The sequence below is a fragment of the Pseudomonas marginalis genome, assembly GCF_024169655.1.
GTDB classification, from domain to species: Bacteria; Pseudomonadota; Gammaproteobacteria; order Pseudomonadales; family Pseudomonadaceae; genus Aquipseudomonas; species Aquipseudomonas paraveronii.
The window spans coordinates 118,154-175,824 of the sequence record NZ_JALJWV010000001.1; the positions used below are offsets into that span (position 1 = coordinate 118,154).

Annotated in this window: 50 protein-coding genes (2 of these 50 running past the window's edge); 19 read left to right on the forward strand and 31 right to left on the reverse strand. The window is 61.2% G+C overall.

Annotation, left to right across the window (positions count from 1 at the left end; translation table 11 throughout):
• The 5 genes from J2Y83_RS00505 to J2Y83_RS00525 all read right to left on the reverse strand — a co-directional run.
• Positions 1-581 carry the 5' portion of a hypothetical protein gene (locus tag J2Y83_RS00505; RefSeq protein ID WP_253392570.1) on the reverse strand. Its footprint begins 205 nt before the window's first position, so 581 of the gene's 786 nt are visible here — the first part of the coding sequence; its start codon is at positions 579-581; its stop codon lies beyond the left edge, outside the window.
• Between the two features lie 301 nt (positions 582-882).
• Complete coding sequence (gene tcyN / locus J2Y83_RS00510) at positions 883-1,629, reverse strand: L-cystine ABC transporter ATP-binding protein TcyN (protein ID WP_253392572.1); 747 nt, start codon at positions 1,627-1,629, stop codon at positions 883-885.
• 3 nt (positions 1,630-1,632) lie between these two features.
• On the reverse strand, positions 1,633-2,298 hold the full coding sequence (gene tcyL, locus J2Y83_RS00515; protein ID WP_253392573.1) for a cystine ABC transporter permease: 666 nt from the start codon (positions 2,296-2,298) through the stop codon (positions 1,633-1,635).
• The gene (gene tcyJ / locus J2Y83_RS00520) at positions 2,298-3,092 is read right to left on the reverse strand and encodes a cystine ABC transporter substrate-binding protein (RefSeq protein WP_017848587.1); all 795 of its coding nucleotides are present in this window, start codon (positions 3,090-3,092) and stop codon (positions 2,298-2,300) included. The genes tcyL and tcyJ overlap by 1 nt, the downstream gene beginning before the upstream one ends.
• A gap of 294 nt (positions 3,093-3,386) precedes the next feature.
• Positions 3,387-4,382: a D-cysteine desulfhydrase gene (locus tag J2Y83_RS00525; protein WP_253392575.1), complete on the reverse strand. Its 996-nt coding sequence runs from the start codon at positions 4,380-4,382 to the stop codon at positions 3,387-3,389.
• A 166-nt stretch (positions 4,383-4,548) separates the two neighbouring features.
• On the opposite strand from J2Y83_RS00525, the gene epsC reads away from it, so the two are divergent.
• The 4 genes from epsC to mgrA all read left to right on the forward strand — a co-directional run bounded on the left by epsC (position 4,549) and on the right by mgrA (position 10,767).
• Positions 4,549-5,475, forward strand: a complete 927-nt coding sequence (gene epsC / locus J2Y83_RS00530; protein WP_253392577.1) for a serine O-acetyltransferase EpsC — start codon at positions 4,549-4,551, stop codon at positions 5,473-5,475.
• Between the two features lie 643 nt (positions 5,476-6,118).
• Positions 6,119-8,080 (forward strand): choline transporter BetT, encoded by a 1,962-nt coding sequence (gene betT / locus J2Y83_RS00535; RefSeq protein ID WP_253400322.1) that lies wholly within the window; start codon positions 6,119-6,121, stop codon positions 8,078-8,080.
• A gap of 212 nt (positions 8,081-8,292) precedes the next feature.
• Complete coding sequence (locus J2Y83_RS00540) at positions 8,293-9,621, forward strand: OprD family outer membrane porin (RefSeq protein ID WP_253400323.1); 1,329 nt, start codon at positions 8,293-8,295, stop codon at positions 9,619-9,621.
• 108 nt (positions 9,622-9,729) lie between these two features.
• Positions 9,730-10,767 carry an L-glyceraldehyde 3-phosphate reductase gene (mgrA, locus tag J2Y83_RS00545; protein WP_247402315.1) on the forward strand — a complete coding sequence of 346 codons (1,038 nt, stop codon included), beginning with the start codon at positions 9,730-9,732 and terminating at the stop codon, positions 10,765-10,767.
• Positions 10,768-10,910: 143 nt separating this feature from the next.
• Here the strand turns inward: mgrA and tauD are convergent, their stop codons facing one another.
• From tauD to J2Y83_RS00580, 7 genes are all read right to left on the reverse strand, one after another.
• A complete protein-coding gene (gene tauD, locus J2Y83_RS00550; protein ID WP_253392579.1) occupies positions 10,911-11,747 on the reverse strand; it encodes a taurine dioxygenase in 837 nt (278 codons plus the stop codon).
• A gap of 14 nt (positions 11,748-11,761) precedes the next feature.
• A complete protein-coding gene (gene tauC / locus J2Y83_RS00555; protein ID WP_253392581.1) occupies positions 11,762-12,598 on the reverse strand; it encodes a taurine ABC transporter permease TauC in 837 nt (278 codons plus the stop codon).
• Positions 12,595-13,374 carry a taurine ABC transporter ATP-binding subunit gene (gene tauB, locus J2Y83_RS00560; protein WP_253392582.1) on the reverse strand — a complete coding sequence of 260 codons (780 nt, stop codon included), beginning with the start codon at positions 13,372-13,374 and terminating at the stop codon, positions 12,595-12,597. Before tauB ends, tauC begins: the two co-directional genes overlap by 4 nt.
• Before the next feature lie 16 nt (positions 13,375-13,390).
• The gene (gene tauA, locus J2Y83_RS00565; RefSeq protein WP_253392584.1) at positions 13,391-14,368 is read right to left on the reverse strand and encodes a taurine ABC transporter substrate-binding protein; all 978 of its coding nucleotides are present in this window, start codon (positions 14,366-14,368) and stop codon (positions 13,391-13,393) included.
• Between the two features lie 262 nt (positions 14,369-14,630).
• Positions 14,631-16,214: a glutamate--cysteine ligase gene (gene gshA, locus J2Y83_RS00570; RefSeq protein WP_253392586.1), complete on the reverse strand. Its 1,584-nt coding sequence runs from the start codon at positions 16,212-16,214 to the stop codon at positions 14,631-14,633.
• Positions 16,215-16,428: 214 nt separating this feature from the next.
• A complete protein-coding gene (locus J2Y83_RS00575; RefSeq protein ID WP_253392588.1) occupies positions 16,429-16,812 on the reverse strand; it encodes a PaaI family thioesterase in 384 nt (127 codons plus the stop codon).
• On the reverse strand, positions 16,812-19,136 hold the full coding sequence (locus tag J2Y83_RS00580) for a Tex family protein (protein ID WP_253392590.1): 2,325 nt from the start codon (positions 19,134-19,136) through the stop codon (positions 16,812-16,814). Before J2Y83_RS00580 ends, J2Y83_RS00575 begins: the two co-directional genes overlap by 1 nt.
• A gap of 357 nt (positions 19,137-19,493) precedes the next feature.
• On the opposite strand from J2Y83_RS00580, the gene ompR reads away from it, so the two are divergent.
• Entirely contained in the window at positions 19,494-20,234 is a 741-nt protein-coding gene (gene ompR, locus J2Y83_RS00585; RefSeq protein ID WP_003213175.1) for an osmolarity response regulator transcription factor OmpR, read from the forward strand.
• Positions 20,235-20,351: 117 nt separating this feature from the next.
• On the forward strand, positions 20,352-21,665 hold the full coding sequence (locus J2Y83_RS00590) for an ATP-binding protein (RefSeq protein ID WP_247401471.1): 1,314 nt from the start codon (positions 20,352-20,354) through the stop codon (positions 21,663-21,665).
• 75 nt (positions 21,666-21,740) lie between these two features.
• Here J2Y83_RS00590 and rimK read toward each other — a convergent pair whose 3' ends face one another.
• The 3 genes from rimK to J2Y83_RS00605 are packed head-to-tail and all read right to left on the reverse strand — an operon-like array spanning position 21,741 to position 23,918.
• The gene (rimK, locus tag J2Y83_RS00595; RefSeq protein ID WP_049710586.1) at positions 21,741-22,646 is read right to left on the reverse strand and encodes a 30S ribosomal protein S6--L-glutamate ligase; all 906 of its coding nucleotides are present in this window, start codon (positions 22,644-22,646) and stop codon (positions 21,741-21,743) included.
• Entirely contained in the window at positions 22,643-23,107 is a 465-nt protein-coding gene (locus J2Y83_RS00600; protein WP_373423811.1) for an ATP-dependent zinc protease family protein, read from the reverse strand. Before J2Y83_RS00600 ends, rimK begins: the two co-directional genes overlap by 4 nt.
• Positions 23,108-23,138: 31 nt before the next feature.
• Entirely contained in the window at positions 23,139-23,918 is a 780-nt protein-coding gene (locus tag J2Y83_RS00605) for an EAL domain-containing protein (protein WP_253392592.1), read from the reverse strand.
• Positions 23,919-24,034: 116 nt separating this feature from the next.
• Between J2Y83_RS00605 and J2Y83_RS00610 the strand changes: the two genes are divergently transcribed.
• Entirely contained in the window at positions 24,035-24,442 is a 408-nt protein-coding gene (locus J2Y83_RS00610; protein ID WP_253392594.1) for an RNA-binding S4 domain-containing protein, read from the forward strand.
• 76 nt (positions 24,443-24,518) lie between these two features.
• Here J2Y83_RS00610 and J2Y83_RS00615 read toward each other — a convergent pair whose 3' ends face one another.
• A complete protein-coding gene (locus tag J2Y83_RS00615) occupies positions 24,519-25,322 on the reverse strand; it encodes a phosphatase PAP2 family protein (protein ID WP_253392596.1) in 804 nt (267 codons plus the stop codon).
• 126 nt (positions 25,323-25,448) lie between these two features.
• Between J2Y83_RS00615 and hslO the strand changes: the two genes are divergently transcribed.
• Positions 25,449-26,351 carry an Hsp33 family molecular chaperone HslO gene (gene hslO / locus J2Y83_RS00620; protein WP_253392598.1) on the forward strand — a complete coding sequence of 301 codons (903 nt, stop codon included), beginning with the start codon at positions 25,449-25,451 and terminating at the stop codon, positions 26,349-26,351.
• Between the two features lie 179 nt (positions 26,352-26,530).
• Positions 26,531-28,072, forward strand: coding sequence for a phosphoenolpyruvate carboxykinase (locus J2Y83_RS00625; protein ID WP_253392600.1), 1,542 nt, complete (start codon positions 26,531-26,533; stop codon positions 28,070-28,072).
• An 86-nt stretch (positions 28,073-28,158) separates the two neighbouring features.
• Here the strand turns inward: J2Y83_RS00625 and J2Y83_RS00630 are convergent, their stop codons facing one another.
• Positions 28,159-28,515, reverse strand: a complete 357-nt coding sequence (locus J2Y83_RS00630; protein WP_253392601.1) for a DUF1493 family protein — start codon at positions 28,513-28,515, stop codon at positions 28,159-28,161.
• Between the two features lie 862 nt (positions 28,516-29,377).
• Between J2Y83_RS00630 and J2Y83_RS00635 the strand changes: the two genes are divergently transcribed.
• The 3 genes from J2Y83_RS00635 (at position 29,378) to J2Y83_RS00645 (ending at position 33,232) form a co-directional block, all read left to right on the forward strand.
• Positions 29,378-30,553, forward strand: a complete 1,176-nt coding sequence (locus J2Y83_RS00635; protein ID WP_253392603.1) for a tetratricopeptide repeat protein — start codon at positions 29,378-29,380, stop codon at positions 30,551-30,553.
• 286 nt (positions 30,554-30,839) lie between these two features.
• The gene (locus tag J2Y83_RS00640) at positions 30,840-32,777 is read left to right on the forward strand and encodes a RecQ family ATP-dependent DNA helicase (RefSeq protein ID WP_253392605.1); all 1,938 of its coding nucleotides are present in this window, start codon (positions 30,840-30,842) and stop codon (positions 32,775-32,777) included.
• Between the two features lie 23 nt (positions 32,778-32,800).
• Positions 32,801-33,232 (forward strand): acyl-CoA thioesterase, encoded by a 432-nt coding sequence (locus J2Y83_RS00645; RefSeq protein ID WP_253392607.1) that lies wholly within the window; start codon positions 32,801-32,803, stop codon positions 33,230-33,232.
• A gap of 117 nt (positions 33,233-33,349) precedes the next feature.
• On the opposite strand, the gene J2Y83_RS00650 is transcribed toward J2Y83_RS00645, so the two are convergent.
• The 4 genes from J2Y83_RS00650 to J2Y83_RS00665 all read right to left on the reverse strand — a co-directional run bounded on the left by J2Y83_RS00650 (position 33,350) and on the right by J2Y83_RS00665 (position 38,195).
• Complete coding sequence (locus J2Y83_RS00650) at positions 33,350-33,826, reverse strand: glycine zipper domain-containing protein (protein ID WP_253392609.1); 477 nt, start codon at positions 33,824-33,826, stop codon at positions 33,350-33,352.
• 199 nt (positions 33,827-34,025) lie between these two features.
• Entirely contained in the window at positions 34,026-36,374 is a 2,349-nt protein-coding gene (locus J2Y83_RS00655; protein WP_253392611.1) for an FdhF/YdeP family oxidoreductase, read from the reverse strand.
• Positions 36,371-37,210: a formate dehydrogenase accessory sulfurtransferase FdhD gene (gene fdhD / locus J2Y83_RS00660; RefSeq protein ID WP_253392613.1), complete on the reverse strand. Its 840-nt coding sequence runs from the start codon at positions 37,208-37,210 to the stop codon at positions 36,371-36,373. The genes J2Y83_RS00655 and fdhD overlap by 4 nt, the downstream gene beginning before the upstream one ends.
• 97 nt (positions 37,211-37,307) lie before the next feature.
• Entirely contained in the window at positions 37,308-38,195 is an 888-nt protein-coding gene (locus J2Y83_RS00665; protein WP_253392615.1) for a LysR family transcriptional regulator, read from the reverse strand.
• 132 nt (positions 38,196-38,327) lie between these two features.
• Here J2Y83_RS00665 and lysM point away from each other — a divergent pair, with 132 nt between their 5' ends.
• The gene (gene lysM, locus J2Y83_RS00670; protein ID WP_253392617.1) at positions 38,328-38,780 is read left to right on the forward strand and encodes a peptidoglycan-binding protein LysM; all 453 of its coding nucleotides are present in this window, start codon (positions 38,328-38,330) and stop codon (positions 38,778-38,780) included.
• Between the two features lie 51 nt (positions 38,781-38,831).
• Here lysM and yrfG read toward each other — a convergent pair whose 3' ends face one another.
• Entirely contained in the window at positions 38,832-39,494 is a 663-nt protein-coding gene (gene yrfG, locus J2Y83_RS00675; RefSeq protein WP_253392619.1) for a GMP/IMP nucleotidase, read from the reverse strand.
• Between the two features lie 87 nt (positions 39,495-39,581).
• Here yrfG and nudE point away from each other — a divergent pair, with 87 nt between their 5' ends.
• Complete coding sequence (gene nudE / locus J2Y83_RS00680; protein ID WP_247404398.1) at positions 39,582-40,148, forward strand: ADP compounds hydrolase NudE; 567 nt, start codon at positions 39,582-39,584, stop codon at positions 40,146-40,148.
• On the forward strand, positions 40,145-40,981 hold the full coding sequence (gene cysQ / locus J2Y83_RS00685; protein WP_253392621.1) for a 3'(2'),5'-bisphosphate nucleotidase CysQ: 837 nt from the start codon (positions 40,145-40,147) through the stop codon (positions 40,979-40,981). Before nudE ends, cysQ begins: the two co-directional genes overlap by 4 nt.
• A 141-nt stretch (positions 40,982-41,122) precedes the next feature.
• On the opposite strand, the gene J2Y83_RS00690 is transcribed toward cysQ, so the two are convergent.
• From J2Y83_RS00690 to rfbB, 7 genes are read right to left on the reverse strand one after another with little or no spacing between them, the layout of a single operon-like run.
• On the reverse strand, positions 41,123-41,578 hold the full coding sequence (locus tag J2Y83_RS00690; protein ID WP_247404403.1) for a YiiD C-terminal domain-containing protein: 456 nt from the start codon (positions 41,576-41,578) through the stop codon (positions 41,123-41,125).
• A gap of 26 nt (positions 41,579-41,604) precedes the next feature.
• Positions 41,605-42,990, reverse strand: coding sequence for a sigma-54-dependent transcriptional regulator (locus tag J2Y83_RS00695; protein ID WP_253392623.1), 1,386 nt, complete (start codon positions 42,988-42,990; stop codon positions 41,605-41,607).
• Complete coding sequence (locus J2Y83_RS00700; RefSeq protein WP_253392625.1) at positions 42,987-44,795, reverse strand: sensor histidine kinase; 1,809 nt, start codon at positions 44,793-44,795, stop codon at positions 42,987-42,989. The genes J2Y83_RS00695 and J2Y83_RS00700 overlap by 4 nt, the downstream gene beginning before the upstream one ends.
• A gap of 36 nt (positions 44,796-44,831) precedes the next feature.
• The gene (gene rfbD, locus J2Y83_RS00705; RefSeq protein WP_253392627.1) at positions 44,832-45,701 is read right to left on the reverse strand and encodes a dTDP-4-dehydrorhamnose reductase; all 870 of its coding nucleotides are present in this window, start codon (positions 45,699-45,701) and stop codon (positions 44,832-44,834) included.
• Positions 45,698-46,243: a dTDP-4-dehydrorhamnose 3,5-epimerase gene (gene rfbC, locus J2Y83_RS00710; protein WP_247400195.1), complete on the reverse strand. Its 546-nt coding sequence runs from the start codon at positions 46,241-46,243 to the stop codon at positions 45,698-45,700. The genes rfbD and rfbC overlap by 4 nt, the downstream gene beginning before the upstream one ends.
• On the reverse strand, positions 46,240-47,115 hold the full coding sequence (gene rfbA, locus J2Y83_RS00715) for a glucose-1-phosphate thymidylyltransferase RfbA (RefSeq protein ID WP_253392629.1): 876 nt from the start codon (positions 47,113-47,115) through the stop codon (positions 46,240-46,242). The genes rfbC and rfbA overlap by 4 nt, the downstream gene beginning before the upstream one ends.
• On the reverse strand, positions 47,112-48,194 hold the full coding sequence (gene rfbB, locus J2Y83_RS00720; RefSeq protein WP_253392631.1) for a dTDP-glucose 4,6-dehydratase: 1,083 nt from the start codon (positions 48,192-48,194) through the stop codon (positions 47,112-47,114). The genes rfbA and rfbB overlap by 4 nt, the downstream gene beginning before the upstream one ends.
• Positions 48,195-48,348: 154 nt before the next feature.
• Here rfbB and J2Y83_RS00725 point away from each other — a divergent pair, with 154 nt between their 5' ends.
• The 4 genes from J2Y83_RS00725 to J2Y83_RS00740 all read left to right on the forward strand — a co-directional run bounded on the left by J2Y83_RS00725 (position 48,349) and on the right by J2Y83_RS00740 (position 54,681).
• Positions 48,349-51,258: an aminotransferase gene (locus J2Y83_RS00725; RefSeq protein WP_253392633.1), complete on the forward strand. Its 2,910-nt coding sequence runs from the start codon at positions 48,349-48,351 to the stop codon at positions 51,256-51,258.
• A 120-nt stretch (positions 51,259-51,378) separates the two neighbouring features.
• Complete coding sequence (aguA, locus tag J2Y83_RS00730; protein WP_253392635.1) at positions 51,379-52,485, forward strand: agmatine deiminase; 1,107 nt, start codon at positions 51,379-51,381, stop codon at positions 52,483-52,485.
• Between the two features lie 234 nt (positions 52,486-52,719).
• On the forward strand, positions 52,720-52,935 hold the full coding sequence (locus J2Y83_RS00735) for a hypothetical protein (protein WP_253392637.1): 216 nt from the start codon (positions 52,720-52,722) through the stop codon (positions 52,933-52,935).
• 459 nt (positions 52,936-53,394) lie between these two features.
• Positions 53,395-54,681, forward strand: a complete 1,287-nt coding sequence (locus J2Y83_RS00740) for an OprD family porin (RefSeq protein WP_253392639.1) — start codon at positions 53,395-53,397, stop codon at positions 54,679-54,681.
• A 73-nt stretch (positions 54,682-54,754) separates the two neighbouring features.
• Here J2Y83_RS00740 and J2Y83_RS00745 read toward each other — a convergent pair whose 3' ends face one another.
• A complete protein-coding gene (locus J2Y83_RS00745) occupies positions 54,755-56,884 on the reverse strand; it encodes a M48 family metallopeptidase (protein WP_253392641.1) in 2,130 nt (709 codons plus the stop codon).
• A gap of 136 nt (positions 56,885-57,020) precedes the next feature.
• Positions 57,021-57,671 carry the end of a M48 family metallopeptidase gene (locus J2Y83_RS00750; protein ID WP_253392643.1) on the reverse strand. 927 nt of this gene lie beyond the right edge of the window, so only the last 651 of its 1,578 coding nucleotides appear in the window; its start codon lies beyond the right edge, outside the window — the gene reads right to left on this strand; it ends in the stop codon at positions 57,021-57,023.

Consider the following 57,671-nt stretch of genomic DNA (forward strand, 5'->3'; position numbering starts at 1 on the left):
GGCACCCACACCTGCACCGTAATACCGACGGCTTTGGCCTGGATTTTCGGCAGGTCCAGGCGTACATCGCCCCAGCGCAGGGTGATGGCGTCGCCGCTGGTCATGTTCAGGTAGGGCTCGATGGTCAGCGGAATGCCGCGCCGCACCTGGCTGCTGTTGACGCCGTAGCGACGAATCATGTCGGGCAGGCCCACGGGGGCGAGGTTCTGGTTTTCGTCGCGGTACAGCGCGCTCGGTTGGCCGCCGGGGTAGTTGGTCTTGACCCGCACCGTGGTCACGGCTGAGCGCGCGGGGCCGTGGCCGATCTGCATGACCTGGTAGTGAACCTGCGCATGGCCGTCCTGCACAAAACTTTCCGGCACCCGCAGTTGAGTGGCGGTGCCGACCTTGCACGCGGTGACGCGCCGTGAGTCGGCAAAGCAGTTGTTCCAGAACAGCTCGATCAGGTCACCCTCATCCATGCCGGGGTAGGGCGCGATGCTAACTTGCAGTTGTGTCGCCGCCAGGGCATTGATGCCATTGCGAAGCGCCTGGGGCAGGGTCGGGGCAGTGAGCAGGGCCGGGGTTGCGGTGCGCGTCATAGTAATCTCCTTGATGCAGCCAGCAGCAATCGTTCCGGACCCTTGGCGCGGGAGCGCGACGGGGGCCGAAAGGAACGATTCAGTGAAAAGCCGGGATAGGATCCAATCCTCTGGGCGCTAGATAAGAGCGTTGGCCGGAGGGCGTCAATGGCGGCAAAAGGCTAAACGGCGGGTTTGGGAAGATTCAGAACGGTCTGACCGGGAGGGGGCATTTTAAGGGCAGTGCGGGGGGTGTTTTACTTAGGCAGGCCGGGCGTTCTTGTAGGGTGGGAGCGGGCTCCCACACTCGCGTTGCGCTGCGTTAATGCGCGAGAAACTTGCTCAGGAACTGCTTCGTGCGTTCTTCCTTGGGGTTGGCGAACAACGCCTTGGCCTCACCTTGTTCAACGATCACTCCCTTGTCGAAGAAGATCACCCGGTTGGCGACATCCCGGGCAAAACTCATTTCGTGGGTGACGATCACCATGGTGCGGTTTTCTTCGGCGAGGCTGCGAATAGTCGCCAGCACTTCGCCCACCAGTTCCGGGTCGAGGGCCGAGGTGGGTTCGTCGAACAGAATCACTTCCGGCTCCATGGCCAACGCCCGGGCAATCGCCACGCGCTGTTGCTGGCCGCCGGACAGGCGCCGCGGGTAGGCGTCTTCCTTACCGGCCAGGCCGACCCGCGCCAACAGCTTGCGGCCCAGGGCGGTTGCCGCCTCGCGGGGAATCTTCTTGACCACGATCGGGCCTTCGATGACGTTTTCCAGCGCGGTGCGGTGCGGGAACAGGTTGAAGCTCTGGAACACAAAACCCACGTGCTGGCGCAGGCGCCGCACCAGGCCTTGTTGTTGATTGAGCGGCTTGCTGCTGTCGATCTCGATGTCACCGACCTTGATGCGACCGCTGGTGGGGGTTTCGAGGAAGTTCAGGCAGCGCAGGAAGGTGGTCTTGCCGGAGCCGCTGGGGCCGATGATAGCGACGACTTCGCCTTCCTTGACCTCCAGGTCGATGCCGTTGAGCACCACCTGGCCGTTGAATTGTTTGGTCAGTTTTTCAACCACGATCATGCTTCAAGACTCCAGGTCATGCCGGTTGACCCGGTCTTCCAGACGATTTTGAAAATACGCCAGGATACTTGCCAGGACCCAGTAGATCAGGGCAGCGGACAGATACATGGTGAAGATTTCGAAGGTGCGCGCCGACACCAGTTGCGCCTGGCGGAACAGCTCGGGCACCTGGATGGTGGCGGCCAGCGCCGTGTCCTTGACCAGCGAAATAAAGCTGTTGCCCAGCGGCGGCAATGCGGTGCGCATCGCTTGCGGCAGGATGGCCCGGCGCAGGGTCTGCGCGCGGGTCATGCCGATACTGGCCGCGGCTTCCCACTGGCCGCGCTCGATGGACGCGATGGCGGCCCGCAGGATTTCACAGGCGTAGGCAGCCATGTTCAGCGAGAAGCCGATCATGGCGGCCGGGATCGGGTCCAGCTCGATGCCCACTTGCGGCAAGCCGTAGTAGATCAGGAACAGCTGCACCAGCAGGGGCGTACCGCGAAAGAACGACACGTAGACGCGAGCCATCCAGCGCAGCAGCATGAAGCGCGACAGGCGCATCAAGGCCAGGCCGAAGCCCAGCAGCAAGCCGAAAAACATCCCGCCGAGGCTGAGGATTACCGTGAAATACGCGCCCTTGAGCAGAAAGGGCGCGGAGTCCAGCGCGAGTTGGAAACCTGCTTCCATTATTGAGTGACGTCAGCGTTGAAGTACTTCTCGGACAGCTTCTTCAAGGTGCCGTCGGCGCGCAGTTTGTCGAGCGCCTTGTTCACTGCCTCGAGCAATTCAGGCTCGCCTTTGCGCAGGGCAATACCGGCTTCCTGGCGCGAGAAGGCGTCGCCGGCAGCGGCGGTGTCCTTGGCCTTCTTGGCGTATTCCAGCGCGGCGAGGCGGTCGATCAGAATCGCGTCGATGCGGCCGATGCGCAGGTCCTGGAACTTGGTGGGGTCATCGTTATAGGTCTTGATGATGGCTTTGGGCTGATTGTCCTTGAGCCATTGTTCGTAGTTGGTGCCCAGGCCCACGCCGACTTTCTTGCCGGCCAGGTCGTCGGCGGTCTTGATGGTGTCGACGTTTTTGGCCAGGGTCAGGGCCTGGATACCGGAGACGGTGTAAGGCTTGGAGAAGTCGTACTTCTTCTTGCGCTCTTCGGAGATGGTCACTTGGTTGACGACTGCATCCAGGCGCTTGGATTCCAGGGCGGCGAGGATACCGTCCCATGGCGTGGCTTGCAGTTTGACCTTGACGCCCAGCTCCTTGGCCAGCGCTTCTGACAACTCAACCTCGAAACCGCTGAGCTTGCCGCTTTCGTCGACAAAGCTGAACGGTGGGTAGGTGCCTTCGAGACCGATCTTGATCTCACCGGCTTTCTTGATGTTGCCCAGCTGTTCGCCGGCCACGGCCTGGCCCAACCAACCAGCGCCGAGGGCCAGGCCCAGTGTGCCGACCAGCAATGTGCGACGGAATACAGAAATAGTCATGAAGAGCCCCTGTGTTTTTATGTTGAGCGAAGCAGGTGACGCGGTAGTCGTATCCTGCCTTAAAGCGCGTAGCGCGTCTTCGCCTACGGCGCGATGATAAAGCCGGTTTTTAAGACTTGAAAATAATATAAATCTAAATTGATATTCTATTTTAGAATATACGCTTGGTCCAATGTGGGAGGAGGCTTGCCCCCGATAGGGCCGTGTCAGTTTATGCATGTCTCACTGACCCACCGCTATCGGGGGCAAGTCGAATCGTCGCACCGCCCCTCCCACATGTTGATCCCTGTTTATTCAGTTAAATACGGCGTTGTAGGCAAACAACGCCGGCGCGCCACCGGTATGCAGGAAAATAATCGGGCCATCCTCAAAGCGCTGACGCCCGATACCGTCCAGCAAGCCGGCCATGGCCTTGCCCGTGTAGACCGGGTCCAGCAGCAAGCCTTCCTGGCTCGCCAATAGCTTGACCGCTGAAAGGGTGCCGGCATTCGGCTCGCCATAACGCGGGCCGAAGTATTCGTCCCACAGGATCACCTTGAAGGCCTCGGGGACATCCACACCCAGCAACGCGGCGGTGCGTTCGGCCAGGCCCTGCACTTTCGGGAACTGCGCTTCTTCAGTGCGCGATACGGTGATGCCGATCACTGGCAACTGCGGCAGCACTTCGCTCAACGCCAGGGCCAGGCCGCTGTGGGTGCCCGCACTGCCCGAGGCCAAGACCACGGCAGCAAATTCAATCCCGCTGTCTTCGATCTGCGCGGCCAGTTCCAACCCGGCCCGCACATAGCCCAGGGCGCCGAGCGCATTGGAGCCGCCGATGGGCACCCGATACGGCTTCTTGCCGTTGCTGCGCAGGCGATCGGCGAGGGCGTTGAGTTGGTCGTCGGCGTTGTCGAGGTTCTCCACCAACTCGACCTTGGCGTCGAACAGGTCCAGCAGCAGGCGGTTGCCGTTGCCGAGGTAGTTGGGGTCTTCGGTGCCGGTGGGGTTTTCCAGCAGGGCGACGCAGCCCAGGCCCAGCTTGGCGGCCAGGGCGGCGGTCTGGCGCACGTGGTTGGACTGGATGGCCCCGGCGGTCACCAGGGTGTCGGCGCCCTGGGCGATGGCATCGGCCGCCAGGTATTCGAGTTTGCGCAGCTTGTTGCCGCCCATGGCCAGCGGCGTGGTGTCGTCGCGTTTGACGTAGATGTCCCTGCCCAGCCAGGTCGACAGCCGCTCGAGTTTTTCCAGGGCGGTGGCGCCGCCCAGCAGTTCCAGGCGGTTAAAACGGTCGAGCTGTTGTTTGATCATGGCTACGCACGGTGGCTAAGTGATGGGGCGACTATAGGCAGGCACTTTTCATCGGGCAACCGTCAATCGCTTATGCCCGATGGTTCTTAGCATTGCACCATTGGTTCTTAAGGGCGGCCGGGGTGCCTATCGTAAAGTGATGGCCATTTTGTCAGGAGTGAATACCGTGAGTGAGCGTTCCAGTCATTGGCAATTACCCACCATCGTCAGCCAACTGCGCAGCGCGCGGGACCAGTGGCGAACGCGCAATGGTCGCATGAGTGGCGAGCACGGCGGTCGCGAGTTGCCCTCACGCGAGGCCGTGGGGCAGATTCTTGAAGCGTTGTGCGGCGCGCTGTTTCCGATGCGCCTGGGGCCGGTGGACCTGCGTGAAGAAAGTGAAGACTTCTACGTCGGCCACACCCTCGACGTCGCCTTGAATGCCTTGCTCGCCCAGGCGCGCCTGGAGCTGCGCTACGCCGCGCGCCAGGGCGGCCAGGATGACAGCGCGGTCGACGCCCACGCCATCCGCCTGATCCAGGATTTCGCCCTGGCCTTGCCGTCCCTGCGCAGCCTGCTGGACACCGATGTGCTGGCCGCCTACCACGGCGACCCGGCTGCGCGCAGTGTGGATGAAGTGCTGCTGTGCTATCCGGGCATTCTGGCGGTGATTCACCATCGCCTGGCCCACCATCTGTACCGCGCCGGCCTGCCGCTGTTGGCGCGCATCAGCGCAGAAATCGCCCACTCGGCCACAGGCATCGACATACACCCCGGCGCGCAGATCGGCCCGAGTTTCTTTATCGACCACGGCACGGGTGTGGTGATTGGCGAAACCGCGATCATCGGCGAGCGCGTGCGCATCTACCAGGCGGTGACGTTGGGGGCCAAGCGCTTCCCGGCGGATGAGGACGGGCAATTGCAGAAAGGCCATCCGCGGCATCCGATTGTCGAGGATGACGTGGTGATCTATGCCGGGGCGACGATCCTCGGGCGGATCACCATCGGCAAAGGCTCGACCATTGGCGGCAACGTATGGCTGACCCGCAGCGTGCCAGCGGGGGCGAACATCACGCAGGCGAATCTGCAGCATGACGACGGCACCCAAAAGTAGCGCACGCCCTTAAACATCACACCAAACCCTGTGGGAGGGAGCTTGCTCCCTCCCACAGGTTGACTGCATTTCAAGTGTGAGCCGTATTTCAGCCTGCAACCGCTGGATGATTTGCCTCGCCCAAGCGTCATACCAATCCTTGAGCATTAGTTCCAAACCGCCTATCCATGTTCAATTTGAACGTTCGTTCATCAGCATGACGACGGCACCCAAAAGTAGCGCACGTCCTTAAACATCACACCAAACCCTGTGGGAGGGAGCTTGCTCCCGATAGCGGTGGACCCGTCAATGCATGTGCTGGCTGACCCACCGCCATCGGGGGCAAGCCCCCTCCCACAGGTTGACTGCATTTCAAGTGTGAGCCGTATTTCAGCCTGTAACCGCTGAACGATTTGCCTCGCCCAAACGTCATAACAATCCTTGAGCTAGTGTAGGAATCACCTACCACTCAGCCCTGCGATTAGTCCAAAACCGCCTATCCATGTTTAACTTGAACGTTCGTTCAAGTTAAATCGGTGGTTCGCTGCCCGCTCACAACAGGAGGCTTACCTTTGCTGAGTCCGTTATACACAGCCACATCTCACACCCCAGGGGTGCATCGTTCATGAGTGCGCCGACCACCCCACCCAGCGGTCTGGTGCGCATGAATGCGCCCGTGTTCTATTTCGCCGCAAGTTTCATCCTGCTGTTCGGCATCACCGTCATTGCAATCCCGCAACAGGCCGGTGCCTGGCTGCTGGCGGCGCAAAACTGGGCGGCCAATACGGTCGGCTGGTACTACATGCTCGCGATGACCCTGTATCTGGTCTTCGTGGTGGTCACCGCGCTATCGGGCTACGGCAAGATAAAACTCGGTGCCGACCACGACGAGCCCGAATTCAGTTACCTGTCCTGGGCCGGCATGCTGTTCGCCGCCGGGATCAGCATCACGCTGTTTTTCTTCTGCGTCTCCGAACCGCTGACGCACCTGGTGCAACCGCCCCAGGGCGCGGCGATGAACGCCGACGCTGCACGCCAGGCCATGCAGATCCTGTTTCTGCACTGGGGCCTGCACGGTTGGGGTGTGTTCGCCTTTGTCGGCATGGCCCTGGCGTACTTCGCCTACCGGCATAACCTGCCGCTGGCGTTGCGTTCGGCGCTGTACCCGCTGATCGGCAAGCGTATCAACGGCCCGATCGGCTACGCGGTGGATGGCTTCGGCATCATCGCCACGGTGTTCGGCCTCGGTGCCGACATGGGCTTCGGTGTGCTGCACCTCAACTCCGGTCTCGATTACCTGTTTGGCATCGCCCACACCCAGTGGATTCAGGTGGGCTTGATCACCCTGATGATGGGCGCGGCGATCCTGGTGGCGGTGGCCGGTGTGGACAAGGGCGTGCGCGTGATGTCCGACATCAACATGCTGCTGGCCTGTGCGCTGCTGCTGTTCGTGCTGTTCGCCGGGCCCACCCAGCACTTGCTCAACACCCTGATCCAGAACATCGGCGACTACCTCGGCGCGCTGCCGACCAAGAGTTTCGACGTGTACGCCTACGACAAGCCGAGCGACTGGCTGGGTGGCTGGACGGTGTTCTATTGGGCCTGGTGGATTGCCTGGTCGCCGTTCGTGGGCCTGTTTATCGCGCGTATTTCCCGTGGCCGTACCATCCGCGAGTTCGTGTTCGGCGTGCTGCTGATCCCGCTGGGTTTCACCCTGGCGTGGATGTCGATCTTCGGCAACAGCGCCATCGACCAGGTGCTCAATCACGGGTTGACCGCGCTCGGCCAGTCGGCCATCGATGACCCGTCGATGAGCCTCTACCTGCTGCTGGAAACCTACCCGTGGAGCAAGACGGTGATCGCGGTCACGGTGTTTATCAGCTTCGTGTTCTTCGTCACCTCCGCCGACTCCGGCACTGTGGTGCTCTCCACGTTGTCGTCCAAAGGCGGCAACGCCGATCAAGACGGGCCGAAGTGGCTGCGGGTGTTCTGGGGCGCGATGACCGCGCTGGTGACCAGTGCGTTGCTGTTTGCCGGCAGCATCGACTCGCTGAAATCGGCGGTGGTGCTGACCTCGTTGCCGTTCTCGTTGATCCTGCTGCTGATGATGTGGGGGCTGCACAAGGCCTTCTACCTCGAATCGCAGAAGCAGATCGCCCAGTTGCATTCGTTGGCCCCGGTATCTGCGGCGGGCAAGGGCCGTGGCGGCTGGCGTCAGCGTTTGAGCCAGGCGGTGCATTTCCCGTCGCGCGATGAGGTGTATCGCTTCCTTGAGGCGACGGTGCGCCCGGCGATTGAAGAAGTGACCGCCGTGTTCGTCGAGAAGGGCCTGAGTGTGGTGACCCAGCCCGACCCGTCCAACGACAGCGTCAGCCTGGAAATCGGCCATGGTGAAGAGCACCCGTTCGTCTACCAGGTGCAAATGCGCGGCTACTTCACACCGTCGTTTGCCCGTGGCGGCATGGGCTCCAAGGAGCTCAACAACCGTCGCTACTACCGGGCCGAAGTGCATTTGAGCGAGGGCAGCCAGGACTACGATCTGGTGGGCTACACCAAGGAGCAGATCATCAACGACATCCTCGACCAGTACGAGCGCCACCTGCAGTTCCTGCACTTGGTGCGGTGACGTCCAAGGCCCTGTTTCCGCGTGGGCAGGGCTCGCTTCACTTCACGCAAAGCCCCGCAATACGGGGCTTTCTTAAATTTAATTTCATGCGCCCCAACAGCGTTTTGACGCGCAACTGTCATCTGGTCACTGCGTAATTGTGTGAAGCGTTTGACGCTTTCATTTCAGAACAGTGACGGAGACCGGTAACAATGAAGACGTTATTAAGCCCCATGGTGGGTGTCGCCATGGCGAGCTTTATGCTGTCCGCCCATGCCGATTTTATCGACGACAGCCACGCCGATGTGACCCTGCTCAACCGCTATCTCAACCAGCAGGGGCGTGACGTGGTCGGCAGCAATGCCAAGGCCCATAGCATTCGTGATTGGGGCCAGGGTTTCGAGTTCAACTTCAAGTCCGGCTACACCGAGGGGCCGGTGGGTTTCGGCCTCGACTTGCAGGCGTTCTACGGTTTGAAACTGGACTCCGGCGGTGACCTCAATGACAAAGACCACCAGGGCCGCTACCCCGGCAGCATGTTCCCGCTGGACAACGGCAAATCCGCCGACCAGTTCGGCGTGCTGAGCCCGACGTTCAAGATGCGCTTCGCCAAGGATGAACTGCGGGTCGGTACGCTGTATGGCAACAACCCGGTGCTGGCCAACACCGACGGCCGCCTGTACCAGCAGACCAACACCGGTGTGCAACTGGTCTCCAAGGACCTCAGCGACTTCACCTTCACCGGTGGCGACATCCTCAAGACCAAGATCCGCAATGAAACCGGCGACCAGGGCATGATCACCGCCGGCGGCACCAAGGAGAGCGATCGCTTCCTCTTCGGCGGTGCCGACTACACCGGCTTGCCGGGCACCACCGTCAGCCTGTGGTATTCCAACCTTGAGGATTACTACCAACAGTTCTTCCTCGGTGCCAAGCGCCATGACGCCTTGTCGGTCGGTGCGATCGACACCGATGTGCGTATGTTCCGCAGCCTGGGGGTGGGCGGTAACGCCGATGGCGACAAGGACTTTGCGGCGGCGGGTGTCTATGGCGATGGCGTGAACAAGGGCCGCATCAACCAGTCCACCGTCAGCCTGTTGGAAAGCTACAGCCTGGACGGTCATACCGTCGGCCTCGGCATCCAGAAAAACAGCGGCAGCAGCGACTTCCCGTACCTGGATTCCGGCCTGAACAGCGGCGACAACCGTCAGGGCCCAGGCTCGGGTGCCGACACCCCGGCGCTGACCAACATGCAGTTGAACAAATTCCAGCACGCCGGTGAACGCACCTGGCTGGCGCAGTATAAATATGACTTCGGCAAACTGGGCCTCAACGGCCTGACGTTCTCCGCCGCCTATGCCCATGGCGATGACATCCGCACCGCACAGGGCACGACCAGCGAATGGGAACGCAACGTTGCCGTGGCCTACCAAGTGCCGACTGGCACCCTCAAGGGCCTGGGCGTGACCTGGAAAAATGCCCACGCCAGCCCGGACATTACCGGTGCCACCGTGCAGGATGAAAACCGCTTCTATGTCAGCTATGTCGTTCCACTCTGGTAGGAGTTTGCTGTAAAACGGAAGGGCAGCGTTAAGCGATTCAGCTGCTTAAAAGGCCTGGGAATAGGCTTATTCCCAGGCCTTATTTGCCCCCGTCCAAGAGAGGATTCGATGACTTATATCGCTGCCGAAAACCGCTATGAATCTATTCCCTATCGCCGCGTCGGCCGCAGTGGCTTGGTGCTGCCGGCCCTGTCCCTGGGGCTGTGGCACAACTTTGGCGACAGCACCCCGATCGACACCCAGCGCGCCCTGCTGCGCACCGCGTTCGACCTGGGCATCAACCACTTCGACCTGGCCAACAACTATGGCCCGCCGTATGGCAGCGCCGAGATCAACTTCGGGCGTTTGCTGCGCGAAGACTTCAAGCACTACCGCGACGAATTGATCATCTCCAGCAAGGCCGGCTGGGACATGTGGCCCGGCCCATATGGCCAGGGCGGCGGTTCGCGCAAATACATCCTGGCGAGCCTGGACCAGAGCCTGCAACGCCTGGGCGTCGACTACGTGGATATTTTCTATTCGCACCGCTTCGACGCCGACACACCCCTGGAAGAAACCGCCAGCGCCCTCGCCACCGCCGTGCAACAAGGCAAGGCGTTGTACATTGGTATTTCCTCCTACTCCGGGGTGAAAACCCGCGAAATCGCAGCCCTGCTTAACGAGTGGAAAGTCCCGCTGCTGATCCACCAACCGGCCTACAACCTGCTCAACCGCTGGGTGGAAAAAGACCTGCTCGACACCACCGAAGCCCTCGGTGCCGGGGTGATCGCATTCACGCCGCTGGCCCAGGGGTTGTTGACCGACAAGTACCTCAATGGCGTGCCGGCCGATGCACGGGTAAATCGCCCCGGTGGCGGTTCGTTGCAGGCCAAGCACCTGTCCGACGCCAACATCGCTCACGTGCGTGCGCTCAATGAAATCGCCAAGCGCCGCGGCCAAAGCCTGGCCCAACTGGCCCTGGCCTGGACCCTGCGCGACCCACGGGTGACCAGCGCGCTGATCGGCGCGAGCCGCCCGGAGCAGATTATTGAAAACGTCGGGGCGCTGAAGAACCTGAGCTTCACCGCCGAGGAACTGGCGGAGATCGATCGGTTTGCGCTGGAAGGAGGGATCAATCTGTGGGAAAAACCATCGACGGCTGAATAACCCGGCAATACACATTCAATGTGGGAGGGGGCTTGCCCCCGATGGCGGTGGACCAGTCAATGCATGTACTGACTGATACACCGCCATCGGGGGCAAGCCCCCTCCCACATTTTGTCTTCAGTGTGGCGACTGTCGTGTTTGGCTCAGAACGGCACATCGCCAAGAATCGTCGCCCGGTGCATCACCCGCCGCTGCGGCCGGTAGTCATCCACCGCGTAATGCTGGGTGACGCGGTTATCCCAGAACGCCACGTCATTCTCCTGCCAGCGCCAGCGAATCGTGAACTCCGGGCGTGTCGCGTGGGCGAACAGCAGCTTCAAAATCGCCTCGCTTTCCGCCGGTTCCAGTTCATTGATTTTGGTGGTGAAGCCTTCACTGACAAACAGCGACTTGCGCCCGCTTACCGGGTGGGTGCGCACCACCGGGTGCGACAGCGGAGGGTTCTTCTTGCGGGTTTCTTCCCAGCGCGCCAGGTCTTCGGCAGTGTTGCCAAAGCGCTCCAGCGGGAAGGATTTGATGAAGTCGTGCGTGGCGGTGAGCCCGTCGAGCAGCCCCTTCAACGGCTCGGACAGGGCCTCATACGCGGTAATCCCGCTGGCCCACAACGTGTCGCCGCCAAACGCCGGCAGCAACTTGGCACTCAGTACCGCGCCGAGGGCCGGAGTCGGCAGGAAGGTCACGTCGGTGTGCCATACGGCGTTGTCACGCACGTCGGTGACGGCGGTGTCGAGGATCAGCACTTCGGGCTGTTCCGGCACGTTAGGGTAGATCGGATGAATGTGCAGGTCGCCGAAGTTCGCCGCGAAGCGTGCTTGTTGCTGCGGGGTGAGCGGCTGGTCACGGAAGAACAGCACCGAATGGCTGAGCAACGCCTGTTCGATGGCGTCGCGCTGTTCGAGGTTCAGCGGCCGGGTGATATCGACGCCACTGATCTGGGCGCCAAGGGCGGTGCTTAATGGGGTAACGGTCAGGCTGCTCATGGGGTTCTCATCACTCAGTGTGCCTGGCCATGCCACGGCACCAGTTTGCGCTGCAGGGCACGCAGGCCCATTTCCATGGCGAAGGCGATCAGCGCGATCACCAGAATCCCCAGCACTACGACATCGGTGACCAGGAACTGCGCCGCCGACTGCACCATGAAGCCCAGGCCGCTGGTGGCAGCGATCAGCTCGGCGGCGACCAATGTCGACCAGCCCACGCCCAGCCCGATGCGCACACCGGTGAGGATGTCGGGCAGGGCGCTCGGCAGGATCACATGGCGAATCAGTTGGGCGCGCGTGGCGCCCAACGACTGCGCGGCACGCAGCTTGGCCGGGTCGACCGTGCGCACGCCGGTCGCGGTGGCGATGGCGATCGGCGCAAAGATCGCCAGGTAGATCAGCAGCACCTTGGACAGCTCGCCGATGCCGCACCAGATCACGATCAGCGGCAGATAGGCCAGGGGTGGAATCGGCCGGTAGAACTCAATCAGCGGATCGAGAATGCCCCGGGCGATACGATTCGAGCCGATGGCAATTCCCACCGGCACCGCGGTCAGCACCGCAAAACCCAGGCCCAGGCCGATGCGGCCGAGGCTCGCGCCGAGGTGCTGCCACAAGGTGGAATCCATGTAGCCCGTGGTCGCCAGCAACCAGCCTTTTTGCAGCACGGCGGACGGCGGCGGCAGGAAGAGCGGTTCGATCAGGCCGCTGGCGGTCACGGCCCACCAGATCGCCAGCAAGGCGATCAGCGTCAGCAGGCTGATCCAGCGTGTGCTGAGGCTGCGCCGCAGCGGGATAACCGCGTGCGCCACCGGCTTGGCGGCCGTGGCGGGAAGTTCGTAGCTGCTCATGCGCACACCTGACGTTGGGAGAACACTTTGCCCAGCACGTGTTCGCGGGTTTCGATAAAGCGCGGGTCGGATTTGATCGCTCGCGCAGACTCGCCGGCGGCATAGCGCTGGCCGAAATCCAGGTGCAGGCGCTCGACGATCTGACCGGGGTTGGGTGCCAGCAGGATCAAATCGGTGGCGAGGAACACCGCTTCTTCGATGTCGTGGGTAATCAGGAACACCGGCTTGGCCGTGCGCCGCCAGACTTGCAGCAGCAGCTCCTGCATCTGTTCGCGGGTGAACGCGTCGAGGGCGCCGAAGGGTTCGTCCATCAGCAGCACACGCGGGTCTGCCGCCAGGGCGCGGGCCAGGCCGACCCGCTGCTTCTGGCCGCCGGACAGTTGCCAGATGCGCCGGCTGTCGAAACCGGCCAGGTCCACCAGGGCGAGCATTTCCCGGGCGCGCACTTCGCGTTGCGCCTTGCTCACGCCGGCCAGTTCCAGGCCGAAGCCGACATTGGCCAGCACGTCCTGCCAGGGCAGCAGGGCATCGTCTTGGAACACCACGCCGCGCTCGGCACTCGGGCCTTTGACCGGCACGCCATCAAGGCTGATGCGCCCGGCAGAGGGTTCGACAAAACCGGCAATCAGGTTCAACAGCGACGTCTTGCCACTGCCGGACGGGCCGAGGGCCACCAGCAATTGCTGGGGCCCAAGCTCGAGTGAAATGTCAGACAGTACCGGTTCTGTGGCGCCTGGGTACTGTGCGCTGATGCGCTCCAGTTGTAGCAAGGCCATCGCGATGAACTCCTGATCAGTGGGTAATGAACTTGGCGCTGATGTAAGGGGCGTAGTCCGGCAGCACCGCTTCGACCTTGCCTTGTTCCTTGAGGAACGCCGCGGTATCGGTCACCGCCTTGGTGGTTGGTGCGCCCAGCAGGGTCACCTGCTCAGCGGCCAGCGGGTAGACATTGCCTTGCAGCAGCGCGGGGATGTCGCTGGCCTTGGCACCGGAGAGCTTCACCAGCTTGTCGACGTTGCCTTTGTCGGCGAGCCAGGCTTGTGGGTCTTTGCGGTACGCGGCGTAGGCATCCAGGGTGACTTTGGCGAAAGCGCTGACGATTTCCGGGTGCTTCTCGGCGAAATCCTTACGCACGATCCACGCGTCGAAGGTCGGCGCGCCGAACGTGGCCAGTTCGCCGGAAGTGATCAGCACCTTGCCGTTTTCCTTGGCCACGCCCAGGGCCGGGTCCCACACGTAGGTGGCGTCGATATCACCGCGCTTCCAGGCGGCGATGATGGCTGGCGGCGCGAGGTTGAGGATGGTCACTTTCGACGGGTCGATGTTCCAGTGCTTCAGCGCGGCCAGCAGGCTGTAGTGGCCGGTGGACACGAACGGCACGGCGACTTTTTTGCCGATCAGGTCCTGCGGGCTGTTGATCCCCGAACCGTTGCGCGCCACCAGGGCTTCGGCACCGCCGATCTGGGTGGCGACGAGGAAGGTCTGCACCGGCACTTTGCGCGTGATGGCTGCGGTCAGCGGGCTTGAACCGAGGTAGCCGATCTGCACGTCGCCGGACGCGATGGCGGCGATGATGTCGGAACCGTTGTCGAATTTGCGCCAGTCGATCTTGGCGTTCGTGGCTTTTTCATACGCGCCGTCGGCCTGGGCGACTTTCGCCGGGTCCACGGTGGTCTGGTAGGCGATGGTCACATCCGCCGCCTGGGCAAACAGGCTGGCACCGGCCAGGGACAACGCGGCCAAGAGGCGCAGAGGGGTAAGCAGTTTCAAGGGGAAGCTCCTCAATCAGGCGGCCGAGAATCGGCATGTGAGGAGACTAAATGATCTAAGAACTCAAAAATAAATAACTTTTTCGAATTAGCTTATGAGGAGAAGGGTGGAAGGGATTCTTCACCCCAGCGAGGGCAAATGTGGGAGGGAGCTTGCTCCCGATAGCGGTGGGTCAGTCACTGATCAGTTAACTGAGGACTGCTATCGGGGGCAAGCCCCCTTCCACATGAAGCTCATTTCCCTGGGGGAGTGAGTTCGGCTTTTAGTTGCTGATGGCGAGGATGCTGGCCTGGTACGAGCCGACAAACACATCGAAATCGCCTACTTCGTTCTGCTCCAGTTCCGCCTGTTGCGCCAGCGAGGTGCGCGCCAGTTCTTCAAAGTGCGCCTGCTCTTCAGCGGGCAACGGTTTGCTGCGGAAATATTCGGCGTGCACCTCGCTCTGGTGCAGGGAGAACTGCGCAAAACTTTCCTTGCGCTCGGCCATCGCGGCCAACACCTGGGCCGACGGCGTCAGGGACGGGTCGTTGACCTTGGCCAACTGGGCGTCCAGTGCCTGGCTGTGTTCCTGGATACCGTGGCTCTGATCGAGCAGGGCGGCCAGCGGTGCGATCTTCTCCAGCAACTCGGTGGCCCATTCCTTCATGTCCACCGCCTGGCCCTTGCGCTGCAGTTGCAGGCCCGGACGCCGGCCTTCCTTGACCACGCTGAGGAAGTTCGACGTGGCGTTGCCGCACTCGTTGTCGGCGAACAGCGGGCTCTCGTTCAGCGCGCAATACAGCAGGAACGCATCGAGGAAACGCGACTCCTGCAGGTCGATACCCATCGGCAGGAACGGGTTGATGTCCAGGCAGCGCACTTCGATGTACTGGATGCCACGGGCCATCAGCGCCTGGATCGGCCGTTCGCCGGTGTAAGTCACACGCTTGGGACGGATGTTGGAGTAGTACTCGTTTTCGATCTGCAGGATGTTGGTGTTGAGTTGCACCCACTCCCCGTCCTTGTGGGTGCCGACTTCGACGTAAGGCGCGTAGGGCGTTGCCACTGCTTCGCGCAGGCTGTCGGTGTAGCTGGCCAAATCGTTGTAGCACGGCGTCAGGCCGGCCTGGGCGTTGCTCTGGTAACCCAGGTCGCTCATGCGCAGGCTGGTGGCATACGGCAGGTACAAGGTGTCGGCATCCAGCACGTCCAACTGGTGCGAACGGCCGCGCAGGAAGCCCGCGTCCAGGGCCGGCGAGGCACCGAACAGGTACATCAGCAGCCAGCTGTTGCGGCGGAAGTTACGGATCAGGGCGATATAGGCGTTGGACTGATAGTCGCGATCGGTGCCGACAAACCCTTCCGCTTCTTTGAGCCGCGGCCACAGTTGTTCCGGCAGGGAAAAGTTGTAGTGGATACCGGCAATGCACTGCATGGTCTTGCCGTAACGCAGGGCCAGGCCCTTGCGATACACGTACTTGAGCTGTCCGATATTGGAGGTGCCGTAGTAGGCAATCGGAATGTCTTCCTCGGCCGGCAACGGGCACGGCATCGAGGGGCTCCACAGGTATTCGCTGCCGAGCTTGCTGTAGGCAAAACGATGGATCTTGTCCAGATTGCTCAGGGTATCGGCCGGGTTGGGCAGGGCTGGGGTGATGAACTCCAGCAACGATTCCGAGTAGTCGGTGGTGATCTGTTCGTGGGTCAGTGCGGCGCCCAGGGCTTCGGGGTGCGGCGTCTGCGCCAGGCGACCTTCATGGGTGACACGCAGGCATTCGCGCTCGATGCCGTGCAAGCAATGCTCCAGCAGGGAGAGGTGTTCGCGCTTGCCGAGCAGGGCCAGGCGGCGGTTGAGAAGTTCGCTCAAGTTGGATTCCTTCACGCGTCAGTCGCCCCAATATGGGGGTGGGCAGGACGGTCTACAAGGGTGAAGTTAAAACTGGCGTGATCGCCTGGTTTTGAGTCGATTTGACCCGTTTTGAAAAAGCCTACTTCACTCCATGAATTGGGCTATAGCGCAGCAAGAAAATTCCGACGCCGTTATCGCAGCGCCGAAATTAACTCAAATCGAGGGTGGGGAGCTATAGGACAGCGAAGGTGCCCTGCGCTTTTGCGACAAGTCGTTCACCTTGGTACACGTCGGCCTCGACCACCAACGTGCGCCGACCGGGGTGAATCACCCGTGCGGTACACAGCACTTCGCCGTTTTCCACCGCGCGGATGTAGTTGATTTTGCATTCAATGGTCGCGCTCTGCTGGTCGAACCCGTGGGCGCTGGAACAGGCCAGCCCCATGGTGATGTCGACCAGGCTGAAAATCACCCCGCCATGGAGCTTGCCTGCGCGATTGCGCAGTTGCGGCTCCAGGCTCAGGGCCACCTCGGCAACGCCCTGCTCCAGGCGTTGCAGGCGGCAGCCGATCAGTTCGCTGAACGCGCTCTGGGTCAAACCGGCCGGAATCTCCATCAGCGCTTCTTCAACTGTTTGGCGTTGGCGAACAGCGAGGCCATGGCGTTGTTGCTCGGCGCTGCGGTCGCGGTTTCCTTGCGTGGCGCGTTGTTTTGCGACGGGCGTGGCGCCGAGCCCGGGCGGGCGCCACGGGCACCGTCGATTTTCTCGCCGGGGGTGTCGCTCATGCGCATCGACAGGCCGACGCGTTTGCGCGGGATGTCGACTTCCATGACCTTGACCTTGACCACGTCACCGGCCTTCACCGCTTCGCGTGGGTCTTTGATGAACTTCTCCGAAAGCGCGGAGATATGCACCAAACCGTCCTGATGCACGCCGATGTCCACAAAGGCACCGAAGTTGGTCACGTTGGTCACCACGCCTTCGAGGATCATGCCCAGTTGCAGGTCCTTGAGGTCTTCGACGCCGTCCTGGAACTCGGCGGTCTTGAACCCTGGGCGTGGGTCGCGGCCAGGTTTTTCCAGCTCTTGCAGGATGTCGGTGATGGTCGGCACACCGAAGGTTTCATCGGTGTACTGCTTCGGGTCCAGGCGCTTGAGGAACGCGGCGTCGCCGATCAGCGAGCGGATGTCGCGGTCGGTCTCGGCGGCGATGCGTTGCACCAGCGGGTAGGCTTCCGGGTGAACTGCCGAGGCGTCCAGCGGATTGTCGCCGTTCATGACGCGCAGGAAGCCGGCAGCCTGTTCGAAGGTTTTTTCACCCAGGCGTGCGACTTTTTTCAGCGCGGCGCGGGTCTTGAACGCACCGTTTTCGTCGCGGTGGGTCACGATGTTCTGCGCCAGGGTCGCGTTGAGGCCGGAGATCCGCGCCAGCAGTGCGACGGAGGCGGTGTTCACGTCCACACCCACGGCGTTTACGCAGTCTTCCACCACCGCATCCAGACCGCGCGCCAGTTTCAACTGCGACACGTCGTGCTGGTATTGGCCGACGCCGATGGATTTCGGATCGATTTTCACCAGTTCGGCCAGCGGGTCTTGCAGGCGACGGGCGATGGACACTGCGCCACGGATCGACACGTCGAGGTCCGGGAATTCCTTGGAAGCCAGTTCCGATGCCGAGTACACCGAAGCGCCGGCCTCGGAAACCATGACCTTGGTCATCTTCATGGCGGGGTATTTTTTGATCAGTTCGGCGGCCAATTTGTCGGTTTCACGGCTGGCGGTGCCGTTGCCGATGGCGATCAGGTCTACCGCGTGCTTGGCGCACAGGGCCGCCAGGATCGCGAGCGTCTGGTCCCACTTGTTGTGTGGCACGTGCGGATACACGGTGGCGTGGTCGAGCAGCTTGCCGGTCGAATCGACCACGGCGACCTTGCAGCCGGTGCGCAGGCCCGGGTCGAGGCCCAGGGTGGCACGCGGGCCGGCCGGTGCGGCCAGCAGCAGGTCGTGCAGGTTGTGGGCGAATACGTTGATCGCTTCGGTTTCGGCGCCGTCACGCAACTCGCCGAGCAGGTCGGTTTCCAGGTGGGTGTAGAGCTTGACCTTCCAGGTCCAGCGCACGACTTCACCGAGCCACTTGTCCGCAGGACGGTTCTGATTCTGGATGCCGAATTGTTGACCGATCATGCCTTCGCACGGGTGCATGGTGCCCGGCAGTTCGTCGCCGACTTTCAGCGCGGAGCTGAGAATGCCTTCGTTGCGGCCGCGGAAAATCGCCAGGGCGCGGTGGGACGGCATGCTCTTGAGCGGTTCGTCGTGTTCGAAGTAGTCGCGGAACTTGGCGCCTTCTTCCTCTTTGCCGGCGATCACGCGGGCGCTGAGGATGGCTTCCTGCTTCAGGTAGGTGCGCAGCTTTTCCAGCAGGCTGGCGTCTTCGGCGAAGCGCTCCATCAGGATGTACTTGGCGCCTTCGAGGGCGGCCTTGACGTCGGCGACACCTTTTTCGGCGTCGATGAAGCGCGCGGCTTCGGTGTCCGGGGTCAGCGAGGGGTCGTTGAACAGGCCGTCGGCCAGGTCGCCGAGGCCGGCTTCCAGGGCGATCTGGCCCTTGGTGCGGCGCTTCTGTTTGTACGGCAGGTAGAGGTCTTCGAGGCGGGTCTTGGTATCGGCGAGTTTGATGTCGCGTTCCAATTGCGGGGTCAGCTTGCCCTGTTCCGTGATGCTGGCGAGGATGCTGATGCGCCGTTCGTCGAGTTCTCGCAGGTAGCGCAGGCGCTCTTCCAGGTGCCGCAGTTGAATGTCGTCGAGGCTGCCGGTCACTTCTTTTCGGTAACGGGCGATGAAGGGCACCGTGGAGCCCTCATCCAGTAGAGCGACGGCCGCTTCGACCTGTTGGGGGCGTACACCGAGTTCCTCGGCGATGCGGCTGTTGATGCTGTCCATAAAACCACCTGAAATTCTTAAAAGCAGTTCGCAGGCCCGGAAAAACAAGGCCCGGCGAGGCTGGTTGAGCGGCCCGACTGGCGCCGCTGCCTGGGTCAAGAGGCTGCCTATTGACCCTCGAAATCGAAAAAATCACGACAAGCGGGTAAAAAAAGCCCGGCAGTAAACGGTAACGATCTGACGTTGCCCTGCACGAGGGCGTCGCATTATAACCAGCGTTCTGTCCTTGGGGGGTACTGCGCCACAGGTTGTAGGGCGCGGGTTCGCTGGCAGTAGAGGAAAAATCTGCTAACAATGCACTCGGTGCGTATAACGGCAGCTAGGCCATAATGCGCGCCGAGATAAGAGGAGCATCCAATGAGCAGCACTGCACAAACTGCTGAAGGCGAAAAAATTCTCATCGTTGATGACGATCCGGGGCTGAGCAGCCTGCTGGAGCGTTTTTTCAACTCCAAGGGCTACCGTGCCCGCGCGGTGCCGAACACCGAGCAGATGGACCGCCTGTTGGGGCGTGAGGTGTTCAACCTGGTCGTGCTCGACCTGATGTTGCCCGGTGAAGACGGGCTCACCGCCTGCAAACGCCTGCGCGGCGCGAACAACCAGATTCCGATCATCATGCTCACCGCCAAGGGCGATGAGCTGAGCCGCATCAAGGGACTCGAACTGGGCGCTGATGACTACCTGGCCAAGCCGTTCAACCCGGACGAGCTGATGGCGCGGGTCAAGGCCGTATTGCGTCGCCAGGCAGCGCCGGTGCCGGGCGCACCGGGCAGCGAGGACGAAAGCGTCACCTTCGGCGATTACGAGCTGTCGCTGGCCACCCGTGAGCTCAAGCGTGGCGATGAAGTACACATGCTGACCACCGGCGAGTTCGCCGTGCTCAAGGCGCTGGTGATGAACGCACGCCAGCCGCTGACCCGCGACAAACTGATGAACCTGGCCCGTGGTCGGGAATGGGATGCTTTGGAGCGCTCCATCGACGTGCAGATCTCTCGTCTGCGTCGAATGATCGAGCCGGACCCGTCCAAGCCGCGTTATATCCAGACGGTGTGGGGCGTGGGGTATGTGTTTGTGCCGGATGGCACTGCAACCAAGTGACCGATGATTTGCAGGGGCGGGCATCCTGGCGGCTGGCTCCATGAGGGTCGACGGGATGTCCGGCGTCTGCAATTCTGCGAGCGCTGCTCGTTCCTGCAAGGTGTCTAGCTGTTTCCTATGAAAACCCCGCTGTGGTTCCCGCAAAGTTTCTTCTCCCGCACCCTTTGGCTGGTGCTTATCGTCGTTCTGTTTTCCAAGGCACTCACGCTGGTTTATCTGCTGATGAACGAAGACGTGCTGGTGGATCGACAGTACAGCCACGGTGTCGCCCTGACCCTGCGCGCCTATTGGGCGGCCGACCCCGAGAACCGCGAGAAAATCGCCAAGGCGGCCACGCTGGTGCGCGTGGCGGGCGCGGGTGTGCCGGAAGGCGAGCAACATTGGCCCTACAGTGAGATTTACCAGCGCCAGATGCAGGCGGAACTGGGCGACGACACCGAAGTGCGGCTGCGTATGCATGTGTCACCCGCACTGTGGGTGCGCGCGCCGAGCCTGGGGGAAGATTGGCTGAAGGTGCCGCTGTATCCGCATCCTTTGCGAGGGCAGAAGATCTGGAACGTGCTGGGCTGGTTCCTGGCTATCGGCTTGCTTTCAACGGCATCGGCGTGGATTTTCGTGCGCCAGCTCAATCAACCGCTTAAACGCCTGGTGTTTGCCGCCCGCCAACTGGGACAGGGGCGCAGTGTGCGCCTGCCGGTCAGCGACACGCCCAGTGAAATGACCGAGGTATACAGTGCGTTCAACCAGATGGCCGAGGATGTCGAACAGGCCGGGCGCGAGCGCGAGTTGATGCTCGCGGGCGTGTCCCATGACTTGCGCACGCCATTGACGCGTTTGCGGCTGTCCCTGGAGTTGATGGGCGACCATACCGATCTCACGGATGACATGGTGCGTGATATCGAGGACATGGATGCGATTCTCGACCAGTTCCTGGCATTTATCCGTGATGGTCGTGACGAGGTGGTGGAAGTCGTCGACCTGACGGACCTGGTGCGCGAGGTGGTGGCGCCTTACAACCAGAATGGCGAGCAGGTGCGCATGCGCCTGGAGCCGATCCAGCCGTTTGCGTTGCGTCGGGTCTCGATGAAGCGCCTGCTGAACAACCTGATCGGCAACGCCTTGCACCACGCCGGCTCGGATGTGGAAGTGGCGGCGTATGTCTCCGGTGACAGTGCTGCGCCCTATGTGGTACTGAGCGTGATGGATCGGGGGGCTGGTATCGACCCGGCCGAGCTGGAAGGCATTTTCAACCCCTTCACCCGTGGCGACCGCGCTCGGGGTGGCAAGGGCACCGGTTTGGGGCTGGCGATTGTGCGGCGGATTGCCTCGATGCATGGCGGCAATGTTGAGTTGCGCAATCGCGAGAACGGCGGGCTTGAAGCACGGGTGCGCTTGCCGTTGGGGTTGATGTTGCCCAGAGATGCGGTTTAAACAACCAAGATCAAATGAGGGCGCGGGCAAGCCCGCTCCCTCATGGGTTTTCAGCGTGTTTAAGGTGTTACGCGATTAGCCCTTGCCTTTGGTCCTGGTCATATTCGCCCCACCACTCTTCTCCAGATGCTGAATGATGATCCCCGCCACATCCTTGCCGGTGGTGGTCTCGATGCCTTCCAGCCCGGGTGATGAATTGACTTCCATCACCAGTGGGCCATGGTTGGAGCGCAGGATATCCACACCCGCCACGCTCAACCCCATGACCTTGGCCGCCCGTAGCGCGGTCATGCGTTCTTCGGGGGTGATCTTGATCAGGCTGGCGCTGCCGCCACGGTGCAGGTTGGAGCGGAACTCTCCTGGCTTGGCCTGGCGCTTCATCGCGGCAATCACCTTGTCGCCGACCACGAAGCAGCGGATATCCGCACCGCCGGCTTCCTTGATGTATTCCTGCACCATGATGTTCTGCTTGAGGCCCATGAACGCCTCGATCACCGACTCCGCCGCCGTGGCGGTTTCGCACAGCACCACGCCGATGCCCTGGGTGCCTTCCAGCACCTTGATCACCAGCGGCGCGCCGTTGACCATTTCGATCAGGTCGGGAATGTCGTCGGGGGAGTGGGCAAAACCGGTAACCGGCAGGCCGATACCCCGGCGCGAGAGCAATTGCAGCGAGCGCAGCTTGTCCCGTGAGCGCGCAATCGCGACGGATTCATTCAGCGGGGAGACGCCCATCATTTCAAACTGGCGCAGCACCGCGCAGCCATAAAAGGTCACCGAGGCGCCGATACGCGGGATTACCGCGTCAAAGCCTTCCAGTGGTTTGCCGCGGTAATGGATCTGCGGCTTATGGCTGGCAATATTCATATACGCACGCAACGTGTCGATCACCACCATTTCATGGCCGCGTTCGGTGCCGGCCTCGACCAGGCGGCGGGTGGAATATAGGCGCGGGTTTCGCGACAGCACAGCAATCTTCATGCAGCACCTGGGGCAGAAATAGTAGAGACCGGGAACACCGGCTTGTCTTGAACGTACTTGACGCCGGGATTGACCACCAACTGGCCGTCAATCAGCGCTTTGGAACCGAGGAGCAGGCGGTAGCGCATGGCCTTGCGGCAGGCGAGGGTGAATTCGACCCGCCAGACCCGGTCGCCCAATGCCAGGGTGGTGCTGATCACATAGCGCACCTGCGCATGACCATTGGAGCTCTTGATGGTTTTCATCGCCATCAGCGGCGCTTCGCAGCGGCGGTGCCGCAACTGCACGACGCTGCCCAGGTGTGCGGTAAAACGCACCCATTTTTCACCGTTTCGCTCGAAGGGCTCGATATCGGTGGCGTGCAGGCTTGAGGTACTGGCTCCGGTGTCGATCTTTGCGCGCAGGCCTGCCACTCCCAAGTCGGGAAGTGCCACCCACTCACGCAGACCGACAACGGTCAAATGGTCAAATGTCTTCAATATGGGTAACCGGTCAATTCGCCCAGGCGTGAGGGGAAACCTCGGCCAGCGCGTTGAATGCGGGTTTGGCGAACCAGTAGCCCTGCATCAGAAATATTCCACAGTCGGACAGGAAGTCACGCTCACCGGCACTTTCAATGCCTTCAGCGATGACAGTAACGCCCAACTGCTCACAGATTGTGACAATCCCCTGGACGATGACCTGGCGGACACGATCCTGGTCGACATTGCGGATCAGCGCCATGTCGAGTTTGATCAAGTCAGGTTGGAAATCGGCCAGCAGGTTCAGCCCCGAATAGCCCGCGCCGAAATCGTCGATGGCAGTTTTGAAGCCGAATTCGCGGTATTCACGCAGAATATTCGTCAAATGGCGATGGTTATCTATGTGCTCGCTTTCCAGTGTCTCGAAAATCAGCTGGTTCAGCGGAAAATTGTGCGTGCGGGCGGCCTCCAGGGTGCTGCGAATGCACAGCTCGGGTCGATACACCGCGTTGGGCATGAAATTGATGGAAAGATAGGTTTGCATCCCCAGGGCGGCGGCGCCAGCAATCGCTTTGGTGCGGCAGCGCTGGTCGAAACGGTAGCGGTTGCTATCGCTGACCTGGTTTAGCACCGACAACGCGCCCTCGCCCTGCGTGCCTCGCACCAAGGCTTCGTGGGCAAAAACCGAATGGTCGCGAAGGTCTACGATCGGTTGGTAGGCGAATGCAAAATCAAACCCCAAGGGCTCGCTTTGCTGGCAGCCCAGGCAACGCTGGTCGGGCGAGGTAAGTGAAGTCGGGAAGTCGGTCACAGCGTATCCTCGCGAAAACAGACGGCTACCTGGCGTATCTTAGGTGAGCCTTGGGGTTTATGCGTCGAAGCGTTTCAACAGTAAAGTTGCGGCATTTTTCAGAACGAGGAATTCAAGTGGCTCAGAAGCAGGCAGAGGAAGACAAAATCCGTCTGGACAAGTGGCTATGGGCGGCGCGTTTCTATAAAACCCGTGCCTTGGCCAAGGCCGCTATCGAGAGTGGCAAGGTGCATCATCGCGGCGAGCGCTGCAAGCCGGGCAAAGAGCCGCGCGTTGGCGATGAGTTGCAGATTCGTATAGGGTTTGACGAAAAAACTGTCGTGGTCCAGGCGCTTTCCGCCGTGCGCCGTGGCGCGCCCGAAGCGCAGGCGCTGTACGCCGAGACCGAAGCCAGCATGGCCAAGCGCGAAAACGCAGCGGCCATGCGCAAGGCCGGTGCCACGGGCATGACCACCGATGGCAAGCCGAGCAAGAAGCAGCGGCGTGACCTGTTCAAGTTTCGCGGCAGTGGTAATGACGATTGACCGCGCAAATCTTCAGCACAAAACAGATCTACCCATGCGGGAGCGGGCAAGCCCGCTTCCACATGAGTTCTTAGCGTCAGGAGGGGGTGCGCATGACGCTCAATCGGCCAATCACCGGTAGCTTGCCGAGTAACCCGAACACCGGCGCGGTCAGCCGTAGCAACACCCCCGACACCTTGGCGGCAAACGGCGTGTAATACCCCCACCCCAGTGCCAGCAGTGCCAGCAGCACCCCGCCGATATAATCGTCCTGCCCCCAATGCGCCCCCGCCACCAGCCGCGGCGTCATGAACAACAGCGCCAGCCCCCAGATCACCAGCACCTGGCCCAGGCGCTGGGCGAATGCCGTCATGAACATCCCCCAGATCAGCAACACCGAAGCATGATCCCCCGGGAAACTCTGGCTCGAACGGTCTTTCAACTCCCAGATTTTCTCCAGCCCAGGGAAATAGTCGCTCATCTGAATCGCGCCGCTGAGCACCATCGAAGGGCTACTGTGTTGCCAGCCCATCGGCACCGCGAGTTTGGAAAACAGCATGCGGATAAACAGCAACAACAGCAAAATCCCAAAAAAACCCAAGAGCGCCTGGCGCACCTGCACCGCCTTGAACACCCAATCGCCGCGAATCAACAGCGTCAGCAGAATCACGCCGACCACTGCATCAAACGGCCTAAGGCTGGCCACAGCCCAGATATGCAGCCAGGTTGAATTGTTTGCCAGCGGGGCATTGAGCAGATGAAACAGCCACTCGTCGAAAAACACGCACAGCATCTGGCCCGCGGGCCATAGCCAAAAACACAGCAGCCCGATTGCGAGTAAATTGCAAAGAGCCCATCGCCGGAGGTTCCACTTGGCTTGGAACAAACCCGGATTGTTCATAAACTGTCCCTCTTCGCTCTATATAAGCTCTCCGTTTCCAGGAGAAAGCCGCACCCAGAGGGTGCTAAAGCGTTCAATTTTATAAAGCTTGTAATAATTTTGTCATCAATTCAGATACCTAGACCTATGACTGATTTACCGGACACTGACTTTACCCAACGCTTCATCTTTGACGAGAACGACGCCCGTGGCGAACTGGTCTCGCTGGAGCGCAGCTATGCCGAAGTCCTCGCCAAGCACCCCTATCCGGAGCCGGTCGCGCAACTGCTCGGTGAGTTGATGGCCGCTGCGGCGCTGCTGGTAGGCAGCATGAAATTCGACGGCTTGCTGATCCTGCAAGCCCGCTCCGAAGGTCCGGTCCCGTTGCTGATGATCGAGTGCTCCAGCGAGCGTGAGATCCGTGGTCTGGCCCGGTATGACGCTGAGCTGATCGCCCCTGACGCCACCCTGGCCGACCTGATGCCCAACGGCGTGCTGGCGCTCACCGTCGACCCGACCGAAGGCCAGCGTTACCAGGGCATCGTCGACCTCGACGGCGAAAACCTGTCGGACTGCTTCACCAACTATTTCGTCATGTCCCAGCAGATTGGCACGCGTTTCTGGCTCAACGCCGACGGCAAGCGCGCCCGTGGCCTGTTGCTGCAACAGTTGCCCGCCGACCGCATCAAGGATGACGACGACCGCACTGAAAGCTGGCGCAACCTCACCGCCCTGGCCGGCACCCTGACCGCTGAAGAATTGTTGGCCCTGGACAACGAAACCATCCTGCACCGCCTGTACCACGAAGAAGCTGTGCGCCTGTTCGATGCGCAGGGCCTGCGCTTCCATTGCAGTTGCTCCCGCGAGCGTTCGGCGAATGCGCTGGTCAGCCTCGGCCTGGAGGATGCGCAAAACCTGGTGGTAGAGCACGGTGGTCATATCGAGATCGACTGCCAGTTTTGCAACCAGCGGTACCTGTTCGATGCCGCTGATATCGCCCAATTGTTCGCCGGCGCAGGTATCGACACTCCCTCTGATACCCGCCACTAAAACGTTTAAGCACAGGTAAATCACCTGACAAACGCCGGATTAGCGCTGTTCTGACGGGAGGACCCTACTTTTTTCGGGCTTTTCTGGCATAATCCGGCCCACTTTTTTCGCGGTAGTAGTGCGCAACTTTCTACTACAAAACGTTTGGAGCACTCGGCCATAGGCCGACGGGGAACCTCATGACGCAAGCCAATAACGCCGTATACACCGATCTGAGTGTTGACGATCTGGTCAAAGAAGCCCTGCAGCGCGGTGAAGGCGTGCTTGCCGATACTGGCGCGCTGGTCGTAGAAACCGGTCACCGTACCGGCCGTTCGCCAGTCGACCGTTTCATCGTTGAAGAGCCTTCGACCCAGGACGCCATTGCCTGGGGCCCGATCAACCGCAAGTTCCCGGCCGACAAGTTCGATGCCCTGTGGGCTCGCGTCGAGGCATTCAACAACGCGCAAGAGCATTTTGTTTCCCACGTCCATGTAGGGGCTTCCGAAGACCACTACCTGGCCGTGAAGATGACCACCCAGACTGCCTGGCATAACCTGTTCGGGCTTTGCCTGTTCATCAACCCGGCCCAGTACAACCCGGCCGGCCGTGACGAGTGGCAAGTGCTCAACGTGGCCAACTTCGAGTGCGTGCCTGAGCGTGACGGCACCAACTCCGACGGTTGCGTGATCCTCAACTTCGCCCAGAAAAAAGTGCTGATCGCCGGCATGCTTTACGCCGGTGAAATGAAGAAAGCCATGTTCTCGGTGCAGAACTTCCTGCTGCCGGCCGCCGACGTACTGCCGATGCACTGCGCCGCCAACATCGGCGAAGCCGGCGACGTGACCCTGTTCTTCGGTCTGTCCGGCACTGGCAAGACCACTCTGTCCGCCGACGAAAGCCGTTACCTGATCGGTGACGACGAACACGGTTGGGGCGAGGGCGTGGTGTTCAACATCGAAGGCGGTTGCTATGCCAAGTGCATCGACCTGTCCGAGAAGAACGAGCCGGTTATCTGGAAAGCCATCAAGCACGGTGCCGTACTGGAAAACGTCGTTATCGACGAGGCCGGGCACGCCGACTACAGCGATGTCAGCCTGACCCAGAACAGCCGCGCCGCCTACCCGCTTGAGCACGTAGCCAAGCGTTCCGAGAAGAACCTCGGCGGCGAGCCAAACGCTGTGATCTTCCTGACCTGCGACCTGACCGGCGTACTGCCGCCAGTGTCGATCCTCAGCGAAGAACAAGCGGCCTACCACTTCCTGTCCGGCTACACCGCACTGGTGGGCTCGACCGAAATGGGTTCGGGCGGCGGCATCAAGTCGACCTTCTCGACTTGCTTCGGCGCGCCGTTCTTCCCACGCCCGGCCGGCGAATACGCCGAGCTGCTGATCAAGCGCATCCGCGGTTTCGGCTCCAAGGTCTACCTGGTCAACACCGGCTGGACCGGCGGCGGCTACGGCGTTGGCCAACGCTTCAACATCCCGACCACCCGTGGCGTGATCGCAGCGATCCAGAGCGGCGCGTTGATCGGCGTTGAAACCGAGCACCTCAACACCATCAACCTGGACGTGCCATTGGCTGTGCCGGGCGTTGAGACCGGCCTGTTGAACCCACGTAACACCTGGGCTGACAAGGCTGCCTACGACGAAGCGGCGAAGGCGCTGGCGGGTCTGTTCATTGAGAACTTCAAGAAGTTTGACGTGAGCGATGCGATCAAGGCAGCGGGTCCGAAGTTGTAAGATTCGGTCGTTGTGAAAAGGCCGCCCCTTGTGGGCGGCTTTTTTGTGCGCGAACGGTCAGTTGGCGCCTGCGGCTGTTTTGCCGGTTAGCTCAGGTTTTCCAGCGTCTGCGTGTCCCAGCTGTGGGTTTTGATCGCCAGATAAAGCATGCCGATGGTCAGCGGCACCTTTTCGCCACGCCCCTTGGCTCGACGCTTGAGGAACACATCAAACACCGGTGGGTTGAAGTAACGATAAGTGTCGTAGTCGCCCAGATCGAGGGCGAATTCCTGCTCCAGTGCTTCCATGAGTTGCTTGGCCTCGCTGCCGTCGCAGCCGAGGTCGAAGTTGAGTGAGGTTTCGAGGCGAATGGTCTTGTGTTTCGGCAGGCCGATTTCTTCGTGCAGCAGTTGCAGGAGCTGCTGCATGACGGGGTCTTCGGGGAAGTTGGGAGCCAGGTTCATGGTGGGAGCACGCAGGAGAGGGTGAGGGGGATGGTTGCGTTTGAGGCGAAATTTGTTTCGGGTGATGAAGAGTGCCAAGCCTATCAAGAACAGGGCTAGAGGAAGGAGTTGAATGCTAAGGATGATGGCGACGTAGGGTAGCCAGAACAAAAGGACTAACCCAGTGACGACGAAGGTAACGGCGAAACGCCTTCTTAGCGTGCAGTCGGTGATTTTGTAGTAAAGCAATAAATAGAAGGCAAGAAATAGCGCCGTCTGTAGGTAAAGCCATTGATTATGGTTCATTTGAATACACGTGCATTGAGATGCTTGAGCGCTGAGGGTCTATGCCACCGCTCGCCTGGGCATCGAGGCCGATGACGATGTCTGCGCTATGCAAGTTGCGGGGTTTGCGAGATATCAAATCGCTGAGCGCTTGCTTGCCGTTAGGCTTTACGGTGAAGCGAATCACGGAGAGCGTGACGCCGTAATGACCGATGTATTGAGTCCTTTCTAAATTCACGGGCTTTTGCCGAAATAGTTGAGAGGACGCTATTTTCAGTCAGCCGCAGGTCACTTCTATAGAGGGCCAAGCGGGTGTTTGAAGCGATTTAGGAAGAGGATTACGCTGTATTTGACGGTTTCTTACAGGTGCTTCCGGCATTTTTTATTTCGCTAGCGACTTGCCGGGTAAAACCAATCAATTGTGGGCGCTGCGTTTGCCCGTCCTCCAAGGCAAAAGCTGATCTTGGCGTAGTACCAAGTGCTCGATAAAACCACATCACAATCTGTAGAAAAATTCTGCCAGCGCTCTAAATTCAGCGTATGTTTCACCGCAAAATCTTGTAGGACGATTCCGTCCACTACTTAAAGGGAGTTAAGCATGGGTTTGCTTCGTGTTGCTTCGGCGATGTCATTGTGTGCAGTGGCTTTTTCGATCCAGGCCGAGCAGTTGCCGATCGAGGTGCTCAGTGCGGTGGTCAAGGACCAGAAAATCGCCGACGCCGAAGTCCTGCTGCAACGTAACGGCGCACAGAACGTGGTGGGCCGCACCAACGCCCAGGGCCAGGTGACTCTCACCAGCGAAGCGGCCGATGATGCCAGCAACCTGTTGATCATCAAGAAGCCCGGCTATTCCAACCTGGTGGTGAAGTGCCCCTGCGCCGGCATGACCTACGCCATCAGCCCGGTGATGGAAAACCTCGACGGCCTGCGTGTGGTGCTGACCTGGGGCAAGACCCCGGAAGACCTCGACTCCCACATGATTTTCCCCGGCAACAACATCTACTTCGAGAATCAGCAGGGTGCCGATGCCGAGCTGGATGTGGACGACGTCGACAGCTACGGCCCGGAAACCATCACCCTGCAGAAAAAACACTTCGGCGAAAGCTACGTGTATGCCGTGCATGACTTCACCAACATCGAGAACCCAGGTTCGCGTCAGCTATCCAACAGCGAGGCCAAGGTGTTCGTGTACATGGGTCAGTCCCTTGTGCGTACCTACTACGTGCCGAAAAACCGCAGCGGTAACCTGTGGACAGTGTTCCGCATGACCGGTAGCGGTGACTTCCAAGACATCAACACCTTCAGCGGTGTGAAGGTGGAAGCCAAGGACGTGCTTAATGAAGTCAAACCGTTGCTGGATGACAGCGTTGCAGTCGCGGCCGTGGCTGTCAGCTCTTCCGCGCAAACGGATGCGAAGCGTCTGAACCTGCAAGGTGAAGCGGCCTACCAGGCTGGCAAGCTGGATGAAGCCATCGACCTGTTCCGTCAGGCCATCGACCTGGACAATAGCTTCGGCAAAGCCTACGGCAACCTGGGCCTGGCCTATCAGAAGGCCGGCAACACCGCCGAGTCGATCTGGGCCAACCGCAAGGCCATCGCCCTCGCTACCGGCGCCAATGCCGCGACCGTGCGTGCCGGCGCCTACTACAACATTGCGCGGATCTACGAAGCGGCGGGGCAGTTCGCGGATGCGTTGCGTCACTACCAGTTGGCCAAGGAACAGAAGGCCAATCCGGTGTATGACACGGCTATCGAGCGCGTGCAGAACCGCTGATTTAGCTGTAGGGCAGTTCTAAGATGTGGGAGGGGGGTTGCTCCCGATGGCGGTAATTCAGTCGATTAATTTCTGACTGATACACTGCCATCGGGAGCAATCCCCTTCCCACATTTGGTTTGTGATGTTCCTACTTACACAGTCGAACTTGTCATATTTGGCCCAAGGCCATTGCCCCAGCCTGTGTATCATCCTGTCTCTTTTTTCCTTGCGACCTATCTCGATTCGCTGAACATCCCAGGCTATGTTTTTGAGCCACCTTCAGCGGTCAATGGAGTGACAGCTTATGCACGACACCCTCCAGCAGGTCTTTGGTTATCCACAGTTTCGTTTGGGCCAGGAAGCCGCGGTCAGCGCTGTGCTGGCCGGTCGTTCGGCGGCGGCAATTTTCCCTACCGGGTCGGGCAAGTCCCTGTGTTACCAGTTGTCGGCGGTGTTGCTACCGCACCTGACGCTGGTGGTGTCGCCGTTGCTGGCGCTGATGCAGGACCAGTTGGGTTTCCTGCAACGCCATGGCATCTCGGCCGGCAGTATCGATTCGGCGCAAAGCCGCGATGAGGCCAATGAGGTGATGGCTCGTGCGCGTTCGGGTGAGTTGAAAATCCTGATGATTTCCGTGGAGCGCTTGAAGAACGAGCGTTTTCGCAACTTCCTGCAAAGCGTGCCCATTTCGTTACTGGTGGTGGATGAGGCGCACTGTATTTCCGAATGGGGCCACAACTTCCGTCCGGACTATTTGAAGCTGCCGGACTACCAGCGTCAGTTCAATATCCCACAAGCGCTGCTGCTGACGGCTACGGCGACGCCCAAGGTGATTGCCGATATGCAGGCCAAGTTCGCCATTGCGCCTGACGACGTGATCACCACGGGCTTCTACCGGCCGAACCTCAACCTGTTGGTAGAGCCGGTGAGCGGCGCGGACAAGCGTCGGCGGCTGGTGCAATGGATGAGCGAGCGGCCCAACCAACCGAGCATCGTCTACGTCACGTTGCAGAAAACCGCCGAACAGATCGCCGAGCACTTGAATCGCAATGGCATCCAGGCCGAGGCGTATCACGCCGGCTTGCCCCACGACAAACGCGAGGGCATCCAGCAGCGCTTCATGGGCGGGCGCTCCAATTGCATCGTCGCCACCATCGCGTTTGGCATGGGCATCGACAAGAGCGATATCCGCAATGTGGTGCATTTCGACCTGCCCAAATCCATCGAGAACTACAGCCAGGAAATCGGCCGTGCCGGGCGTGACGGGCAACCCTCGGATTGCCTGGTGCTCGCCAACCGCGACAGCCTCAATGTGCTGGAAAACTTCGTGTACGGCGACACGCCCGAGCAGGAAGGCATTCGCCGTGTACTGGAAGAGTTACAGGCGGCGCGGGGGGATGGGCAGTGGGAGTTTCTGCTGCGGTCGCTGTCGGACCACAGCAACATCCGCGAGCTGCCCCTCAAAACGCTGCTGGTGCAGTTGGAGCTCAAAGGTGTGATCGCGCCGCGCTACGCGTTTTACGCTGAGTACCGGTTCAAGTACCTGATCGAGCCCGATGCTTTGCTCGCGCGATTTTCCGGGGAGCGGCAGGCGTTTGTCGCCGCGATCATCCAGGTGTGCAAGCGGGCCAAGACCTGGGCGACGGTGGATTTCGACGCGCTTTATCAACAGCACCACGCCGAGCGCAATCGCGTGGTGAAAGCGCTGGATTACTTCCAGGAACAGGGCCTGATCGAGCTGGAAAGCAAGCAGATGACGGAGGTCTACAGCCTGCTGAATACCGATTTCGACCCGCAGGTGTTGAGCGCCGAGTTATACACAGGCTTCAAGCAACACGAGGTCACGGAGGTGGCGCGGATTCACGCGATGCTCGATCTGTTCGCCACCGAACATTGTCTGGGCCAGCGCCTGGCCCGGTATTTTGGTGATGAAAATGCGCCGCAGCGCTGCGGGCATTGTTCTGTGTGTCACGGCCATGTCGCGCATTTGCCCGCGCCGCCGAGCCTGGCGCCGCTTGTGGATAAAAACTTCATGGCGCTGTGCGGTGATTTTATCCACAGGCATCATGAGCACAACGGCCAACTGCCCGGCGCCGAACGGCTGACGCGGTTCCTGGGGGGGATCAGCGTGCCGCTGTTCACCAAGTTGAAGGCACGCGGCATTCCTGGTTTTGCTGCGCTGGAGGACTACCCCTACGCCGAGGTGCGCGAGTGGGCCGAAACCCATTTGAATGATCTGTAAACTCACTTTGACGAGAGGTGCCCATGCCTGACTCCATGCCCCAACGCGCCGATTACCGCCACTTCCAGCCGATCATCACGCGCTGGCACGACAATGATGTGTATGGCCATGTGAACAACGTGACCTACTACAGCTTCTTCGACACCGCAGTGAATACCTACCTGATCGAACACGGTGGCTTGGATATTCATGACGGCGAGGTGGTGGGGTTTGTGGTGAGTTCGGCGTGTGATTACTTTGCGTCCATCGCCTTTCCCGAGCGCATCGAAATTGGCCTGCGTGTGGGCAAGTTGGGCAACAGCTCGGTGCAGTATGAGTTGGCGGTATTCAAGGCTGGCGAGGAGGACGCCTGTGCGGCGGGGCGCTTTGTGCATGTATTTGTGGATCGGGGAACGAACCAGCCGGTGACGATCCCGGGGATGTTGCGCGAGGCGTTGCAGCGGTTGGTGGCCTGACTGTGGGAGGGGGCTTGTTCCGATAGCGGTGTATCAGCCAGCACATGGGTGACTGAAACTCGGCTATCGGGAGCAAGCTCCCTCCCACAGTGTTTCTTCAGTGTTCTCTAGATCTGATCAATCACGGTAGTGATGCTTGTTCTTGCGATGCCCATAGGCATGCCCACGGCCACGGTGATCATCCCGGTCATAACGACGGTTGTCACGGCCACGGTAACCACGGTCGTCGTCATCGCTCTTGTTGCCCATGTAGTTGCCCAGTGCGCCACCCGCGCCGCCGCCTGCAGCTGCGCCGATCAGGCTGCCGGTGGTGCCGCCCATGCTGCGGCCTACCACGTTGCCGCCCGCTGCGCCCAGGGCGCCGCCAATGGCTGCTTCGCCGCGGCTGCGTTTGTCGGCGCCAACCGCACTGCCGCCCGCGCCGCCCAGGGCGGCACCGATGGCCGAACCGGTGTTACCGCCGACCTGCTGGCCGACGACCGAACCGAGTACCCCGCCCAATGCGCCGCCCACACCGGCTTCGGTGGTGCCGCCGGCCATGGCTGCGCCACTGACCAGGCCAAGGGACAACAAGAGAATCGAGGAGAACTTCATAGAGAGACCTCAAGAGGATGACGGCGCGATCCTGAGGCTGTGTCGACATTGTGACAATAGAAATCCGACCAGTAACACGACTTGTACACAATTCTCTAAGTTACTGTTTTAACTAGGGAACTTAAGTGGTTTTGGCGGGTCTGTAGTTACTTCGGAACGGCCGCTTTTATGCAAAAGCGGCCTTTTTTGTGCCCGGAATTTACGCCGAGCGCGCCGTGATCAGGCCATTGTCGCTCGCCGCCTCCAGGCGAATCGCCACAAACTTCGACGTCGGCGTATGGCTGCCGTCCCCAGTGCTTTCCAAGGGCACCAGTGGGTTCACTTCCGGGTAGTAAGCCGCTGCCTGCCCCGCCGGAATATCGAACGCCAGTAAGGTAAAGCCTTTTACGCGGCGCTCACGGCCGTCTTCCCACAGCGACACGATGTCCGCCTTCTGCCCCGGCTTGAAGCCCAGGCGGATGATGTCGGCTTCGTTGACGAACAACACGTCACGCTGGCCTTTCACCCCGCGATAGCGGTCGTCCAGGCCATAAATGGTGGTGTTGTACTGATCGTGGGAGCGCATCGACTGCATGATCAGGTCCGGCACGCGCCCGGTGGCGTGGGTGCGTTCGTGGATCAGGTCCTTGGGCAGGACGTTCGGGCGGAAGTTGGCGCGGCCCGAAGGCGTGCTCCAGCGACGTGCCCCGGCGGAGTTGCCGAGGTAGAAGCCGCCTGGGTTCTTGATGCGCTCGTTGAAGTCCTTGAAGCCTGGGAGGGTGTCGGCGATCAGCTCGCGAATACGCCCGTAGTCGGCCACCAGCCAGTTCCAGTCCACCGGTTTGCTGCCCAGGGTCGCGGCGGCGATGCCGGCGAGAATGGCCGGCTCGGATTTCATCAGGGTCGACAGCGGTTGCAACTGGCCGTTGGAGCCGTGGACCATGCTGAACGAGTCTTCCACCGTGACCGCTTGCGGGCCTTCGGCCTGGATGTCGATGTCGGTGCGGCCCAGGCACGGCAAGATCAGCGCGTCTTTGCCGTGCATCAGGTGGCTGCGGTTGAGCTTGGTGCTGATCTGCACGGTCAGGTCGCAATTGCGCAGGGCTTCGAAGGTGCGCGGGCTGTCTGGCGTCGCTTGGGCGAAGTTGCCGCCCAGGCCGATAAACACTTTGGCGCGGCCTTCCAACATGGCGTGGATCGCTTCGACCACGTTGTGGCCGTTGGTGCGCGGTACCTGGAACTGGAAGCGCCGCTCCAGGGCGTCGAGGAACGCCACCGGCGGCCGTTCGTTGATGCCCATGGTGCGGTCGCCCTGCACGTTACTGTGGCCGCGCACCGGGCACAGGCCGGCGCCCGGGCGACCGATATTGCCGCGCAGCAGCATCAGGTTGGCGATTTCCTGGATGGTCGGCACCGAGTGACGATGCTGGGTGATGCCCATCGCCCAACACATGATCACGTTCTTGCCTTTGGCGTACATGCGCGCCGCTTGCTCGATTTCCACCAGGGGCAGGCCGGACTGCGCGACGATTTCATCCCAGGAGGTGTCGTCGATCTGGCCGAGGTAATCGAGCACGTTGACGGTGTGTTCGTTGAGGAAGTCGTGGTCGAACACCGCTTCCTTGCCTTCGGCCTGGGCCTGGCGTTCCCACAGCAACAGGAACTTGGCCATGCCGCGCAGGATGGCCATGTCGCCACCCAGTGCCGGGCGGAAGTACGCGGTGTTGGTCGGTTTGTCACCGTTGGTGAGCATTTCCAGCGGGTGTTGCGGGTGCTGGAAGCGTTCCAGGCCGCGCTCTTTGAGCGGGTTGATGCACACCACCTGAGCGCCGCGTTTCACTGCTTCGCGCAGCGGTTCGAGCATGCGCGGGTGATTGGTGCCGGGGTTCTGGCCCCAGACGAAAATCGCGTCGGCGTGTTCAAAGTCATCAAAGGTCACGGTGCCTTTGCCGACGCCGACACTTTGCGCCAGGGCCACACCGCTGGCTTCGTGGCACATGTTCGAGCAATCCGGGAAGTTGTTGGTGCCGTAGGCGCGCACGAACAACTGGTAGAGGTACGCCGCTTCGTTGCTGGCGCGACCCGAAGTGTAGAACTCGGCCATGTCCGGGCTGGGCAGGGCGTTGAGGTGCTTGCCGATCAGCTCGAACGCCGCCGCCCAACTGATGGGCTGATAGCGGTCGGTCTGTGCGTCATAGCGCATCGGCTCGGTCAGGCGGCCCTGGTATTCCAGCCAATAGTCGCTCTGCTCGATCAAGGCGGTGACGCTGTGTTTGGCGAAAAACGCGGCATCGACGCGGCGTTTGGTGGCTTCCCAGTTGACGGCCTTGGCGCCGTTTTCGCAGAACTTGACCATGCCGCTTTCCGGCGAGTCGCCCCAGGCGCAGCCCGGGCAGTCGAAGCCGCCGTTCTGGTTGGTCTTGAGCATCATGCGCAGGTTTTTCAGCGCGTTGTCGCTGGTCAGCCATGCCTGCGCCACGCTGATCAGCGCGCCCCAGCCGCCTGCGGCACCTTTGTAAGGCTTGTAGCGCGGGGTCGGGGTTTGGTCGGCTTGGTGATGATTGCTCACGGCTGTTTCTCCATCGCAGGGCTGTAGACCCGCGGCGCACTTTTCTGCGGCAGGTGGATGAGATTGAGGTTGTGCCGGCGTGCCCATTGCAGGGCCAGGCCGGTGGGCGACGACAGGCTGACCAGGGTCTGGATGCCCGCGCGCAGGACTTTCTGGATCAACTCAAGGCTGCAACGGCTGGTGACAATGGCCAGGCCGCCTTCGCTGGGAATCCGTTGGCGGATCAACGCGCCGATCAATTTATCGAGGGCGTTGTGTCGGCCGATGTCTTCGCGGCCCAGCAACAACTCGCCCTGGTTGTTCATGAACACGGCCGCATGCACCGCGCCGCTGTGCTGGCCCAGAGGCTGGAACGCGCTGATGCGCTGGCGCAGGCCGTCGAGCCATTCGGCCGGTGGCAGGGGCGCGCCGGGCAGTACTTGAAGGTCCGGCAGGGCTTGCTCCAGCGCTTCCACGCCGCATAACCCGCAACCGCTGGTACCGGCTAGTTGGCGGCGCTGTTGCTTGAGGTTCCAGAACGCGCGGCTGGAAATCTGCACCTGAGCGTACTGGGCAGAGCCCGTGCCGCTGAGTTTCAGGTCATAAATATCGCTAACGTCGGCGATAATGCCGCTGCCGATGCTGAAACCTACAATGAAGTCTTCCAGGTCCGTCGGCGTCACCAGCATCACGGCCTGGCTGATGTCGTTATAGGCGATCGCCAACGCCACTTCTTCCGCCAGCGCGGTGCTGGCGACTTCAGTGTGTTCGAGCGTGCAAAACTGGTAGCTCTGGCTGGCGGCGGGGGCGGGCGTTTGAACAGCGGGCGCCGCGCAGACTGGGCGCTTGGCGTTCATGGGGCAGTACCGACGGCGGATGGGTCAGTGGTTAGACTAGGCGCGACAAAGCGTCGCGTCTAATTGCCAGTACTGATCTGCCGATAGATGACGTCGATCAAGACTCTGCCTGCGATTTCTGAAACAGCGCGAAACATGCTTCCGCCAAGGCTGAGCGCGGGGCGCTGCGTCGCATGATCAACCCCAGGCGGGCCAGGGTGTGGGCGTCTTCAATCGGTTGCAGGCGCAAATGCTCGGTCAGGGCGTCCAGGCCGCCGTCCAAGGGCATCACCGCACAGCACAGCCCGCCGTGGACAGCTTGTAACAACTGATGGACCGCATCGGTCTGCAACAACGGCTGCGGCTGCAGGCCTCGGCTATGGAAGTTGTGATCGATGGACTGACGGAAGTGCATGCCGCTGGTGAGCATGCCCAGGGGCAGTTCGATCAGTGCCTCCCAGCTCAGGGGCTTTTCGCCGAAGCTGAAGTAGCGTTGGTCGTACAGCAGGCCCATGCGGGTTTCTCCGAGGGCCAGGGAGTCGAAGCGCTCGTTGTCCAGGCGGTCGAGGTACGACACGCCGAGGTCCAGGCGATTGCTCGCCAACTGTTCGAGGATTTGTTCGGAGCTGAGTGCCGACAGCTCAAAGCGCAGGCTCGGGTGTTCTGTGTGCAGTTGTTGCATCAGCGCCAACGGATCGAAACTCGACAGCGGCACCACGCCCAAACGCAACGTCCCCACCAGGTTGCCGCGGCAGGCGGCGGCTTCGGCCAGCAGGCCGTCATACGCCGCCAGCACCGTGCGCGCCCAGGCCAGCACGCGCTCCCCCGGGGCGGTGAAGCCTTCGAAGCGCTGGCCACGGTTGACCAGTGGCAGATCGAGTTCTTCTTCGAGGCTGCGCAGGCGCATCGATAGGGTCGGCTGGGTGATATGGCAACGCGCAGCCGCCTGGCCGAAGTGGCGCGTCTCGTCGAGGGCGATGAGGAATTTCAGCTGCTTGATGTCCATCTTCGCTCCAGGGCTTATTCCAATGGCGGGGGGATTCTAGCGCGTTTGGATCTTTGGCCGGGTTGGAACCCGGTTCTGTAAGACTGGTCTAGTCTTTGGCATCTGGAACTTAACCCCCAAGGAGAGAGCAGCATGAGTATTTTCAGCTTTGTAAAGGAAGCCGGCGAGAAGTTGATCGATCTGTTGACGCCGGGTAATGCGAACGCCAGTGAGCAGTTGAAGGCGCATGTGGCCAAGGTCGGTCTGGGTAGTCCGAACGTACAGACCACGGTTGACGGCGACAAGGTGACCGTAACCGGTGAAGTGGCCAGCCAGGAAGAGAAAGAGAAGATCCTGCTGGCGCTGGGCAATATTGCCGGGGTTGCGAGTGTGGATGACCAGATCAAGGTCACCAACCCCAGCTCGGGTGCGACGGCGCGTTTTGTCGTGGTGAAAAAGGGCGACACCCTCAGCGCGATTTCCCTGGCGGTGTATGGCAACGCCAATCTGTACAACAAGATCTTCGAGGCCAACAAGCCGATGTTGTCGAGCCCGGACAAGATCTACCCAGGGCAGACACTGCGTATTCCTGAGCAGTCCAAGTAAAAATGTGGGAGGGGCGGTGCGACGATTCGGCTTGCCCCCTCCCACATGGGTTCAGAGTCCGACAATAAGCTCCCGGTAATCCTCGACTGCGGCAAATTCTCCGGTGTCCTTCGGCCCTTTTTTGCTGTCCGGCTCTTTCACCGCCAGCAAATGGCCCACGCCAAACGCCTGGGCGCTGCGCAGGATCGGCAAGGTGTCGTCGATGAACAGGCTGCGCGCCGGGTCGAAGTCGATGTCGACTTGCAGGGCGTCCCAGAACTGCGGGTTTTCCTTGGCGAAACCGTAGTCGTGAGAACTGATCATCCGCTCGAAATACGACGCCAGCTCGATGCGTTCCATCTTCAATGACAGCGAATCACGATGCGCGTTGGTGATCAGGATCACGCGCTTGCCAGCCTGTCTGAGCGCGGCCAGAAAGGTGTCCGCATCCGGGCGCAGCGCGATCAAGTGGGCGGTTTCCAGCTTGAGTTCGCGCACTGGGATCTTCAGCTCTGCACTCCAGAAATCCAGGCAATACCATTGCAACTGGCCAGCGTTACGCTCGAACAGCGGCTGCAACTCCATCTCGGCCATCGCCCGGCTTACCCCGTGCAATTCGGCGTAGCGTTGGGGCAGGTGCTCCATCCAGAAGTGGTTGTCGTAATGCAGGTCGAGCAGGGTGCCGTCCATGTCCAGCAGGACAGTGTCGATGGCGTGCCAGGGCAAAGAGGGCATGGGGCGTTCTCATGTAAGTAAAGATATCCGACACAGACAATCGGAAAAGCCACGGTATAGTAACCCGATCACGCCAAGGAGCCGCTTATGCGCCAGAAACCCACCGTCCTCGCCCGCGAAATAGTCGCCAGTAGCCGTTTGTTCCGCGTGGAGGAAGTGCAGCTGCGCTTTTCCAATGGCGTTGAACGGACCTACGAGCGTCTGGTGGGGCGCGGTGCCGGCTACGGCGCGGTGATGATCGTGGCGATGATTGACGCCGACCACGCGTTGCTGGTGGAAGAGTACTGTGGCGGGACCGACGCCTATGAGATTTCCTTGCCCAAGGGCCTGATCGAGCCGGGCGAGGATGTGTTGGCGGCGGCAGACCGCGAACTCAAGGAAGAAGCCGGCTATGGCGCACGCCAGTTGGAGCACCTCACCGAGCTTTCGCTGTCGCCTGGCTACATGAGCCAGAAAATCCAGGTGGTACTGGCCACCGATCTGTATGAAGAACGCCTGGAAGGCGATGAACCCGAGCCGATGCGTGTAGACAGGGTCAACCTGCGCGAGCTGTCGCAACTGGCGCAAAACGAGCAGTTCAGCGAAGGCCGTGCCCTGGCCGCGCTGTACCTGGTACGAGACCTGTTGACCCAGCGTGGAGCGTTCAGCGCATGAGCGAACTGTTTCTAGGCCATCCTTTTATAGCCCCGGTGATCGAACTGGCCCGCCAGGCCGGTGAAGTCATCATGCCGTACTGGCGTGCCAACGTGGCGGTGACGTCCAAGTCCGATGATTCACCTGTGACAGCGGCGGACCTTGCCGCTCATCATCTGATTCTCGCCGGCCTTACCGCTCTTGACCCGAGCATCCCGGTGCTTTCCGAAGAAGACGCCGATATCGACCAGGGCGTGCGCGCCGGCTGGCAGCGCTGGTGGTTGGTGGACCCGTTGGATGGCACCAAGGAGTTTATTTCTGGCAGCGAGGAATTCACCGTCAACGTCGCCTTGATCGAACAGGGCCGCGTAGTGTTTGGCGTGGTGTCGATGCCCACCAGCGGCCGCTGCTACTTTGGCGGCGCGGGCCTGGGGGCGTGGCGTTCGGATGTGAATGAAGCGCCGAGGCCGATCCAGGTGCGCCAGGCCCCGGCCGCCGGCGAGGCGTTTACCGTGGTTGCCAGTCGTCGGCACAGCAGCCCTGAGCAGGAGCGTTTGCTCAAGGGTTTGAGCGACGGGTTGGGCGAGCTGAAGCTGGCGAATATCGGCAGCTCGTTGAAGTTTTGCCTGTTGGCCGAAGGCAGCGCCGATTGCTACCCGCGCCTGGCGCCGACATCCCAGTGGGATACCGCCGCAGCCCAGGGCGTGCTCGAAGGCGCGGGCGGTGAAGTGCTGGAATTGAGCGGCGAGCCGTTCAGCTATCCGGCGCGGGAATCCTTGCTGAACCCGTTCTTTTTGGCGTTGCCCGCCAAGGCCGCGTGGCGTGAACGCTTGCTGACCCTGGCCCGTTCTTAAGGCCTCAGCAGATCAAAATGTGGGAGGGAGCTTGCTCCCGATGACGGTGGTTCAGTCACAGATGTACCGACTGATACCCCGCCATCGGGAGCAAGTCGAATCGTCGCACCGCCCCTCCCACTTGTTTTTGTAGCGTGGCGGCTAGCGGTGCAGGACGTACTGGCCGCTAAACGCCACTGCGCGCTCGTCACTGCCGTCATTCACAATCCAAGTCTCCAGCGTCAACCGCGCGCGGCCGTGTCGCTTGTACGTCGCCACAAAGCGCTTCCACACCTTCTCCTCCGGCGCCTGGCAGACCACGGTCGCGTCTCGTGTGACCGGCAGCGGATAACTGATCTGCCCTTCCTGGATCACGATATGCCCGTCTTCAACACCTTCTTCGCGCAGTTGCAAATGCAGCCAGCCCCAACCCGCTAATACGGCGCCGCAATAGAGGCTGCCGCCGAACATGGTGCTCTTGTGGTTGATATTGGCTTGCAAGGGCAAGTGCAATTGCAGTTGGCCGTGCTGCCAGTCGAGCACCTTGAGGCCCATTTCCCGGGTGAGGGGAATGTCGTGGTGGAGGATGGATTCCAGGTAACGGCTGTCGCGGCTCATGGCGGCCTCTTGGTGGGTAGGGTGGGTCATTCTTCGTCGCTGCTGTGGCTGGCGCTGTCGGCAAAGTTGAGGCCGTGCTTGCGCAGTTTGTCGTGCAGGGTTTTACGCGGTACGCCGAGGGCTTCGGCGAGGCTGCGCAGGGAGCTGTGCGGGCGGGTCAGTTCGGCGGCGATCAGGCTTTTTTCGAACTGTTCGACTTGTTCGCTCAGGCCGCCGGGGGTGGAGGTCAGCACGCCGGCGCAGGGGTTGTCCGGGGTGTTGTCCAGCGCCAACTCCAGGCCCAGGGCGAAGCGCTCGGCGGCGTTCTGCAATTCGCGCACATTGCCCGGCCAATTGTGGCGCAGCAGCAACGCACGCTGGCCCGGCTGCAGTTCGTGCAGCGGCAGACCATGGCGGCTGCTGGCTTCGTCGGCAAAGTGCTGGAACAGCATCAATGCATCTTCACCGCGCTCGCGCAGCGGCGGAATGCGTAACGGTGCGACGTTGAGGCGGTAGTACAAGTCGGCGCGGAAGCGGCCCTGGTCGGCGGACTGGCGCAGGTCTTCCTTGGTGGCGGCGATGATGCGGATATCCAGCGGGATCAGTTGATTGCCGCCCAGGCGCTCGACCACGCGCTCCTGCAGCAGGCGCAGCAGCTTGACCTGCACATCCAGGCTCATGCTTTCGATTTCATCGAGGAACAGCGTGCCGCCGTTGGCGAATTCGAATTTGCCGATGCGGCGTTTTTGCGCGCCGGTAAAGGCGCCTGGCTCGTGGCCGAACAGCTCACTTTCGACCACCGACTCAGCGAGCGCCCCGGCGTTGATCGCCACGAAAGGCCCACTGCGTCGGCTCGACAAATCGTGCAGTGCGCGGGCGACTACCTCTTTGCCGGCGCCGGTTTCGCCGAGAATCAGCACATCGGCCTTGGTTGCCGCCAGCGCGCCGATCTGCTCACGCAGGCGCAACATTTGCGGGGAATGCCCGACCAGGCGCGAGCTCAATTGCTGGCGATCACTAAGGGCCAGGCGCAGGCTGCGGTTATCCAGCACCAGCTGGCGCAGGGCCAGGGCGCGACGCACGCTGTCGAGCAGGGCATCGCTGGCGAACGGCTTTTCAAGGAAGTCATAGGCCCCGGCACGCATGGCCTGTACCGCCAGCGGCACATCGCCGTGGCCGGTGATCAGCAGCACCGGCAGGTCCGGGTCCTGGCCGTGCAGGTCAGCCAGCAACTCCAGACCGTCCATGCCGGGCATGCGGATATCGCTGACCACCACGCCCGGCCAATCCCGCGACAGGCGCGCGGTGAGGCCGCTGGCTTCGCCCAGGGGCAAGACTTTCAGCCCGGCCAGGTCCAGGGTCTGGCACAGGGCCTGACGCAAGTGTGGATCGTCGTCGATTAACACTACCTGGATCTGGTTATCGATACTCATACACTGCGGTCCTCGGACGGTTGCAGACTGACGCCCGGCGCGCCGGCACGCAATTTCAAGGTTAACAGCGCGCCGCCTTGCTTGTGGTTGGCAAACAGCAGTTCGCCACCAAAGGCACGCATCAAGGTGTCACAGATCGCCAGGCCCAGCCCGAGGCCCTGGGTGCGGGTCTTGGTGGTGTAGAACGGTTCGCTGGCGCGGCCCAGGGCTTCCATGCAAAACCCCGGGCCGTTGTCGCGAATGTACAGGTTGACGCCCTGTTCGGTGGTTTCGGCACTCAGCCAGAGTTTGCGCGGTGGGCCTTTCTCGGTGAGGGCGTCGAGGGCATTGGCCAGCAAGTTGCCCAGCACCTGGCGCAGGCGGGTTTCACCAGCCTCGACCCACAGGGTGGCCTCGGGCAAGTCACGGATCAACTCGACTTCCATCGCGCGCCGCCGCTTGGCCAGCAACGCCAGCGCGTCGTCCAGCGCCGGTTGCAGGGCGACGCTTTCCGGCGCATGCCGATCGCGCCGAGCGAAAGCGCGCAAGTGGGCGATGATCGAGGCCATGCGCCCGGTCAGTTCGCTGATCAGCTTGAGATTGCCGCGGGCATCGTTGGTGCGCTCATGGTCGAGCAGGATTTCGGCGTTTTCCGCATAACTGCGAATCGCCGCCAGGGGCTGATTGAGCTCGTGGCTGATACTCGCCGACATGGTGCCCAGCGCCGACAATTTGCCCGCCTGCACCAGGTCATCCTGGGCGCGCACCAGTTCCTGCTGGGCGTGTTCGCGCTCCAGCACTTCCTGTTTCAGGCGCCGGTTGAGGCCTTCCAGGTCGCTGGTGCGCTCGGCCACGCGCCTCTCCAACTCGCGCCGGGCCTTGGCTTCGAAGGCGATGCGGTCCAGGTAGTGCCGACGGCGCTGCATCATCAGGCCCAGCAGCAACATCAGCACCAACAGCGTGGCGCCGCCCACCGCAACCACGGTGCGCACCGGACGGTTGATCAACGATTGTGGCGCGAGGATCTCTACGTTCCAGCCGGTTTCGGCGATGGCCGTGGATTGGCGTAACCACGCCGTCGGGCTCAAGACCAGCGGTTGCGGATCGCGGGTGGGGTAGGGCTGGATGGCGATAATCGCCTGGTGCTCTTCGGCCGTCAGTGGCCGGGTGGCGCGGAATCGCCATTGCGGGCGCGAGGTCAGGATCACGACGCCGTTGTGGTCGGTGACCAGCAGTTGCTCCGGGGTGTTGCCCCACAGGCTTTCGGTGTGGTCCAGGTCGACCTTGACCACCAGCACGCCGATGATTTTCTCGCCATCGCGCACTGCGGCAGCGAAGAAGTAACCGCGTTTGGCCGAGGTGGTGCCCAGGCCGAAGAACCGCCCCAGGCGCCCGGCCATGGCTTCGCTGAAATAAGGGCGGAACGAGAAATTGCGCCCGACGAAGCTGTCTTGCTTGTCCCAGTTGGACGCGGCGAGGGTCTTGCCGGTGGTGTCCATCAGGTACATCACTTCGACCCCGGCCTGGGCGGCGACGTCCTTGAGCAACAGGTTGGCGTTGGCCAGGTTGGTGCTGACCTGCGGTGCCGCCAGCGCGGTGCGCAGGGCTGGCAAATCACCGAGGATCTGCGGCAGCACTTCATAGCGATGCAGGGTGCCCAGCAGGTTGGCGACGTACAGGTCGAGGGTCTGACGGTTCTGCCCGGCCAGCTCGCTGCGATAGTAGCGCTCGGCCAGGTGCTCCAGCGGCCACAGCAGCGGCGCCAGGCACAACGCCAACAGGGCGAGGCTGCGCCAGCGGGGTCTTCGCGGGAGAGATGGGGTCATGGGGGTCATGCGCCTGAGGGTACAGGCGCATTATGCCTAGTGCTGGTGTGCAAGACACTCGCGCAATGCGTCTTGCCACGACGGCTGGCTGACCTGCCACTGCTGTTGCAGGCGGCGGCAATCGAGGCGCGAGTTCAATGGGCGCTTGGCCGGCGTCGGGTAGGCGCTGGACGGGATCGCTTCCAATTCGGCGCAGGGTTTGCCTGCGGCGCGCAGGTGTTCGCCAATCGCCTGGGCGAAGCCGAACCACGACGTTTCGCCTTGGGCAGTCAGGTGATAGACACCCCAGTCGCCCGCCTGGCCTGCCTGCCAGCGCTCGATCAACGCGCGGGTACTGTTGGCGATGGTGCCGGCCCAGGTCGGCGCGCCGATCTGGTCGGCGACGATGCGCATCTGCGGTTTTTCTTGCAGCAGGCGCTGCATGGTCAGCAGGAAGTTCTTGCCGTGAAGGGAGTAGACCCAACTGGTGCGCAGGATCAGGTATTCGCCCCCCACGGCCGCGATCGCCTGCTCACCGGCGAGCTTGCTCTTGCCGTAGACGCCCAACGGGTTGGGGGTGTCGGCTTCGGTGTAAGGCGCAGGTTTACTGCCGTCGAACACGTAGTCGGTGGAGTAATGGATCAGCGGTACGCCCAAGGCCTTGGCTTCTTCGGCGAGGACGCCGGGCGCGGTGGCGTTGACCGCGAAGGCCGCGTCCGGTTCGCTTTCGGCCTGATCGACCGCAGTGTGGGCCGCGGCGTTGATGATCAGGTCGGGGCGATGGGCGCGCACTTGCGCGCGGATCTGGTCGACGTGGGCCAGGTCCAGCCTGTCGCGGCCCAGCACGATGAGTTCGCCCAGGCCCTGGAGCCGTTGTTGCAGCGCTTGGGAGAGTTGGCCGTGTTGGCCGGTGATCAGGATCTTCATGGGAACAGGTCGGCGTCCATCAGCAGTTTGCCGGCCTGATCCTTGGCGGACAGTTGCGGCGGTTCGGTCAGCTCCCAGTCGATGGCCAGTGTGGGGTCATTCCAGAGGATGCTGCGCTCGGCGCTCGGCTGGTAGTAGTCGGTGGTCTTGTAGAGGAATTCTGCGTAGTCGCTCAACACCACGAAACCATGGGCGAAGCCTTCCGGCACCCACAGTTGGCGGTTGTTCTGCGCCGACAGGCGCACGCCGACCCATTGACCGAAGTTCGGTGAGCTGCGGCGAATGTCGACGGCTACGTCCAGCACTTCGCCGGCGATGACACGCACCAGTTTGCCCTGGGTATGTTCAAGCTGATAATGCAAGCCCCGCAGCACGCCTTTTTGCGAGCGCGAGTGGTTGTCCTGCACAAATTGCGTTTGAAGCCCTGTGGCCTGGGCAAAGTCCCTGGCGTTGAAGCTCTCGTAGAAAAAGCCGCGCTCATCGCCAAAAACCTTCGGCTCGATGATCAATACGCCGGGCAACTCAGTGGCGGTTACATTCATTCAGTATCCCCGGCGAGCGTGTACAAATATTGACCATAACCGGTTTTGCCGAAGTACTTGGCACGTTCCAGAAGATGGTCACGATCGATCCAGCCATTCTCGTAAGCGATCTCTTCAAGGCAGGCTACTTTCAGTCCTTGACGGTGCTCAATGGTCTGCACATAGGTCGAGGCTTCGAGCAGGCTGTCGTGGGTGCCGGTGTCGAGCCAGGCGAAGCCACGTCCAAAACGCTCCACATGCAGGTCGCCGCGCTTGAGGTAAGCGTTGTTCACGTCGGTGATCTCCAGTTCGCCACGGGGCGAAGGCTTGACCGCCTTGGCGATCTTGACCACGTCGTTGTCGTAGAAATACAGGCCGGTCACGGCATAGCTGGATTTCGGCTTCGCCGGCTTCTCTTCGATAGACAGGGCACGGCCCTCCTTGTCGAAGTCGATTACGCCGAAACGCTCTGGGTCTTTGACCCAATAGCCGAACACGGTGGCACCTGACGGGCGTTTGGCGGCGGTGCGCAGTTGATCACCGAAGTGTTGGCCGTGAAAAATGTTGTCGCCCAGAATCAGGCACACGGGGTCGTCGCCGATGAACTCTTCGCCAATGATGAAGGCTTGAGCCAAACCGTCTGGAGACGGCTGCTCGGCATAGCTGAAACGCACGCCAAACTGGCTGCCATCCCCCAGCAGGTTGCGATACTGCGGCAAGTCCATCGGTGTGGAAATCACCAGGATGTCCTTGATTCCGGCGAGCATCAGCACCGAGATCGGGTAGTAGATCATCGGCTTGTCATACACCGGCAACAGTTGCTTGGACACGCCCAGGGTGATGGGGTGCAAACGGGTGCCGGAGCCGCCGGCCAATACGATTCCCTTAATCATGCAATCAGATCCTTCATGTCGGTATTGCCCAATCGTTGGCCCTGATAACTGCCGTCCTGGACCCTGCGGCACCATTGCAGGTTATCGAGGTACCACTGCACGGTTTTGCGCAGCCCGGTTTCAAAGGTTTCTTGCGGGACCCAGCCCAACTCGCGTTCGATCTTGCTGGCATCGATGGCGTAGCGCTGGTCGTGGCCGGGGCGGTCCTTGACGAAGGTGATCAGGTCGGTGAAGTGCGCGATACCGGCCGGGCGTTGCGGCGCCAGCTCTTCCAGCAGGGCGCAGATGCTGCGCACCACGTCGATATTCTTCTGCTCGTTATGGCCGCCGATGTTGTAGGTCTCACCGACCACGCCTTCGGTCACCACCTTGAGCAGCGCACGGGCGTGGTCTTCGACGAACAGCCAGTCGCGGACTTGCAAGCCATCGCCATACACTGGCAACGGCTTGCCGGCGAGGGCGTTGAGGATCACCAGTGGGATCAGCTTCTCGGGGAAATGAAACGGCCCGTAATTGTTCGAGCAGTTGGTCAGCAATACCGGCAGGCCATACGTGCGCTGCCAGGCGCGGACCAGGTGGTCGGACGCGGCCTTGCTGGCCGAGTAGGGCGAGCTGGGTGCATAGGGCGTGGTTTCCGTGAACAGATCATCCACGCCATGCAGGTCGCCGTACACCTCGTCGGTGGAGATGTGGTGGAAGCGGAACGCGCTCCTGGCCGGCTCTGCGAGCGTCTGCCAATAGGCGCGGGCGGCTTCCAGCAGGCTGTAGGTGCCAACGATGTTGGTCTGGATGAAATCCGACGGGCCGTCGATGGAGCGGTCGACATGGGACTCGGCGGCCAGGTGCATGATCGCCTGGGGCTCGAAGCGCGCGAGTACAGCGCTGACGGTGGCCTGGTCGACGATATCGGCCTGGACGAACTCGTAGCGGCTGTTGGAGGCGATGCTGGTCAGCGACTCCAGGTTGCCGGCGTAGGTCAGTTTGTCCAGGTTGAGCACTTCGTGCTCGGTGTGTTGAATCAGGTGGCGGATCAGGGCAGAGCCGATGAAACCAGCGCCGCCAGTGACAAGAATGCGCATGTTCGGAGGGCCTTTTCCTTGGACGGACGTTAAGCGGATGGAGCATAGCTTGAGTTGTGAGGCGGATCTGTGCAAGCGCGGCACGTCGGGGGGGTTGCCTAACCCCCATCAACAATGGCGATATAAACGCCTGATAAAAACAGAGGTCCACATCATGTTGCTCGCCACGTTGATCCATCGCACCAGCCTGCCCTGCCCACAAGTGGGGCCAGACCAGGCGGTACGGTTACTTGAGCAGCATTACGGCCTCACGGGCACCTTACGGTCCCTGGGCAGCCAGCAAGACCTCAACTACAGAGTCGACAGCGACCGGGGCCGGTTTGTGCTGAAAATCTGCCTGGGCGACTACGCCGCTGTTGAACTGCACGCCCAGCACGCCGCGCTCCGCACGTTGCAGACACAGGACAGGTTGCGCGTTCCCCGGGTCATCAAGGCCCTGACCGGTGAAGACCTGCTGACCGTGACTGTCGACGGGCAAACCCTGCACCTGCGGCTGTTGGATTACATCGACGGCCAACCCTTGATCCACCTGCCTCACGTGGGCCGCGAGGTCATCGCAGGCTTCGGTGAATTGTGCGGGCGGATGAGCCAGGCGCTGGCCGATTTCACCCACCCAGGCCTGGAGCGGACCCTGCAATGGGACCCGCGCCACGCTCAGGAACTGATCAGCCACCTGCTGGCGACCCTGCCAGACTTGCCCCACCGTGCTGCATTGGCGCAAGTGGCCGAGCAAGTCGGTACGCGCATTCGGCCCCTGGCGGATCACTTGCCGTGGCAAGCGGTACACATGGACATCACCGATGACAATGTGGTCTGGCAGCGCGATGCCCTGCGCCATTGGCAGGTCCAGGGGGTGATCGATTTCGGCGATCTGGTGCATACCTGGCGCATCGCCGACCTGTCGGTGACCTGTGCCGCCCTGTTGCACCATGCCCAGGGCGATCCCTTTGCCGTCCTGCCCGCAATCCAGGCTTGTCACGCCGTTACGCCTTTGCAACGCGCAGAATTACAGGCGCTGTGGCCGCTGATCGTCGCCCGTGCGGCGGTGCTGGTACTCAGCAGCGAACAGCAGCAACGCCTTGATCCCGATAATGACTACCTGTTGAAAAACGCCGAGCATGAGTGGGAAATTTTCCACGTTGCGACGTCGGTGCCGTTTGAATTGATGGAGGCGGCGATCCTGTGCAGTGTCGGGCAGACGCTGCCGCCGATCGCCAGCGAGGGGTTCGCGCCGCTCTTGCCGGGGCTGGTGGGGCGTGAGTTCGCGCTGATCGACCTGGGGGTGCTCAGCCCGCACTTCGAGGCGGGCAATTGGGAGCATCCCGGGATTGACCGGCGATTACTGGACGAGGCCGCGGCGGTTCACGGGCTGGCGGCCAGTCGCTACGGCCAATACCGTTTGTCGCGCACGAACCCAGACAGCGCCACGGAGCCGCAGACGCTCCCGCTGCATGTCGAGTTGCACCTGCCCCACGGCACGGCGGTGGAAGCGCCCTTCGCCGGGGCGCTGCATGTCGGCGCCGATGGCCTGTTGTGGGTGCAGAATGGCCCGTTGAGCCTGCGGTTGTGGGGCGTAAAAACCCTGTTGAAAGCGGGTTCGACGGTGGTGGAAGGGCAAATGCTGGGCGAGGTCCACGCCCCCCTGACCGTGCAATGGTGCCGCGCCGATCTTGAACCGCCGTTGTTCTGCACGCCGAGCCGAGCATTGGCGTGGCAAGCGCTATGCCCGTCACCTTCGACGCTGCTGGGGCTGGCCTGCGATGCCGAACCCGAGCTCGACCCTGAAGCCCTGCTGGCGCGCCGCGACGCCAGCTTCGCGCGCTCGCAGAAGCACTATTACGTCGACCCGCCGCGCATCGAACGGGGCTGGCGCAACCACCTGATCGACATGCAGGGCCGCTCCTATCTGGACATGCTCAACAACGTGGCCGTGCTCGGCCATGGTCACCCCCGCATGGCGGCGGTGGCTGCGCGGCAGTGGTCGCTGCTCAACACCAACTCGCGCTTTCACTATGCGGCGATTGCCGAATTCTCCGAGCGTTTGCTGGCGCTGGCGCCGGACGGCATGGATCGGGTCTTCCTGGTCAACAGCGGCACTGAGGCCAATGACCTGGCGATCCGCCTGGCCTGGGCCTACAGCGGCGGGCGCGACATGCTCAGTGTGCTGGAGGCCTACCACGGTTGGTCGGTGGCGGCGGATGCGGTGTCTACGTCGATTGCCGACAACCCCAAGGCCTTGAGCAGTCGTCCGGAGTGGGTGCATCCGGTGACCGCGCCCAATACCTATCGCGGCGAGTTCCGCGGGCAGGACAGCGCGCCGGATTACGTGCGAAGTGTGGAACACAACCTGGCGAAAATCGCCGCGAGCAAGCGTCAATTGGCCGGCTTCATCTGTGAGCCGGTGTATGGCAATGCCGGGGGAATCTCCCTGCCGCCGGGCTATTTGCAGCAGGTGTATGCGTTGGTGCGCGCCCAGGGCGGCGTGTGCATCGCCGATGAAGTGCAGGTGGGTTATGGCCGCATGGGGCATTTCTTCTGGGGCTTTGAAGAGCAGGGCGTGGTGCCCGATATCATTACCATGGCCAAGGGCATGGGCAACGGTCAGCCGTTGGGGGCGGTGATCACCCGGCGGGAGATTGCCGAGGCGCTGGAGGCCGAGGGGTATTTCTTCTCGTCATCGGGGGGCAGCCCGGTCAGTTGCCGGATCGGCATGGCGGTGCTGGATGTGATGGAGGAAGAAAAGCTCTGGGAAAACGCCCAAGTGGTCGGCGCGCATTTCAAGGCGCGCCTGGAAGCCCTGATCGACCGTCACCCGTTGGTCGGTGCCGTTCACGGCTCCGGCTTCTATCTGGGCCTGGAGCTGGTGCGCGACCGGCATACCCTGGAACCCGCGACCGAAGAGACCACACTGCTGTGCGACCGCTTGCGTGAGCTGGGGATTTTCATGCAGCCGACCGGTGATTACCTGAACATTCTCAAGATCAAGCCGCCGATGGTCACTTCCAAACGCAGTGTGGACTTCTTTGTCGACATGCTGTCGAAGGTGTTGGATGAACAACTGTAAATAATCGATTGTTATCGGTTATTTGCTGTCATATTTTTCGACTATGTTCTTTTGATGCTGTTAAGGCCGATTTTTATCCGCTATAAAGTCGGCTTTCACCCTTTCGGAGCCCTGATTGCCATGACCACCCTGCACAGCACACCTCGCGCCGATGGCTTTCATATGCCCGCCGAATGGGCGCCACAGACCCAGGCCTGGATGATCTGGCCCGAGCGCCCGGACAACTGGCGCCTGGGTGGCAAGCCGGCACAGGCCGCGCACGTGGCAGTGGCCAAGGCCATCGCGCGTTTTGAGCCGGTCACCGTCGCGGTTTCCGCCGGCCAATACGAAAACGCCCGCGCCCGTTTGGATGTGCCCAATATCCGGGTGGTGGAAATGTCCAGCGACGACGCTTGGGTGCGTGACACCGGCCCGACCTTCGTGATCAACAACAGTGGCGAAGTGCGCGGCGTGAACTGGGATTTCAACGCCTGGGGCGGTTTTGACGGTGGTCTGTATGCACCGTGGAATCGTGACGCGCAGGTCGGCGGCAAGATTCTCGAGATCGAACGCGCGCCGCGCTACCGCACCGAAGGGTTTGTGCTGGAAGGCGGTTCGATTCACGTCGACGGCGAAGGCACCCTGATCACCACAGAAGAATGCCTGCTCAACCGCAATCGCAACCCGCATCTCGACCGCGCAGCCATCGAGGCTGTGCTGAGCGCCAACCTGGCTGTGGATAAGATCATCTGGTTGCCGGACGGTCTGTTCAACGACGAAACCGACGGCCATGTGGATAACTTCTGCTGCTATGTGCGCCCAGGCGAGGTGTTGCTGGCCTGGACCGACGACCCGCAAGACCCGAACTACTCCCGCTGCCACGCGGCCATGGACGTGCTGCTAAGCAGCACTGATGCCCAGGGACGCTCGTTCACAGTGCATAAAATGCCGATTCCGGGGCCGCTCTATGCCACCGAGGAAGAGTGCGCGGGTGTGGACCCGGTGGACGGCAGTCAGGAGCGCAATCCTTCCGTGCGTCTGGCCGGTTCCTACGTCAACTTCCTGATTGTCAACGGCGGCATCATCGCGCCGAGCTTCGACGACCCGCTGGACAGCCAGGCCCGGGAAATCCTGCAGAACCTGTTCCCGCAGCACGAAGTGGTGATGGTGCCGGGCCGCGAACTGTTACTGGGTGGGGGTAATATCCATTGCCTGACCCAACAACAGCCTGCTCCGCAGAAAAGTTGAGTGCACTTGTAACAACGCCGGAACGGCGACCGGACGCCAGCCGGTTTTAGCGTTCACTGCAAGCCCGCGGCCCCGTAAGGCCGTGGGCTTTTTTGTGTCCGATTGCCTATAAACACGGCACATTGGCATAGCTCTTGTATTGGCATTGTCACAGTAGCCCACGGTGATGACTGCGCAGTTCTGTCATAAACCTTGAGTAAGTTAGCCGCTCACGCAGTAGGAGAGAGCGCTGAAATGAATGCCAATATCAACGTGGTGCACACGCGCACGTTCCACCCCGTGCGGGTCAACAGTGACGAAATCCATGCGCTGGCGCTCTGGTTGAAGACACACGGCTCACGGCAGATCAGGCAGCAGCCAGATTTACGCAGTGTGATGAGTGAGCGCTACCCGGCTGGCTTGTTCAGCGAGGATGAAGTGCATGCATTGTGCGAATTGATGAATAACTAAAAACTCGCCTATCAAAAATGAGCGAGTGAGCTTGCTCGCCATTGCGGTGTGATCTCCACTGAATAAGTGGCTGACCGACATCGATCACGCGTAAGCGCCCAATTCAATTTGCACGCGTTATGTCTTCCCAAGCGTGCGACTTGTAAAATACGTTACTAAATATGTATTTTTTCTGTATGGATGAGATTTCCAGGCAATGCTTAAAGCGTTGTAGGCCGTGGCTTAGAATTTTTTTGCCTAAACACAGACGATTCGCGAAATTGACACGTAGTTCAACGCGAGACTAGCATTGCGTCCAACGCCTGTGGCTAACAGCCATGACTCAACCAATAAAAAAAAGGCCCGCGGTAGTTAAGTCGTCTGCGGGCTTTGTTTTTTTCGGAAAAAGTCGACACCAAAACAGCAATAAGGAGCCTGGTGTCATAGCGCGTATTCAATCAGTAATAAGGAATAAAAAAAATGTTGAAACAACGGATGAGTCTGATCGCTCTGGGGATTTTGAGCGCATCGACAGCAATGGCAAACGACCAGGAACAATCCAAGGGTTTCGTTGAAGACAGCCATCTGAACATCGCAGCGCGTAATGCTTACATCAGCCGTGACTACAAGAACGGCAAGCAAGACAAAGCCGAATGGGGCCAGGGCTTCATCGGCAAGTTTGAGTCCGGCTTCACCCAAGGCACCGTCGGTGTGGGTGTGGACGTGATTGGCCAGTACGCCATTCGCCTGGACGGCGGTAAAGGCCGCAGCGGCGCGGGCGGTATCGACTTCTTCAAGCAAGGCGACAGCGGCTCGGCTGCCAACGACCTGGCCAAAGGCGGCGCGGCGGTGAAGTTCCGCCTTTCCAACACTGTGCTCAAGTACGGTGACCAGTTCCCGAACGTGCCCGTGCTGGCTTACGACAACTCTCGTCTGTTGTCGGAAACCTACACCGGTACCTCGATCGTTTCCAAAGAGATCGAAGGTCTGCAACTGGATGGGGGCCACTTCACCAAGGAAGCGCGTAAGAGCGCTGAAGGTACCGACAGCGGCCGTCTGAAAAGCATCGATTACATCGGCGGTAGCTACAAATTCACCGAAAGCCTGTCGGCAGCGCTGTACGCCTCCGACATGCAGGACGTACTGAAGAAGCAATACGTCAACGTCAACTACGTGCTGGCCCTGCCAGAAAAGCAGTCGCTGACGTTTGACTTCAACGGCTACAAAACCAAGCTGGATCGCAGCTTCGCCCTGGAAAACCAAGGTGATGCAGACGCGCGCGACAACAAAATCTGGAGCCTGGGCGCCACATGGGCTGTCGGCCCGCACAGCTTCATGGTCGCTCACCAACGCAGCACCGGCGACACTGGCTACCTGTACGGCGGCTACCGCAACGATGGCGGCATCGGCGACGGTGGCAACACCATCCTGCTGGCCAACTCCTACTGGTCCGACTTCAACGGCAAGGACGAGCGTTCGTGGCAAGCGGCCTACGGCATCGACTTCGCTACCTTCGGTGTGCCTGGCTTGACCTACAACGTGGCTTACGTCCGCGGTACCAACATCGACGACGGCAGTGGCCGTGGCGATGGCACCGAGCGTGAAATCTGGAACCAGTTCAAGTACATCGTCCAGAGCGGCCCAGCCAAAGACCTGAGCCTGCGTGCTCGTGCCTCGTGGTTGCGCGTTTCCAACAACGCTGACAACTACAACGTAGGCGGTAACGAATTCCGCCTGTTCGCCGACTACCCGATCAACGTTTTCTAATTGATCCGGCGTCGCGCCTGATTGCAGGCGATAAAAAACCCCGACTGGTTCGGGGTTTTTTTATGTCGGTGGGTCAGTCCTGCCAGTTTTGCAGAATCTTACGGGCGAGGGATGCGTTGACGTAGTCAGTCATCAGCGTCAGGCCTTCATAGGGCTCGATCTTCTTGTTGTCGATGCACAGCTGCGCCATCTGCAACAGCACCTGGTGTTTCTTGCGGTTGACCCGCGCTCCGGGCACGCCGAATGCGGTTTTGCGCAGTTCGGGCAGCGGGGCTTCGGGTTTGAGTTCGATGGTCACCCAGATGCCTTGGAGAAACTGCAGCGTGACAGTGGCGATGTGTTCGATGGGCAGCGGTTGCGCCAGATTGGCGAACACGAAATGTTCCGGCGTCAGGCGCAACGCGGTCTGCGGCGCGCGTTTGAACCGGCGGATGCCCAGCCACAGAAATATCAGCGCAATACTGGCAATTCCCGCCCCGGCACCCACGGCGGACAGCGCTGTGCCTTTCAAGCGTTCGGGGGCAAGCCAGGGCTCGCTCATCATCGCCAGCCCCAGCAACACAAACGGCACCGCCAACACCGCCATCAACACGGCACGCCGACGACCGCCTTCGTGCAGGGCATGTTCGCCTTGTGCCGAGGCAGCCAGGGTTTCCAACAGATGAGTCTGGGCTGTGTGTTCGCCGGCCGCTTCGACGAACAGGTCGCGGGACAGTTGCTCACGCAGCGTGTGCGCTGCACTGAAAAGGGCATCGATTTGCAGACTCGCAGCCTGTGCGTCCACGGCACGGGTGGCGCTGTGCATAGCATCGGCCCAGGGCACGCGCAGTGCGTGCAGGCGCTCGCCGTTGGAGGGGTGGGAATCGGTCGGGTGGGGTTGATGCGTTTCCAGTGCTTCGTCGGGTGCCTGCAGTTCTTGGCCTTGCAACGCGGCGAGGGCGGCGTTCAGCACATCGCCCTCAACGGGGGTGTCGCAATGGGCCAGTAGCACGCCTTCCACAGGCGTCTGCAACACCGATATCCGCAGCAGCGCCGAGGCCGCTGCCGCATTGCCTGCCAAGCGGCCACCGGCGGCGTCCGCCAACAACTCTCGCTCACGGCTCCAGCGGTTCACCGCATGATCGAAGTGCTGCATGAAAAACACCCCGAGCAGGAACGACGGGCGCATCAACCAAGCCTGGATCAAATCGCTGTCCATCATGGTCTGCTCCAGCGTTTCCAGGCTGCGGCTGACGCCATCGTAGATCGGCACAAAGCGCAGGCTGTACTCGGTGTCTTCGCCGACAAAATGCGCCAGCTCATGGCCGATCACAGCGTCGACTTCCTCGCGGCTCAGTAGCCCCAGGTACAGCAGCGGCACGTGCAGGGTGCGCCCGCGCAGCGGCGTTTCAGCGGGCCGCACCGTGGCGGGGCTGGAGGTCACGTAAAAGCCCAGGGCGAGGCTGACCACAATATGATCCGGCGGCAACGCGCCCAGTTTGCCGGCCAACTCGCGCACCTGGCGCCATAACCCGGGCGCCTGTTCAGCCGTCACCACCCGTCCGAACATCTCGAGTGGCGTGGGCTCGAACATCACCAGCATGTGCCGCAGTTGTTTGAGCAGCAGCCAGATCGAATACAGGCAGATTGCCGCGATTACCCCCAGCCACCCCATCAGCTTGACTTCGCCCTTGCCCAACTGGCCGATATGCCACAGCGCCAGGCCCTCATAACTCAACGCCAAGGCGACCGTTGCCGCCATCGCCACCACATGGCTCACCAGCACATAGGGCAATAACCGGCTGCCCAGGGAAAACACCTGCAGCAACTGTTCTCGCGACTGCTGCGCGCGCCGCCCCGCCCATTGCGTACCGGCCAGCGCGGCCACGCCGATCAGCGCGGCAAGCAGCCCCAGACCAATGACCCAGGCTGCCAGCGCGTGCAGGATGCGATTTATATGGCGAGCGGTAGGCAGCTCGGCCTCCATTCGCGCCAGTCGGGAGAGAAACTGCTCAGGGCTGAGGCCGTCACTGCCCACAGTAATGGGGATCGTCGGATTTTCCTCCAGCCACGTCTTCAGGACGGGCTTCATCACGTTGACATAGGCCTGGGCTTGGCCGGGAACCCGTGCGCCCTCGGTGGCGCGCTGCAATTCCCATGTTCCAACGCCGGCCAGCAGCAAGGGAGAAATGATCAGGAGGAAAATCAGTTTTATGGCGTTCATGGGAGTCCGTTCGCAACGCAGAATGCGAACGTTTATACCGAAGAACTGGTGGGGTGGGCGAGAGGAACGGTCTTCCCGGGCGCTAGGAAAAAGCGCCGCGGGAAGGAGGCGGGCTCCGTAGGCCTAATCGTCAACCTCAGGCTTTGGCCGGCGCCAGTTTCTTGCAGTTTGCCTTGCGGGTCGGGTATTGCTCGCACTTGCGCAGCACGGTTTGCACCTGCTGCGCGTTCTGCAATTGCTGATTGGCCAGCAACTTCTCGGTGATGAACAGTTCTTCCGAGCCCAGGTTGCGTTCGGCCTTGTCGATCATCGCCAGCGCCGATTCCCCGTCGCCGCGCTTGAGGTGGTAGCTGATCATCAGGTCATAGGTCGACGGGCCTGCCAGGCTCCAATCCTTGATGGCCTGCAACTCTTTCAAGGCTTCGCCGTTCTTGCCCTGGGCCAGGCGCACGGTGTACGCGGTGCGACGAATACCTGGCTGATCCTTGACCGGCGAGGCCAAGGCTTTGCGGATAAACCCATCGGCCTCGGGCAGCTTGTTTTTCTCCAGGGCGTCGTTGGCGAAGTAGGCATCCTTGTAGCCCTGCATGGCCTTGGCCACTTGCGGCGTCCCTTTGATCTTCGTCCAGCTCTCGGGGTTGATGCGTGCGCGGCGCTCCTGGCGGTATTCGCGCTGCAGGTACTGGCGCAACTCGGTGTCGCGATCCATCGCCGACATGTGGGAGCGATTGAAATACTGGGTGGTCGCGGAGATGCTGGTGGTCAGTCCGTCTTTGACCAGCACGTC

Coding starts and splice junctions, on each gene's coding strand:
- tcyN (WP_253392572.1), bottom strand. CDS start 1,629: ATGATCGTGGTTGAAAAACTGACCAAACAATTCAACGGCCAGGTGGTG.
- tcyL (WP_253392573.1), bottom strand. CDS start 2,298: ATGGAAGCAGGTTTCCAACTCGCGCTGGACTCCGCGCCCTTTCTGCTC.
- tcyJ (WP_017848587.1), bottom strand. CDS start 3,092: ATGACTATTTCTGTATTCCGTCGCACATTGCTGGTCGGCACACTGGGC.
- J2Y83_RS00525 (WP_253392575.1), bottom strand. CDS start 4,382: ATGATCAAACAACAGCTCGACCGTTTTAACCGCCTGGAACTGCTGGGC.
- betT (WP_253400322.1), top strand. CDS start 6,119: ATGAATGCGCCCGTGTTCTATTTCGCCGCAAGTTTCATCCTGCTGTTC.
- J2Y83_RS00540 (WP_253400323.1), top strand. CDS start 8,293: ATGGTGGGTGTCGCCATGGCGAGCTTTATGCTGTCCGCCCATGCCGAT.
- mgrA (WP_247402315.1), top strand. CDS start 9,730: ATGACTTATATCGCTGCCGAAAACCGCTATGAATCTATTCCCTATCGC.
- tauD (WP_253392579.1), bottom strand. CDS start 11,747: ATGAGCAGCCTGACCGTTACCCCATTAAGCACCGCCCTTGGCGCCCAG.
- tauC (WP_253392581.1), bottom strand. CDS start 12,598: ATGAGCAGCTACGAACTTCCCGCCACGGCCGCCAAGCCGGTGGCGCAC.
- tauB (WP_253392582.1), bottom strand. CDS start 13,374: ATGGCCTTGCTACAACTGGAGCGCATCAGCGCACAGTACCCAGGCGCC.
- J2Y83_RS00575 (WP_253392588.1), bottom strand. CDS start 16,812: ATGGAGATTCCGGCCGGTTTGACCCAGAGCGCGTTCAGCGAACTGATC.
- J2Y83_RS00580 (WP_253392590.1), bottom strand. CDS start 19,136: ATGGACAGCATCAACAGCCGCATCGCCGAGGAACTCGGTGTACGCCCC.
- ompR (WP_003213175.1), top strand. CDS start 19,494: ATGAGCAGCACTGCACAAACTGCTGAAGGCGAAAAAATTCTCATCGTT.
- J2Y83_RS00590 (WP_247401471.1), top strand. CDS start 20,352: ATGAAAACCCCGCTGTGGTTCCCGCAAAGTTTCTTCTCCCGCACCCTT.
- rimK (WP_049710586.1), bottom strand. CDS start 22,646: ATGAAGATTGCTGTGCTGTCGCGAAACCCGCGCCTATATTCCACCCGC.
- J2Y83_RS00615 (WP_253392596.1), bottom strand. CDS start 25,322: ATGAACAATCCGGGTTTGTTCCAAGCCAAGTGGAACCTCCGGCGATGG.
- hslO (WP_253392598.1), top strand. CDS start 25,449: ATGACTGATTTACCGGACACTGACTTTACCCAACGCTTCATCTTTGAC.
- J2Y83_RS00625 (WP_253392600.1), top strand. CDS start 26,531: ATGACGCAAGCCAATAACGCCGTATACACCGATCTGAGTGTTGACGAT.
- J2Y83_RS00630 (WP_253392601.1), bottom strand. CDS start 28,515: ATGAACCTGGCTCCCAACTTCCCCGAAGACCCCGTCATGCAGCAGCTC.
- J2Y83_RS00635 (WP_253392603.1), top strand. CDS start 29,378: ATGGGTTTGCTTCGTGTTGCTTCGGCGATGTCATTGTGTGCAGTGGCT.
- J2Y83_RS00640 (WP_253392605.1), top strand. CDS start 30,840: ATGCACGACACCCTCCAGCAGGTCTTTGGTTATCCACAGTTTCGTTTG.
- J2Y83_RS00645 (WP_253392607.1), top strand. CDS start 32,801: ATGCCTGACTCCATGCCCCAACGCGCCGATTACCGCCACTTCCAGCCG.
- J2Y83_RS00650 (WP_253392609.1), bottom strand. CDS start 33,826: ATGAAGTTCTCCTCGATTCTCTTGTTGTCCCTTGGCCTGGTCAGTGGC.
- fdhD (WP_253392613.1), bottom strand. CDS start 37,210: ATGAACGCCAAGCGCCCAGTCTGCGCGGCGCCCGCTGTTCAAACGCCC.
- J2Y83_RS00665 (WP_253392615.1), bottom strand. CDS start 38,195: ATGGACATCAAGCAGCTGAAATTCCTCATCGCCCTCGACGAGACGCGC.
- lysM (WP_253392617.1), top strand. CDS start 38,328: ATGAGTATTTTCAGCTTTGTAAAGGAAGCCGGCGAGAAGTTGATCGAT.
- yrfG (WP_253392619.1), bottom strand. CDS start 39,494: ATGCCCTCTTTGCCCTGGCACGCCATCGACACTGTCCTGCTGGACATG.
- nudE (WP_247404398.1), top strand. CDS start 39,582: ATGCGCCAGAAACCCACCGTCCTCGCCCGCGAAATAGTCGCCAGTAGC.
- cysQ (WP_253392621.1), top strand. CDS start 40,145: ATGAGCGAACTGTTTCTAGGCCATCCTTTTATAGCCCCGGTGATCGAA.
- J2Y83_RS00690 (WP_247404403.1), bottom strand. CDS start 41,578: ATGAGCCGCGACAGCCGTTACCTGGAATCCATCCTCCACCACGACATT.
- J2Y83_RS00695 (WP_253392623.1), bottom strand. CDS start 42,990: ATGAGTATCGATAACCAGATCCAGGTAGTGTTAATCGACGACGATCCA.
- J2Y83_RS00700 (WP_253392625.1), bottom strand. CDS start 44,795: ATGACCCCATCTCTCCCGCGAAGACCCCGCTGGCGCAGCCTCGCCCTG.
- rfbD (WP_253392627.1), bottom strand. CDS start 45,701: ATGAAGATCCTGATCACCGGCCAACACGGCCAACTCTCCCAAGCGCTG.
- rfbC (WP_247400195.1), bottom strand. CDS start 46,243: ATGAATGTAACCGCCACTGAGTTGCCCGGCGTATTGATCATCGAGCCG.
- rfbA (WP_253392629.1), bottom strand. CDS start 47,115: ATGATTAAGGGAATCGTATTGGCCGGCGGCTCCGGCACCCGTTTGCAC.
- rfbB (WP_253392631.1), bottom strand. CDS start 48,194: ATGCGCATTCTTGTCACTGGCGGCGCTGGTTTCATCGGCTCTGCCCTG.
- J2Y83_RS00725 (WP_253392633.1), top strand. CDS start 48,349: ATGTTGCTCGCCACGTTGATCCATCGCACCAGCCTGCCCTGCCCACAA.
- aguA (WP_253392635.1), top strand. CDS start 51,379: ATGACCACCCTGCACAGCACACCTCGCGCCGATGGCTTTCATATGCCC.
- J2Y83_RS00735 (WP_253392637.1), top strand. CDS start 52,720: ATGAATGCCAATATCAACGTGGTGCACACGCGCACGTTCCACCCCGTG.
- J2Y83_RS00740 (WP_253392639.1), top strand. CDS start 53,395: ATGTTGAAACAACGGATGAGTCTGATCGCTCTGGGGATTTTGAGCGCA.
- J2Y83_RS00745 (WP_253392641.1), bottom strand. CDS start 56,884: ATGAACGCCATAAAACTGATTTTCCTCCTGATCATTTCTCCCTTGCTG.